Annotated in this window: 40 protein-coding genes and 1 riboswitch (1 of these 41 running past the window's edge); of the genes, 19 read left to right on the forward strand and 21 right to left on the reverse strand. The window is 62.3% G+C overall.

Annotation, left to right across the window (positions count from 1 at the left end; all coding sequences use genetic code 11):
* Positions 1-204 precede the first annotated feature (204 nt).
* The 4 genes from NPX02_RS13440 to NPX02_RS13455 all read right to left on the reverse strand — a co-directional run bounded on the left by NPX02_RS13440 (position 205) and on the right by NPX02_RS13455 (position 3969).
* Complete coding sequence (locus NPX02_RS13440; RefSeq protein WP_260294237.1) at positions 205-588, reverse strand: MbcA/ParS/Xre antitoxin family protein; 384 nt, start codon at positions 586-588, stop codon at positions 205-207.
* A gap of 102 nt (positions 589-690) precedes the next feature.
* On the reverse strand, positions 691-1128 hold the full coding sequence (locus NPX02_RS13445) for a hypothetical protein (protein ID WP_260294238.1): 438 nt from the start codon (positions 1126-1128) through the stop codon (positions 691-693).
* A gap of 123 nt (positions 1129-1251) precedes the next feature.
* The gene (locus NPX02_RS13450; RefSeq protein WP_260294240.1) at positions 1252-1980 is read right to left on the reverse strand and encodes a polyamine aminopropyltransferase; all 729 of its coding nucleotides are present in this window, start codon (positions 1978-1980) and stop codon (positions 1252-1254) included.
* Positions 1981-2976: 996 nt separating this feature from the next.
* The gene (locus NPX02_RS13455; RefSeq protein ID WP_260294241.1) at positions 2977-3969 is read right to left on the reverse strand and encodes a transposase; all 993 of its coding nucleotides are present in this window, start codon (positions 3967-3969) and stop codon (positions 2977-2979) included.
* A gap of 730 nt (positions 3970-4699) precedes the next feature.
* Here NPX02_RS13455 and NPX02_RS13460 point away from each other — a divergent pair.
* From NPX02_RS13460 to NPX02_RS13520, 13 genes are all read left to right on the forward strand, one after another.
* Positions 4700-5317: a hypothetical protein gene (locus NPX02_RS13460; protein ID WP_260294242.1), complete on the forward strand. Its 618-nt coding sequence runs from the start codon at positions 4700-4702 to the stop codon at positions 5315-5317.
* Positions 5314-6105 (forward strand): hypothetical protein, encoded by a 792-nt coding sequence (locus NPX02_RS13465; RefSeq protein ID WP_260294243.1) that lies wholly within the window; start codon positions 5314-5316, stop codon positions 6103-6105. The genes NPX02_RS13460 and NPX02_RS13465 overlap by 4 nt, the downstream gene beginning before the upstream one ends.
* Entirely contained in the window at positions 6105-7952 is a 1848-nt protein-coding gene (locus NPX02_RS21485; protein WP_260294244.1) for a calcium-binding protein, read from the forward strand. Before NPX02_RS13465 ends, NPX02_RS21485 begins: the two co-directional genes overlap by 1 nt.
* Before the next feature lie 197 nt (positions 7953-8149).
* Positions 8150-8761 (forward strand): hypothetical protein, encoded by a 612-nt coding sequence (locus NPX02_RS13475; RefSeq protein WP_260294245.1) that lies wholly within the window; start codon positions 8150-8152, stop codon positions 8759-8761.
* Positions 8762-8815: 54 nt separating this feature from the next.
* A complete protein-coding gene (locus NPX02_RS13480; RefSeq protein ID WP_260294247.1) occupies positions 8816-9076 on the forward strand; it encodes a hypothetical protein in 261 nt (86 codons plus the stop codon).
* Positions 9077-9099: 23 nt separating this feature from the next.
* Complete coding sequence (locus NPX02_RS13485) at positions 9100-10290, forward strand: hypothetical protein (protein ID WP_260294250.1); 1191 nt, start codon at positions 9100-9102, stop codon at positions 10288-10290.
* Positions 10287-19007 carry a lipase family protein gene (locus tag NPX02_RS13490; RefSeq protein WP_260294252.1) on the forward strand — a complete coding sequence of 2907 codons (8721 nt, stop codon included), beginning with the start codon at positions 10287-10289 and terminating at the stop codon, positions 19005-19007. The genes NPX02_RS13485 and NPX02_RS13490 overlap by 4 nt, the downstream gene beginning before the upstream one ends.
* A gap of 109 nt (positions 19008-19116) precedes the next feature.
* On the forward strand, positions 19117-20478 hold the full coding sequence (locus tag NPX02_RS13495) for an HlyD family type I secretion periplasmic adaptor subunit (protein ID WP_260294254.1): 1362 nt from the start codon (positions 19117-19119) through the stop codon (positions 20476-20478).
* Entirely contained in the window at positions 20475-22769 is a 2295-nt protein-coding gene (locus tag NPX02_RS13500; protein WP_260294257.1) for a peptidase domain-containing ABC transporter, read from the forward strand. The genes NPX02_RS13495 and NPX02_RS13500 overlap by 4 nt, the downstream gene beginning before the upstream one ends.
* Positions 22769-23959, forward strand: coding sequence for a glycosyltransferase (locus NPX02_RS13505; RefSeq protein WP_260294259.1), 1191 nt, complete (start codon positions 22769-22771; stop codon positions 23957-23959). The genes NPX02_RS13500 and NPX02_RS13505 overlap by 1 nt, the downstream gene beginning before the upstream one ends.
* Before the next feature lie 632 nt (positions 23960-24591).
* Entirely contained in the window at positions 24592-25485 is an 894-nt protein-coding gene (locus NPX02_RS13510; protein ID WP_260294261.1) for a phosphoribosylaminoimidazolesuccinocarboxamide synthase, read from the forward strand.
* A gap of 208 nt (positions 25486-25693) precedes the next feature.
* On the forward strand, positions 25694-25951 hold the full coding sequence (locus tag NPX02_RS13515; protein WP_260294263.1) for a glutaredoxin family protein: 258 nt from the start codon (positions 25694-25696) through the stop codon (positions 25949-25951).
* Positions 25944-26933, forward strand: a complete 990-nt coding sequence (locus NPX02_RS13520) for a serine/threonine protein kinase (RefSeq protein WP_260294266.1) — start codon at positions 25944-25946, stop codon at positions 26931-26933. Before NPX02_RS13515 ends, NPX02_RS13520 begins: the two co-directional genes overlap by 8 nt.
* Positions 26934-27440: 507 nt before the next feature.
* On the opposite strand, the gene NPX02_RS21395 is transcribed toward NPX02_RS13520, so the two are convergent.
* From NPX02_RS21395 to NPX02_RS13595, 14 genes are all read right to left on the reverse strand, one after another.
* The gene (locus tag NPX02_RS21395; RefSeq protein WP_305792875.1) at positions 27441-28544 is read right to left on the reverse strand and encodes a methyl-accepting chemotaxis protein; all 1104 of its coding nucleotides are present in this window, start codon (positions 28542-28544) and stop codon (positions 27441-27443) included.
* Between the two features lie 311 nt (positions 28545-28855).
* The gene (locus tag NPX02_RS13535; RefSeq protein ID WP_260294268.1) at positions 28856-30160 is read right to left on the reverse strand and encodes a DUF58 domain-containing protein; all 1305 of its coding nucleotides are present in this window, start codon (positions 30158-30160) and stop codon (positions 28856-28858) included.
* Positions 30157-31182 carry an AAA family ATPase gene (locus NPX02_RS13540; RefSeq protein ID WP_260294270.1) on the reverse strand — a complete coding sequence of 342 codons (1026 nt, stop codon included), beginning with the start codon at positions 31180-31182 and terminating at the stop codon, positions 30157-30159. The genes NPX02_RS13535 and NPX02_RS13540 overlap by 4 nt, the downstream gene beginning before the upstream one ends.
* On the reverse strand, positions 31175-32404 hold the full coding sequence (locus NPX02_RS13545) for a DUF4350 domain-containing protein (protein WP_260294272.1): 1230 nt from the start codon (positions 32402-32404) through the stop codon (positions 31175-31177). Before NPX02_RS13545 ends, NPX02_RS13540 begins: the two co-directional genes overlap by 8 nt.
* Positions 32397-33920, reverse strand: coding sequence for a DUF4129 domain-containing protein (locus NPX02_RS13550; protein WP_260294275.1), 1524 nt, complete (start codon positions 33918-33920; stop codon positions 32397-32399). Before NPX02_RS13550 ends, NPX02_RS13545 begins: the two co-directional genes overlap by 8 nt.
* Positions 33907-34896 carry a stage II sporulation protein M gene (locus NPX02_RS13555; protein WP_260294277.1) on the reverse strand — a complete coding sequence of 330 codons (990 nt, stop codon included), beginning with the start codon at positions 34894-34896 and terminating at the stop codon, positions 33907-33909. Before NPX02_RS13555 ends, NPX02_RS13550 begins: the two co-directional genes overlap by 14 nt.
* Before the next feature lies 1 nt (position 34897).
* Positions 34898-35575: an RDD family protein gene (locus NPX02_RS13560; protein WP_260294279.1), complete on the reverse strand. Its 678-nt coding sequence runs from the start codon at positions 35573-35575 to the stop codon at positions 34898-34900.
* A 10-nt stretch (positions 35576-35585) separates the two neighbouring features.
* Complete coding sequence (locus NPX02_RS13565) at positions 35586-36860, reverse strand: BPSS1780 family membrane protein (protein WP_260294282.1); 1275 nt, start codon at positions 36858-36860, stop codon at positions 35586-35588.
* 375 nt (positions 36861-37235) lie between these two features.
* Entirely contained in the window at positions 37236-38300 is a 1065-nt protein-coding gene (gene fba, locus NPX02_RS13570; RefSeq protein WP_260294283.1) for a class II fructose-bisphosphate aldolase, read from the reverse strand.
* A 97-nt stretch (positions 38301-38397) separates the two neighbouring features.
* Entirely contained in the window at positions 38398-39831 is a 1434-nt protein-coding gene (pyk, locus tag NPX02_RS13575) for a pyruvate kinase (protein ID WP_260294284.1), read from the reverse strand.
* A gap of 50 nt (positions 39832-39881) precedes the next feature.
* Positions 39882-41063 (reverse strand): phosphoglycerate kinase, encoded by a 1182-nt coding sequence (locus NPX02_RS13580; protein WP_260294285.1) that lies wholly within the window; start codon positions 41061-41063, stop codon positions 39882-39884.
* A 300-nt stretch (positions 41064-41363) separates the two neighbouring features.
* Entirely contained in the window at positions 41364-42362 is a 999-nt protein-coding gene (gene gap / locus NPX02_RS13585) for a type I glyceraldehyde-3-phosphate dehydrogenase (RefSeq protein WP_260294286.1), read from the reverse strand.
* An 83-nt stretch (positions 42363-42445) separates the two neighbouring features.
* The gene (gene tkt / locus NPX02_RS13590) at positions 42446-44431 is read right to left on the reverse strand and encodes a transketolase (protein ID WP_260294287.1); all 1986 of its coding nucleotides are present in this window, start codon (positions 44429-44431) and stop codon (positions 42446-42448) included.
* 397 nt (positions 44432-44828) lie between these two features.
* Complete coding sequence (locus NPX02_RS13595) at positions 44829-45386, reverse strand: thioredoxin family protein (protein ID WP_260294288.1); 558 nt, start codon at positions 45384-45386, stop codon at positions 44829-44831.
* Positions 45387-45727: 341 nt separating this feature from the next.
* Here NPX02_RS13595 and metK point away from each other — a divergent pair, with 341 nt between their 5' ends.
* The 6 genes from metK (at position 45728) to NPX02_RS13625 (ending at position 53525) form a co-directional block, all read left to right on the forward strand.
* A complete protein-coding gene (metK, locus tag NPX02_RS13600; RefSeq protein ID WP_260294289.1) occupies positions 45728-46900 on the forward strand; it encodes a methionine adenosyltransferase in 1173 nt (390 codons plus the stop codon).
* A gap of 281 nt (positions 46901-47181) precedes the next feature.
* A riboswitch (S-adenosyl-L-homocysteine riboswitch) is annotated at positions 47182-47259 on the forward strand.
* A 13-nt stretch (positions 47260-47272) separates the two neighbouring features.
* The gene (gene ahcY, locus NPX02_RS13605) at positions 47273-48688 is read left to right on the forward strand and encodes an adenosylhomocysteinase (protein WP_260294290.1); all 1416 of its coding nucleotides are present in this window, start codon (positions 47273-47275) and stop codon (positions 48686-48688) included.
* An 82-nt stretch (positions 48689-48770) separates the two neighbouring features.
* Positions 48771-49628 carry a methylenetetrahydrofolate reductase [NAD(P)H] gene (gene metF / locus NPX02_RS13610; RefSeq protein ID WP_260294291.1) on the forward strand — a complete coding sequence of 286 codons (858 nt, stop codon included), beginning with the start codon at positions 48771-48773 and terminating at the stop codon, positions 49626-49628.
* 454 nt (positions 49629-50082) lie between these two features.
* Entirely contained in the window at positions 50083-51207 is a 1125-nt protein-coding gene (locus NPX02_RS13615) for a hypothetical protein (protein ID WP_260294292.1), read from the forward strand.
* Between the two features lie 229 nt (positions 51208-51436).
* Entirely contained in the window at positions 51437-52789 is a 1353-nt protein-coding gene (locus tag NPX02_RS13620) for an adenosylmethionine--8-amino-7-oxononanoate transaminase (RefSeq protein ID WP_260294293.1), read from the forward strand.
* Between the two features lies 1 nt (position 52790).
* Positions 52791-53525: a 16S rRNA (uracil(1498)-N(3))-methyltransferase gene (locus NPX02_RS13625; RefSeq protein ID WP_260294294.1), complete on the forward strand. Its 735-nt coding sequence runs from the start codon at positions 52791-52793 to the stop codon at positions 53523-53525.
* 268 nt (positions 53526-53793) lie between these two features.
* On the opposite strand, the gene ttcA is transcribed toward NPX02_RS13625, so the two are convergent.
* From ttcA to NPX02_RS13640, 3 genes are all read right to left on the reverse strand, one after another.
* Complete coding sequence (gene ttcA, locus NPX02_RS13630) at positions 53794-54669, reverse strand: tRNA 2-thiocytidine(32) synthetase TtcA (RefSeq protein WP_260294295.1); 876 nt, start codon at positions 54667-54669, stop codon at positions 53794-53796.
* Positions 54670-55038: 369 nt separating this feature from the next.
* Positions 55039-55554: a chemotaxis protein CheW gene (locus tag NPX02_RS13635; protein WP_260294296.1), complete on the reverse strand. Its 516-nt coding sequence runs from the start codon at positions 55552-55554 to the stop codon at positions 55039-55041.
* Positions 55551-57671, reverse strand: the final stretch of a protein-coding gene (locus tag NPX02_RS13640; RefSeq protein WP_260294297.1) for a hybrid sensor histidine kinase/response regulator. Its footprint extends 3708 nt past the window's final position; only the last 2121 of its 5829 coding nucleotides appear in the window; the start codon falls outside the window, past its right edge — the gene reads right to left on this strand; its stop codon occupies positions 55551-55553. Before NPX02_RS13640 ends, NPX02_RS13635 begins: the two co-directional genes overlap by 4 nt.

Here is a 57671-nt window from a genome sequence, read left to right on the forward strand (position 1 = left end):
TCTTTTTGTAGGGTGGATAAGCGACAGCGTATGCCATCCTCAGGTCCGTAAACGGTACATTCATGTACCACTCCTCACCGCCGCAATGGTGGATGCGCCTACCGGCTTATCCACCCTACGAAACTGAATCAGCTTTACCCGGTAATATTAAATTGAAGTCTACTGGCACCAGCGGGCGCGCCGCGCCTGCCGACAACGGTCGACTCAGTCGGGCCGGGTGCTGTTCAACTCCCAGCAGAAGGTGCAATCCAGCTCCGCCAGCACCTGAACCAGTCCGCCCTCGCCCTCCTCAAGGATCAGGGCCAGCGGCGCCTGACCGAGCCGGCGGTGCTTCTGGCGCAGCCAGCGGCTGCCCATGGTGGGATTGGTGGGATAGCTGGTGTGCAGCGCCTGGGCGATACGGCGCACATAGGCGGCACGGCGCTGAATGTCCGGATCGTCCGGAAACGCCTCGCTCTGGCCCAGCCGGTTCAGCTTGCGCAGCCGGGTCTCCGGCAGCCCGAGGATAAAACAGACCTGTTCGACCCCCAGTCGCCAGACCCGCAGGACCTCCATGGTCTCTTGTGTATTGTTTATCGCTTGAGTCATGGCTACCGCATTCATGAAACAACCTCCCGCTAGTTTTATTTCCGAGTTGTTTACTGGGTTTTTAGTCTAGCATGATCCCCGCCAACTTCATATCCATCCTTGTTAGCCAAACAGCTGACGCCACCAGCGCCGGCGGTTGTTCGGCAGGACACGGGTAGAGGGGAGATCGCAGGGCGGCAGCTTGCTCAGCACCCAGCCCGGCAACGGCGGGTTGTCACTGTAACCGCAGGAGACCCCCAGGTTGTGCGGATCGTAGATTTTCACAAATGCCGGCTGCTGCAGGTTGTCGGCATAGACGATGCCGCAGTAATCCTCGTCATGTTCGCGGCGCAGGAACAGGGCCATCTCATCGAGAAAATGCTTCAGATCCCGGGCACTGGCAGGCTGTGCCGGCGGCGGTTCGCCGATGGCGTAGATGAACCAGTCATCACAGGGATCAGCGCGCAACAGATCCCACAGCGCATCCAGTTGAGGCCAGCGCAGGGTGGAGGTGAAGCTCCCCCGAAAGGCCGACATGAATTCGTTTTCTGGCAAAGACATCTTATTCCCACATCCTGATGCACGATGGGGGAAGTTTCCCACAACCGCCCGTCTACTTGTAGTCAATATACCGCATGCCGCCCCATAAACCTGTTATACCCGGCACGTCCGCAGCGACCCGGGCTAGGCCCCCGTCGCATTGCGCGCCAGGTAGACCGTGCAGGCCGACTCACCACCCTGGTAGGGGTTGGGAAACGAGACCACGTGGGACGCTGGGCTGACGAATTGCGACTCCAGCAGCCGCATAAAGGGATCGCTCGGAGGTTCGTTGGACCAAAGCCCGAACAAGCCGCCAGGGCGGATCTTCCGCGCCAGGCAGTGCAGTCCCTCCGGGGTATAGAGACCGCTGTTGGACGGGTTCAGCCAGTGGCTCGGGGAGTGGTCGATATCCAGCAGCACCGCATCCACCTGCCTCTGGGGTTGCTCTTCAAAGAAGCTGTTGCCAGGCGCCATGGCCAAGGCGAAGAAGTCCGCCTGCAGCAGCCGGCTGCGTGGATCGGCAACCAGCGGTTCACCCAGCGGTACCAGCCCGCGACGATGCCAGTCGATCACCGGCGCCATCACCTCGACCACCGTGAGCGCGCTTACCGCTGGAGACTCCAGCGCCGCCATCGCCGTGTAGCCCAGTCCGAGTCCGCCAACCAGGATATCCAGGCTGTCGCCCTCCAGCTCAGCCAGCGCCAGTCGGGCCAATTGGATCTCCGACTCGGTGAAGAGGCTGGACATCAGGAACTCGTCACCCAGCTTCACCTCGTAGACTATCTGCCCCGCCAGCCGCGGCTCCGCGCGGCGACGCAGGCTGATCTCGCCGTGCGGAGTCTTCTGGTAGTCAAGCTCTTCAAAGTCAAACATGGTCAACACCCTAACATAGGTTGGAATACGCCCCCCCTGACGGCCTTAACGGCCACGTCGGGACCCGGAAGGGGTGCGCGGACAGGAAACAGGGGTGAGGGTAACAGACAGGGTTGGTCTTGTAACCACGAGAACACCTCTATGAAATTCATCGCAAACGGTGAGGGCTTACCTCACAATGAGGCTCCGGGAAAACGCCCCAATACCGGACACCCGCCCCAATACCGGACACCTACAAATCGCCCCAAGCCCCAATACCGGACACCCACAAATTGATACTCACGATTTGATAAAGCCCCAATACCGGACATATATGGACGCCCGGCCTGTGTCAAGGCAAATCCTGCCCGTGCTGGTATCCAGCGATTACCAACCTTTGTCTGTCACCGAAGCTGTTATCGAATGATGCAAACGGTCGTGCTGACATATATCCGGTCTACTGGATGGAGGTACTTTTCTAACCTCCGGACCCTGATGAAGATCCGCGCTTGACGGTCTTAAACACCCACTCGGTCTCGCGGACCGTGTCCTAACCAGACTCAGGCCAAGGCGGAGTACCGCTCATATCATCATCAAATCGTCGACCCCGGCGATAACGTAAACTTTAAGTGATCGGACGATACTGCTCCTGCTTCTGCAACAAGATCCAAGCCAGCCGCGCCAGTCTATTCGCCAGAGCGACCGCGGCCTTGTTCGGACCGCGTCGCTCAGCGACTTGCCTGGCCCATACCAAGATCGGATCATCCCGTTTACAGATGTGGAGCGCCGTATCAATACCGGATATCAATACCGGACACCCACAAATTGATAAGGAGTCATTCCTGCAACGGTTATTCGGTCGGGCAGTATACCCATTGAAATCGCTTGGGTAGAGTTAGCAGCGAGGTTGTTTGAGGTGTGTTGGTGCTATTGGATACAAAGCGGCCTTATCCTGCACGTCAGTACCCTGCCGATGGGTTCGGCAGGGTGCAACGGGAGTGTGCAGCGGGATAAAGATCAGGGACTGAACAGACGTCTCGCTGCCCCAATACCGTGAGCCCAGCATTGCCCCCGGGATACACAAGCCCGTTGCATATCGTCGGGTCGCCCGACCAGGTGGTTGAAGTGCACTTCAAACCCCTTGGCCAACAAAAGCCAGGCATCGGCATCGATAGCCAGTCGTTGGAGTATCGGTGATAGTGTCTCTGGAATACGGCCTCGCTTATCCTCACGGAACTGGCGGCCGGTCCAGTCGACCAGAGAGAGATAATCCTCCAGCCGATAGGCCAGCCCCTTGGGCATGTCTTGTCGAGGATTGCCCACGAAAGGCATCAACTCCGGTGGCTGCGGCGGTGTGTCTTCGTCGGCAGCAGTAATCGCCCGGATACGCCGTTGAACGGAGGTGTGGTCTGATGCTTCCGGTGTTTCCGCCAGACCCGCCCGGACAGGATTGAGGTCGACATAGGCCAGACAGGCCGCGAGCGCCGCTTCGTCGAGCAGGGCCTGGCATTTGAAGCGCCCCTCCCAGAAACGGCCGCTACAGTTATCCTCCGTATTGGCGAGACGGGCAATTGGTTCGTTAAGGCAACGCATGAACCAGCTGATGGACATCAATCGTTCACGCCACTGCTCAGCGTCCGCTTCCACGCACTTTACTTCTGCCAAAGAGAGTCGGTCTCCCCGCAGATAACGCTGGGACAGCAGGGTGCCGGAAAAAAGGCCATGCCACCGCTCGATGATTTCTTGGATTGACCAGTTGAGGGCCTGGTCTGAATCTACAAACAGCACCAGATGTGTATGATTACTCATCACCGCATAGCCGCAGATATCGATGGCGAAGCATTGGGAGAGCGCCAACAAGCGCTCTTCGATCCAACCGCGCCGGTGTTCGAAAGAACGGCCGCTTTGATGGTCTTCACCACAGAGGAAAGCACGCCGGACGCAGCGTGAGACGCAGTGGTAATAGGGGGTGTCATCCAGACTGACGAGGGTTTTTCTGGGCCTGGGCATTGATCAATCCTTGATGTAAATGTTTTCCGTATGTTCTCTATTCTGGCAGACGAGAGTTGCTTGTCAATAGGTGGGTGTCTACTGATGGATCACTTGTCAATAGGTGGGTGTCTACTGATGGATTGCAAGAAGGATCAGTTGATCATCTACCGGGCGGATGGACCGGATATTCGCCGCTTATGCACATTCCAAATCCGCTACAAATACGAAAATGTCGACTGACAAGGAGATGATCCATGCCACAGCTTTCCGGACTTCATAAGTACATCAACAATCAGGCATTCATAACAGCATTTCGCGATTTCATTATCCTGGCTGAGGAAGGTGGGACCAGAAATAACCAGCCCTATTTCGATTCGACTAATTTAGCCAATGTCAATAGGTGGGTGTCCACGATCACCATAGGTGGGTGTCCACGATCACCGCGATCACCGCACGATCACCACGATCACCGCCACGTCCTTGATGGCGGCGCAGGCGCCTATCACGTTGTAAAGGGCTACGGAGACCTCATTCTTCGCCAAGCCGCTTGACACGAACTGCATTCCCCCATACCATGACCAAAGAATAAGACGCCTAACGACAAGGATCATGGATAGATGTCGCAACCCGCGCTTGATTACCCACCCGTTATACTCATCGCACGGCCACCCGACCTGCTGGCGGTTTGTCCTGTCTTGCTGATCGCCTCGGCTACCCAACTGCTGCCCGTGCATGAGGAGAACCCCGCATGGTAGTCGGCTTTCTGGTTCTTGGCGGTCTGATCATCTACCTGATCCTCACGCTCATTCTGGTTTGGCTCGGCATCCGGGTGGCGAGAGAGCGTGGCAAATCGGGCTGGAAGGGCGCCGTACCCGTGCTGGTGGTCATGTACCTGTTGATGTTCTGGGACCTGATTCCGATGCAGATGGCACATCGCTACTACTGCGCCACGGAAGGCGGCTTCTCGCTGAACAAGTCCCTGGAGCAGTGGCAGGCGGAAAATCCGGGCGTGGCCAAGACACTGAAACCGTTAAAAAATGCACCCCAGGTCGAATCCGGGAACAGGGTCCGGGTGGCGCTGAATCAGCGCTTCGCCTGGGACACCTACACCACCCGGGAATTCCTGGAGATCCGCAAGCGTGACGAGCGAATTATCGATATAAAAACCGGCGAGGTGCTGGCACGAAATGTCGACTTCGACGACGGCTTGCATTCGCGTAACCCAAAGCGCTTCAGGGATTTCAAGCTATGGCTTTGGACCGGGGCGTGTCCGGGTGAGGTCGGCGATCCTAAGTGGGTGGTAGATGGGGACTCTTTTATTTCCTTTCAAACCAAGATCGAACGAATCAACGGAGTGATGAAATGACGACACATACCGAATATGAATATGCACTATTGTCAGAAGCGGCCTATGCAGATTTTTGGGATGAAAGACTCGGGCAGGTAATTACTATTGGTAATCGTGTCAAAACCGCCCTCACCACCTCCGGCTTCTCAAATACCCAGGCCGAAGCGTTCATCACCCAGTGGCGCGTAATCAGCCACCAGCCCAACACGGGTAACGGTTTCTCCGCAACGGTATTCGAAAGCATCGAACACCCCGGCGAATTCGTTTTTGCCATGCGCGGCACGGAACCCACAGCACAATGGGGTACCGACATCACCCTGGCGGACATCGCCGACATCGGCGCGGACGGCATCGCCCTGAACCAAGCTATCGACCTGATCAACTACTACCAACGCCTGACCACGTCGGGCACGGACATGGCCGTTCAATACGACGTCTATGAAGGCATCATGCCGCCCCCACCGGGAACGACGGAGTACCAGGTGTCCAACCTCTTGGGTGTACCCTATTATCGCTACGTTAAAGTCGCCGATCCGGTCCAAGGCCTCGGGGTGATTCCGGACACGGTCGGCACCATCGACATCGCCGGCCACTCCTTGGGTGGCCACCTGGCGCTGATCCTGTCTCGGTTTGACCCCAACCGTGTGGATGACGTTCACACCTATAATGCACCCGGGTTTGATACCGGTATCATCGGCAGTGACGACACCGAATGGTTTTCCGGGCGATGGCGGAAGCGGAGACGAATGAAACTGGAGCGACCACCGTCGGCAGTTTTCCGGTATCACGCATCAGTAATTTGGTAGTGCCCGAAGATTTGGTTTCCGACATAGGTGATCTGCCGCCAGGAACCATCCCACTCTTTTCCGAAGTAGACAACACCACAGAGGCGCACACCGCATTATCCGCTCACTCCATAATCAATGTGGTCGACGCCCTGGCCCTCTACGACCTGTTCACAAAACTCGCGCCCAACATTGGCTTGAATACAACGGGCGAGATCCTGCAGGCCGCCTCGGCCACGGCAAAAAGCAGCCTGGAGGCCACCCTCGCCGCTGTCGGCGCCCTCTTCGGGGAACAATTCCCGAGAACCGAAACCACCCGCGATACGCTGTACCGGAATATTGACAAACTTACCGACACAAACGTCCTGTTCAGTCAAGCGGCGGGCTTGCTGGGTATCGAATCACTCGCGAACAAAAATGCCAATGATCTGGTCAATCTTGCCACATCCCACATCGCCTACCGCTATGCCCTGGTCAACCTCAACCCTTTTGCCCTCACCGGCGATGACAGCCTCTATGCGCAGCACAACGCCGATGGTGAGCTGGAAATTTATGATCTCCAGTCCGGCCAAGGGTGCCTGACGAGAGATTATCTGAACGACCGTGCCGCATTCCTGGCGACGAAGATCCAATTCAACACGACCGGCAGTAGCCTCAAGGGCACCGAAACCCTCGAATACCATGACCTCGCCAGTGATACCCTGGTAATGGTTACTGCCACCACCGCCGGCGCCTCCAAACGCATCGTCTTCGGTGGCGACGGCAATGACCCCTTAACCCAGGGAGGCGATAAGGAGGATCACCTATACGGCGGCAAGGGCGATGACCTGCTGGAAGGTAAGGGAGGCGCTGATTACCTGGAAGGCGGCAAGGGCCACGACACCTACCGGGCCGGAGACGGCGACACCCTGTTCGATATCGACGATAACGGCCAAGTACTTTTCGAGGGCAAGCCACTAAAAGGTGGCACCCGGCAGAATGACGGCAGCTACCAGAGCGCCGATGGCGTTTTCACCTATCAGCTAGCCGATGGCACCCTCACCGTTATCGACGGTAACAAAACCCTGACGATCAACGACTTCACCTCCGGCGACCTGGGCATCACCCTGGATGATGCCGCGCCGGAACCGGGCGATACCACCCACACCATTCTCGGCGACCGCCTCTGGAAAGACTTCGACACCGACGAGCCCGGCATCCAGGTCCAGTACGACGCCTTGGGCAACAAGGTCCTCGACGAAGGAGACATCGAAGCCCACGACCAGGAAGATACCCTCTACGACAGCACGGGCAACGACCTGATCCAGTCCGGCGGCGGCGAGGATTTCATCAATGCCTGGCGCGGCGGCGATGACCACATCCAGGCCGGAACAGGACAAGACAAGGTCTATGCTGGGGATGGCCACGACCTGATCGAAGGCGGCGCCGACACCGATATCCTCGCCGGCAATGCCGGTAATGACCGGCTCTATGCCGATGCGGAGATCGAGCCGGGCGCCTTCCTGGCCAGTGACACCGGACAAACCACCAACACCCGCGACTGGCTCTCGGGCGGTGCTGGCGACGACCTGCTGGTGGGCAGCCACGGCGACGACGGGCTGGCCGGCGGCACGGACAATGACCTGATCCTCGGCGGCGCGGGGGATGACAATATCCTCGGCGATTCCGACTACACCGCCCAGGCGTTCGACTGGACCTATACCGATACCGACGATGGGCGCGTCTTCTCCCCCGTTAGCGGCGTGACCAACCCGCCCGATGGCGGGGCGGATGTGATCCATGCCGGTACGGGTAATGATCACGTCTGGGCCGGGGTGGGTGATGATGTGGTGTTCGGCGGCAGTCTTAGACTTCGCCAAGCCGCTTGACACGAACGGCATTCTTCCATACCATGATAAAAGAATAAAATGCCTAACGACAAGGAGCATGGATGAATGTCGAAACCCGCGCTTGATTACCAACCCGTCTCACCCACCGCACAGCCACCAAGCCTTCAGGCGGTTCGCCCTGTATTGCTGAATGCCACTGCTATCCAATTGCTGCCCTCGTATGAGGAGAACCCCTAATGGTAGTCGGCTTTCTGGTTCTTGGCGGTCTGATCATCTACCTAATCCTCACACTCATTCTGGTTTGGGTCGGTGTCCGGGTTGCACGAGAGCGTGGCAAACCGGCCTGGAAGGGTGGCGTGCCGGTGCTGGTCGTGATGTACCTGCTGTTGTTCTGGGACTGGATCCCGCTGCGGGTGGCCCATAGCTACTACTGCGCCACAGAGGGTGGTTTCTCACTGAACAAATCCCTGGAGCAGTGGAAGGCGGAGAATCCGGGGGTCGCTAAAACACTCAGGCCAATCCCTGATCCCACACGAACAAGCACGGGAAATCTGGTCCGCTACCCGCTCAACCAGCGTTTCGCCTGGGACATCTATACCACCCGGGAATTCCTGGAGATCCGCAAGCGTGACGAACGGATTATCGATACGAAAACCGGTGAGGTGCTGGCACGGTATGTCGACTTCGACTCCGGGCAGGATCAGCACAACCCGAAACGGTTTCGGGACTTCAGGTTGTGGCTTTGGGTGGAGTCGTGCGAGAGAGGCCAGAAGATGCCTAAAAAAATTAAGTTCAATGGATTCAAAGGGATAATCGAAGACTTAGGAGAGAAAGATGGATATCAGTGAGACAAGATCTATGGCGGTGCTCTCAGAGGTAAGTTACTCTGATTTCAGCAATAGGTGGATGTCCACGATCACCCCGCGCCGGCGCGGACCACGATCACCGTTTGTCAATGGGTGGGTGTCCACGATCACCCCGATGACGTGGTGATCAGCGAGATAGACTACACCCTGACGGACAACGTCGAGGAGCTGCGACTCGCAGGCAGCGCCCTGAACGGAACCGGTAACGACCTGGACAACACCCTCACCGGCAATGCCGGCGACAACCGACTCGACGGCGGGGCCGGCAACGACCTCAAACTTCTCCAAGCCGCTTGACGCGAACGGTGTTCCTTAATATCATGACCAAGAATAAGACGCCTAACGACAAGGAGCCAGGACGGATGTCGCCATTTAGGAAGCATTATCCGGAAACCACCCCCCGCCACCCGGCCGGTGGTCGGTCAGGCATTTCGGAGAGGACTGTTCCTCTGTACCCTGCGTTATTTCTCCTACTGTGTTCACTGCTGCTCACCGCCTGTGACAAACCCGCTTGGCCCTACCCCATCAAGGACTCCGGGTTCAGCGCCAAGTACGGCGGTTTTCACAACACGATTTTCTGGCTCGACGAGCGGCGCGTGCTGTTCGAGGGGCACGAGGGCGATAAGCCCCGGAGCGTAGAAGCCCAACAGGCGGTTCAGTGGGGACTGTTCATCTGGGACGTGGAGGCGAACACGATCGAGAAGTATACGGTGCCCGCCCGCTGGCTCTGCTACCACGAAGGTTATATCCACTATGTCACCGAAGATCAGGATGGAAACCCATATGTCAAGGAAGGCATGTTTGGCAAAGAGAAAGAGTATCCCATCTCCCGTTATTATCCCGCGTTTCGAGAACGGGACAATGTGAAGAGAAACCGCTACAGCTGTCGTCTAAACGAACGCCCAAAGTCCATGATTGGCCGGGCCTGGGTACCCCTACTGGAGGCGCACGGGTATCTGGATCGTGGGCCGCAAAGGGGGCCCAAGTCAGAAAAGATGTTGTTTGTTCCCGCAGACGGCTCTCAACCGCTTGAACTTCCATTCGACAGAACAAAGGGAAGGCTTTCGGACTACTACGCGTTCAGCAACTCCTATCTTTTCTCGGGCCATTTCGCCAGTGCAGGCCGTTTCAGCAAGGGGCCTTGGGTCGAGGGCGGTTGTGACCATGTCTGGGACCTCACCCCGGACGGCAAGACCACCTCGCAATGTCTGCCCTATTACGAACAACTAGGCACGGCATCGAAGTTCCCGATAAAAACTGCACTGGGCACCGCCATGGTGTCCCACGACCTGGACCGGGACGGTCCCGGCAAGTCGGGCATCTATCTCTTTCGTGAGGGGAAATATGAAAGGCTGATCGCCGGCATGACGAGGAACCACGACCTCTCTCCCAGCGGCTGCCGCATCGCTTTCTACCATAAGTTAACACCCCAGCATGGCGGTATCAACTGGCCGGGCAACACCACTTTAGTCATGATCGACCTCTGTTCCAAAGAAGGAAATAAACAATGAATATGGATGAGCATTCCACGACACTGTATTGGGCTGCAGGCGCGTCTTACGATCCTTCGGGTAGTTCACTTCCTGACGGCTATACACTTGACCCGGACTTTGGTCAAGGGGGTGTCTTCGAAGACAACGAAACAGATTTTCGCGTCATTGCCCTGAAGAACGACCAGGGTGACTACATCCTCGCCTTTGCCGGCACCGAGGGGTTGGCCGATGCCTTTGCCGATATCCAGCTGGGCTGGAACCAGTGGGATAAGAACAGTGGGATAATCATCGACTACATTGCTGATGTAAGACAGGATGAAAGTGATGCCACTTTCCATTTCACCGGCCACAGCCTGGGCGGGGCACTGGCGCAATACGCGGCCTATGAGTATTTAGCGCCGTATGTAGGTTCACTGACAAAACCGGAAATCTCCCTCATCACCTTCAACGGCCTCGGCGCCGTGGTGGGACTCACACTATACGGCGGCAGTTACTCCCCCGCGGTCTTTGCCGGCATCGACAACGTCCGCCACTACTTCGTCGAGGGCGACTTCGTCTCCCAGCTCGGCGGGGGCCATCTGGGCGGCAACACCTATCGCATTGATAACCTGCTCAGTGATGCCCCGTTGAACTTTTTGGACGGCCATTTCATGTCCACCATCAAGGCGATGACGCCCGAGGGTTTCGGCACGGCCGAGCCGGCGGGTATCGACTACGTGAACTTCACCGTGCTCCAACCCCTCGCTGCCGGCATAGCCGGCCTGCTCAACGACAAGGATGTCACCGAACTGGAAGCCGGCGCGCGGGTGGTGGCCGGCGTGATGGGGGCCATTTCCCAATATCTCATGCTATCCATCACACCAGGAAGTGGCATACCCCCCGGAGAACTGGATCAGTTGGTGAACGTGCTCTTCACCAATCTCGCCGAGGCGGAAAACGAGAGTCTCAAGGGAAAAGCCCTTCAGGCGATTGCCGACATGCCCTGGGAACGGCTCACCTGGAACAAGTCACTGGAAGCGGGGGCTATCAGTGTGATTGCCCTGCTGACAGGGGTGATGTCCGACCTGTACGAGACGACTGCTGACCTGGCCAAACTGCTGCCTGAACCGGAATGGCTTGAGCAGATTTCCCAAGCGACCGAACTGCTGAACGACTTTATCAGCGCGAATGCGTCGAGCAACACGGACACCCTGCGTGCGTGGTTTGGCAACCTGGCCGAACCGGTGTTGGCGGCTCTGGGCCTGAATGCCGCGCAGCCCGAGATCAGCCTAAGCCCGTTGCAACTGAGCGAGGGAGGTGATGGCACCCTGACCCTGACGCTGGAAGAGACGACAGACAGCACCGGCCAAGCCTATGTTGTTACCGTGTATGACCCGGACCTGATCACACTGAGTGGTGACGGTGTCTATCTGCGTGACGCGGCCGCCGGAGAATACCTGGTCATCGTAAAGCCCGACACCAACCAGACCACCATCCAGGTCCACGCGGAAACGGATCTGAATAATTACGACGATGATGTTTTGCTGCAAATCACCGGTACGCCATTCTCCGATCTCGACGACTCGTTGATGGATCAACCGCTGGGTTATGGAACGATTGAAGTCCTGGATACCGACCCACCGGCGGAACAGACCCTTACCCTCCTCGGCGACCGCCGCTGGAAAGACTTCGACCCCGACGAACCCGGCATCCAGTCCCACGACGACGCGCTGGGCAACAAGGTCCTCGACGAAGGAGACATCGAAGCCCCCGATCAGGAAGACACCCTCTACGACAGCAGCGGCAACGACCTGATCCAGTCCGGCGGCGGCGACGATTTCATCAATGCCTGGCGTGGCGGTGATGACCACATCCAGGCCGGCTCGGGACAGGACAAGGTCTATGCCGGGGACGGCCACGACCGGATCGAGGGCGGCGCCGATACCGACATCCTCGCCGGCAATGCCGGTAATGACCGGATCTATGCCGATGAGGAGATCGAGCCGGGCGCCTTCCTGGCCAGTGATACCGGACAAACCACCCTCACCCGCGATTGGCTCTCGGGCGGCGCCGGCGACGACCTGCTGGTGGGCAGCCACGGCGACGACGGCCTGGCCGGCGGCACGGGGAATGACCTCATCCTCGGCGGCGCGGGGGATGACAACATCCTTGGCGACTCCGACTACACCGCCCAGGCGTTCGACTGGAGCTACACCGATACCGACGATGGGCGAGTCTTCTCCCCCGTCAGCGGCGTAACCAACCCGCCCGATGGCGGAGCGGATGTGATTCATGCCGGCAGCGGCGATGACCATGTCTGGGCCGGGGTGGGTGATGACGTGGTGTTCGGCGGCGCGGGCGATGACAAAATACAGGGCCAGTCCGGGGACGATGCCCTGCTGGGTGAGGCCGGCAATGACGAACTGTCAGGCGACGCCGGCTATATCGATGCGAGCGAACATGGCGACGACTACCTCGATGGTGGTGACGGCGACGATATCCTTGTGGGCCATGGCGGCAACGATGTACTGCTGGGTGGTAACGACAATGATCAGCTGCAGGGCGATGACAGCGAACTGGAGGCTCAGTATCACGGTAATGATATCCTGGACGGTGGCGACGGCGACGACGAACTGCAGGGGGCCGGCGGGGCCGACATCCTGAGTGGCGGTGCCGGCGCCGACCGGCTGTTCGGTGATGACGCGAACATCGACAGCGCCTATCACGGTGACGATAGCCTGGATGGTGGCGACGGCGACGATATCCTGGTGGGGCATGGCGGCGACGATCAGCTTTACGGAGGCGACGGCAACGATGAACTGGATGGCGACAGCATCGATACCGATGCCACCGTTCATGGTATGGATACCTTGTATGGCGGTGCCGGCGACGACTTGATGTGGGGCGGCGGCAACAACGATTGGCTCAACGGCGGAGATGGCAACGACGAGATCGCTGGTGATAGCAATAGCCTCGATGGACAGTACCACGGTGACGACACCCTGGATGGCGGGCTGGGCAATGATCGGTTATTTGGTGAAGGCGGCAGCGACAGCCTCCTAGGCGGTGCAGGCGATGACGAGCTGTACGGTGACAGCGCCGACCTGGATATCCAATACCACGGCGATGACTACCTGGATGGCGGTGCCGGCGACGACCTGCTGGTGGGCAGCGGCGGGCACGACACACTCTCGGGCGGCGAGGACAACGACCAGTTGTGGGGCGATGCTGCCGACCTGGACGGGGCCGACCACGGCAACGACTGGCTCGACGGCGGCGCGGGTGATGACCTGCTGGGCGGCATGGGCGGGAATGATGTGCTGCTCGGCGGCAGTGGCCATGACACCCTGTACGGCGATGACAGCCAGACCGACCCAGCCTACCACGGCGATGATAGCCTGGACGGCGGCGAAGGTAACGACACCCTCATTGGCGGTGGCGGCCGCGACACCCTCCTCGGCGGCGCCGGCAACGACACGTTGCAAGGCGACAGCGCGAGTCTGGAGGGGGCATGGCACGCGGACGACATTCTCGACGGCGGCGCCGGTGATGACAGGCTGTTCGGTCAGGGCGGTGATGACACCCTGTACGGTGGCGCCGGTGACGATCTGCTGGTGGGCGACGACGGCGCCCTGGCGGCGCAATACCATGGTGATGACACCCTCGACGGCGGTGCCGGCAATGATACCCTGGCGGGCCAGGGCGGCGATGATACGCTCTACGGCGGCGCGGGTGTCGACAGCCTGAGCGGTGGCGACGGTGATGACTGGCTCGACGGCGGCGCGGAGAACGACATCCTGTACGGCGGTGACGGCCACGATTCCCTGCTGGGCGGTGACGGAGTGGACCGTCTCTACGGCAACGCCGGCAACGACATCCTTTGGGGGGGCGATGGAGACGATCTGCTGCACGGTGGGGAAGGGATGGATACCCTGTATGGTGGTGCCGGAACCGATCTGCTGATTGGTGGCGGCGGTCATGACACACTGTACGGCGGCGACGGTAATGACCGCTTCGTCTACAGTCTCGGCGACGGCCCGATCAACATCTATGACATCGGCGCTAACGTCCTGGTCCTGGGCGGCGGCATTCGCCGCGACATGATCACCCTGCGCCTCGGCTCGCTGCTGCTCGACCTGGGCAATGGCGACGAGATCCACTTCCAGGGCTTCGACCCGGAGGATCCCTACGGCACCCAACCGATTGACCATATCGAGTTCGCCGACGGCTCAGTGATGAGTTACGACGAACTGCTGGCGCTCGGCTTCGACCTGGAAGGCGGCGACGGTGACGACCTGATCGAAGGCACCCCGTTAGAAGACCGCCTGAGCGGAAATGCTGGCAACGACACCCTGATCGGCAAGGCGAGCAACGACGTGCTCAACGGCGGCAGCGGCGCCGACCGCATGCAGGGCGATGCCGGCGATGACGAGTACCGGGTCGACGACACCGGCGACCAGGTGATCGAGCTGGCCGGCGAAGGCCATGACGTGGTGGTCAGCCACATCGACTACACCCTGACGGACCACGTCGAGGAGCTGCGACTCGCAGGCAGCGCCCTGAACGGAACCGGTAATGACCTGGACAACACCCTCACCGGCAACGCCGGCAACAACCGGCTCGACGGCGGGGCCGGCAACGACACGCTGCACGGCCTCGACGGTGACGACACCCTGCTCGGCGGCAACGGCGAGGACCGGCTCTATGGCGGCGACGGCAGCGACGTGCTGGACGGCGGCGAAGGGGCCGACTGGATGGTGGGCGGCAACGGCGCCGACACCTACCGGGTCGACCACGCCCAGGATACGATCCATGAACTGGGTCCCCAGGGCAGCTGGACCCGGGGTGACGAGGCCGTGGACACGGTGATCGCCTCGGTCGACTACGCCCTGCCCGAGTACCGGGTCACCGTGGATGCATGGAGTGGTGAAATCCTCTACGAGGAGGGAATGGTCGAAAATCTAACCCTTACCGGCGATGCCGTTACCGGCACCGGCAATGCGCTGGATAACGAGATCACCGGCACCGCCCGGGACAACGTCCTCGATGGCGGTACCGGCAACGACCTGATCCACGGCCTGGACGGCGACGACTGGCTGGCCGGCGGGGCCGGGGCGGATACCCTGATCGGCGGCCGGGGCGACGACACCTATATAGTGTCCGACCCTCAGGATACGCTCATCGAACAGGCCGGCGAGGGAACCGATACGGTCATCAGCTCGGTCGACCACATCCTGGGCGAGCATATCGAGCACCTCACCCTCACCGGCAACGCCGCGAACGGCACCGGCAATGCGCTGGACAACGAGATTATCGGCAACGACAGAAACAACCGTCTCGACGGCGGCGCCGGCGCCGACACCATGGCCGGCGGTGCCGGTAACGACACCTACCTCGTCGACGACGCCGGCGACAGCGTGACCGAAAACAGCAATGCGGGGATCGATGCGGTACGCAGCGCGATCACCTACACCCTGGGCGCCAACCTGGAGAACCTCACGCTGACGGGCGACGCGGCCATCGACGGCAGCGGCAACGCGCTGAACAATCTCATCACCGGCAACGACCAGGCCAATCAACTGAGCGGCGCGGACGGGCATGACCGGCTGTACGGCAAGGGCGGTGACGACCGGCTGGATGGCGGAGCCGGCTACGACATCCTGGATGGCGGCACCGGGGCGGACCTCATGGCCGGCGGCGCGGACGGCGATACCTATTACGTGGACAACGCCGGGGACGTGACCCTGGAGAATCCCGGCGAGGGTTACGACCAGGTCTACGCGACCGTCACCCACGCCCTGGGAGACCACCTGGAGGCACTCTATCTGCAGGGGGACCAGGACATCGACGGCACCGGCAACGACAGTGACAACTGGATCATGGGCAATGCCGGCAACAACCGCATCGAGGGCCGGGGTGGTGACGATGCGATTTACGCTGGCGCGGGTGACGACACCCTGGACGGCGGCGTGGGCAATGACACGCTCGACGGCGGCAGCGGCGCCGACCGTATGGCCGGCGGCGCGGGCGATGACTTCTACATCGTCGACCATGCAGGCGATACCCTCGTAGAGGCGGCGGGAGAAGGGATAGACCGGGTGGAGAGTTCGGTCACCCACACCCTGGCCGAAAATGTAGAACACCTGGAGTTGGTGGGTGACGGTTGGATCAACGGCTATGGCAACGACGCCGACAACACTTTGATCGGCAACATCGGCGCCAACACCCTGGAAGGCGGTGACGGACAGGATCACCTCGACGGCTACGCGGAAAACGACATCCTGCTGGGCGGTGCTGGCGATGACTGGCTCTATGGCGGCGATGACTACATGGGTAACGGGGGTGGCGAGACCCCGGGTTTGATTCCCGGCCGAGTCATTTTCGTTGAAGAATCAAGTTGGGGCTATGGCGGCCCCCTGCCCAATGACGACCATCTGGACGGCGGCGACGGCAATGACTGGCTGGATGGCGGTTCCGGTAATGACGTCCTGCTGGGTGGGGCCGGCGACGACCATCTCTATGGTGGTGATGATGGCGACTATGCCAATTACCTGACCAACCATAACTATCTCGATGGCGGTGCCGGCAGTGACACGCTCGTGGCTGGCAACGGTAACGACATCCTGGATGGCGGAACCGGGATCGACAGCATGAGCGGCGGTTCCGGTAACGACATCTATTACGTCGACGGCTATGCCGAAACCATCACCGAGCCGGGTGATCCTGATGACGGTAGTGATGACGGAAGCGGCGGCGTGCCGGGCAGCGACCAACCACCCCTTGATTGCAGTGATGGCGATGGCGCGCACGGCAAACCCGGGAAGGGCAGAAAGGGCAACGAGGGCGTCGGCAACGGCGAGGATCCACCACCCCCGGGGCACGACTACAACTGGAACGACGGTCCCGGCACCTCACCCGGCAACCCCGGCCGCAAGGGCGGCGCGAAGGGTAAGGGAAATAGCGGCGCCGGGGGTGGCGTTCACGATGGGGAGCAGACCCACCCTGGTGCTGGCGGACACGGCCAGGGAAATAATGGGGATACGAATTGTAGCGATCACGGCGGGCACGGCGATGGCACGCCCGATGGCGGTGACGGCATGGTAACGCGCACGGTGTGGTACACCGACGAGGTGACTGAACAAGCCGGCGGTGGCTATGACGTGGTGCATTCTTCCGCTACCTACACCTTGACCCCGTTCGTGGAGGAGCTGCACCTGACCGGCGACGAGGCTCTCGATGGCACCGGCAACGATCTGGACAACCTTCTTTACGGTAACAGCGCGGCCAACCGGCTTGATGGTGGCGCCGGCGCCGACGCCCTGTGGGGCGGCCTGGGCGACGACACCTATGGGGTCGACAGTGAATTCGACCGGATCTATGAATATGCCGACCAGGGCCGGGATACGGTGAAAAGTTCGGTGAGCTACACCCTGGGCGAGCACCTGGAAGCCTTGGAACTGCTGGGCGAGGCGGACCTCTCCGGCCAGGGCAATGCCGGGGACAACACACTGAGCGGAAACGCCGGCAACAATCTGCTGGATGGCGGCGCCGGCAACGACAGCTACCGGATCGGCTACTACGGCGGAGTGGACCAGCTGCGGGACGCCGAAGGCAATGACACCATTGCGTTCTCGGCATGGGTCACCCCGGACCACGTGGTGGCGCGCACGACCACGCTCGACGGAACCACTACCGCCCATGTCCGCCTGCTCGATGCCAATGGCAATGAGCTGGCCGATCAGGGGGCGGACATCGTCTTGGGAGCGACCGACACCCTGTCGCCCATAGAACGGTTCCGTTTTGCCGACGGCAGCGAGCTGACGCTCGACGATCTGCTGGTACGCACCGAGACGCACTTCGGCAGCCAGCGCCGCGATACCCTGATCACCGGCCGCAATGACGACACCATCCACGCCGGGTCGGGTGGAGATAACGTCCATGCCGGTGGCGCCAACGATGTGCTGTACGGTGAAGCGGGCGAAGACACTCTGTTCGGCGAGGCGGGCAACGACCACCTGTTGGGCGGCGATGATGATGATGCCCTCTACGGCTGGGCCGGCAACGACCTGCTGCAGGGTGGCACCGGGGATGACCTGCTGAGCGGCTGCCTGGGCGCGGATCTCTATGTCGGCGGGGCCGGCGACGATGAGCTCTTGCTGGAATCCGGGGACGACGTCGTGCTCTACAACGACGGCGACGGCCGCGACACGATCCGGTTTGGCGAGTATGCCTCGGCGGTGACGATCTCGCTAGGCGGCATCCCGCTGGAGGATATCCTGCTCGGGCGCGACGGCGACGACCTGGTGATCGGGCTCGGCGGGGAAGCGGATGCCGAGTGTGGCGGACAACGGTCGCGTGGCCGGCATGGGCAAGGGCGTGATGGAGACAGCATCACCCTGGCAAACTGGTTCGGGCAGGCTGAAACCGAAACAACACCGAACATCACACTTCAACTCATCGGGGAGACGGACACGGCTCCCAATGCGGACGATCCCGCCCACCTCATCGCGCGGTTCGACTTCAACGCCGTGGCGGCGGCATTTGCCGCCGGAGGCAACCAGACCGACGCCTGGGGCATCGTCGACGCCGCCCTGGATGCCCACCTGGGTGACAGCGACAGCGAAGCGCTCGGCGGCGCCCTCGCCTATCGCTATGCCGTGGACGGCTCGCTCGATCAGTTGAGTCGGGAGACGATCACTGCGGCGCTGGCCAGCCGCCCGTTGGGCAGGGAGCCGCAATCCATTGCCGGTGCCTGACCTGATGCAACCGGAGCCGATGCAACCGAAGGCAACCGAAACCACGGGCGGCGCTGTGCCGCCCGTGCCCCGACGACCCCTTCCTGGCAGACTGCGCAGGGCACTTCGGTTGCCCGTTCACGATGCGCCGTCGGAGGCGCATTTTGATCCGCAACTGCTCGATATTGTCCAGGAACCACCCCCGCCGTTGGCGGGCCGGGTGTTGCGGACCGTGGCCGTGCTGTTCGTGGTGATCCTGGCGTGGGCGGCCCTGGGCCGGCTGGATATCGTCGCACGGGCCGAGGGCAAACTGGTTCCCCAGACCCGCCTCAAGGTGGTGCAGCCGTTCGAGGGCGGGCGGGTGGCGAAGATCCTGGTCGGCGACGGCGATCTGGTCCGCGCGGGGGCACCGCTGCTGCTGATGGACCGCCAGCTGTCACAGGCGGACCGGCGAAAACTGCAGACCGAATTCAACTCGGTCGGGCTTCAATTGCGCCGGATCGAGGCCGAACTTGCGGGAACTCCGTTCGAACGGGTCGAAGGCGATGTCACGGCAGATTATACCCAGGTGGCCGAACAGTACCGTGCCCACCGCAACGCCTACCGCAATGCGCTGGCAGAGCAGCGTGCTGCGTTGGAGCGGGCGCAGCAAGATCGCAAGGCAGCCGGAGAGATCACGGAGAAACTCAAAGAGACCCTCCGCATCTACCGTGAAAACGAACAGGTGTTCGCGACACTCGGGGAGAAGGGCTACAGCTCCAGGCTGCAGATGCTGGAACACCAGAGGGAGCGGATCGAGGTCGAACAGGATCTGCGTGCCCAGCGATATACCATCGAGTCGCTCGACGCCACGGTCCGGGCCACCCGGGAACGGCTGCGCTCCATCGACTCCGCCTATCGGCAACAGCTGCTGGACGAGCGCCACACCCTATCCCGCGAGCTGGCGCAACTGGAGGAGGAGTTGCGCAAGCAGGATTACCGCAACGGCCTGCTGGAACTCAAGGCGCCGCAGGACGGCGTGGTGATGGACCTCGCCACCCATACCGAGGGGACGGTGGTGCCGGCCGGTACCGTGCTGTTGCGGCTGGTCCCGGTCGATGAACCGCTCAAGGCGGAGGTCTATATGGGCAACAGTGATGTCGGATTCGTCCATTCCGGCCAGACCGCCCGCATCAAGCTGGCCAGTTACGAGTTTCAGAAGTACGGCACCATCAATGCCGAAGTCGAGCGCGTGAGTGCCGACGCGATTGACAATGCCGCCACCGGTTCCGGCTCCGATTCTGGCGACGCCCAAACGCCACCAGGTTCGAGCCTGACCTATCGGACAGTGCTGGCGTTGGAGACGCAGCACCTCGCGCGCAACGGCAAACAGTTCGAACTGCGGCCGGGCATGCACGTGACGGCGGAGATCAAACTGGGGGAACGTAGCGTGCTTGAATATCTCTTCTCGCCGATCCAGGCCACGGTTTCAGAAGCAGGGACGGAGCGGTGAAAATATCGGGAGCGGCTCAAGAGAGGAAGGTATCCGATGGGCGCGACCGGACGGGGAAACCCGCACCCGGGCAGGTTGCGCCACGTTCGCTGCTGACGCGCGACCATTTCCTCTGGCTGCTCGGCAGTCTGTGCCGCATCCACCGCAAACCGTTCGAACCGCGACTTGTGCTTGATCAGTTTCCGCCCCCGTTCACCTTCGCGGCCCTGCAACAGGCGCTTGGAACCCTCGGCCTGGATGGCGAACTGCGGGAGGTCTCAGCGGCCAATCTGCAACCGCGACAACTGCCCGCCGTGGCGCTGCTGAAGAGCGATCCGCAGTCGGGCGAGGCGACAGACGGGGAGAGCGATGCGGCGCCGCTGGATCCCACACTGGCCCCCGTACTGATCGTCCGCTGCGAGGACGACGGGCTAGTCTATTTCGGCGCGGGCAGTGACTCACCCGATAGCGTGGAGCTCAAGGCCGTCGCTGGCCGATTCCAGGCCAGCATCCTGAGCGTGCAGCCGTCCGCCGAGTCGGCGCCGGCTGACGAAATCGACCACCAACCACCGCGCTTCGGCTTCAAGTGGTTCGTCCCCGAACTGCTGCGGCACAAGCGGATCTGGCGCGACGTGCTGATCGCCTCGCTGTTCATCCAGCTCATGGCGCTGGCCACGCCGCTGTTCACTCAGGTGGTGATTGACAAAGTGATCGTGCACCACACCAAGAACACCCTGGTGGTGGTGGGCGTCGGGCTGTTGATGTTCATGCTGTTCACCGCCGCCATGACCTGGACCCGCCAGTACCTGGTCATCCACACCGGCAACCGGGTCGATGCGGTGATCGGCAGCCGGGTATTCTCCCATCTGTTCCGGCTTCCGGTACCCTACTTTGAACACCGCCCCACCGGGACCCTGATCGCCCGCGTTCAGGGCGTCGAGACCATCCGCGAATTCGTCACCGGCGCGGCCGTCACTCTGCTCCTCGACCTGCCGTTCCTGTTCATTTTTCTGGCGGTGATGTTTTACTACTCCTGGGTGCTGACCCTGATCGTCCTGGCCGTACTCGCCGCCATTGCAGCCGTCAGCCTGCTGGTGACACCGCAACTGCGCGAACGGCTCAACGCGCAGTTCCAGCTGGGCGCCCGCAACCAGGCGTTTCTGACCGAATATGTCAGTGGCATGGAGACTGTCAAATCGTTGCAGATGGAGCCGCAACTCGGCCGTCGCTATGACGGCTACCTGGCCGGCTTCCTCGCCGCGGGATTCCGCACCCGAAACCTCTACAATGCCTACAACGTGACCGCCACCACCCTCGAGCAGTTCCAGACCCTCGCCATTCTCTGTGCCGGTGCCTGGCTGGTGATGCAGAGCAATACCTTCACCGTGGGCATGCTGGTGGCGTTTCAGATGTTCGCCGGGCGCCTTTCGCAACCGGTGATGCGCATTGTCGGGCTGTGGCAGGAGTTCCAACAGGCCGCGATCGCCGTGCGCCGCCTCGGTGATGTGATGGACGCGCCCGCGGAACCCTATGCGGTAGCACCTACCCGCCCCCCGGCCGACCAGGGCAGCCTGCGGATCGACGGGCTGGGCTTCCGCTACAGCGAAGAGCACCCCTGGCTCTACCGGGAGTTCAACATGCAGGTAGCCCCAGGCAGCTGCGTGGCGATCATGGGGCCTTCCGGATCCGGCAAAAGCACGCTGGCCAAGCTGCTGCAGGGTTTCTACCGGCCGGAGGCGGGTCGCATCCTGCTCGACGGACGGAATATACGCCACCTCGCCGCCAACGAACTGCGGCGGCATTTCGGCATCGTGCCCCAGGAGATCGTACTCTTCTCCGGCACCCTCTATGACAACCTGCTGATGGCCAATCCCCACGCGACCTTCGAGCAGGTGGTGCATGCCTGTCGCATGGCGGAGATTCATGAAGTGATCGATACCCTGCCGAGGGGTTATCAGACCGAGATCGGCGAGCACGGCAGCGGGCTTTCCGGCGGCCAGAAACAGCGTGTCGCTATCGCCCGCGCCCTGCTAAAGCGCCCGAAGATCCTGGTATTTGACGAATCAGTGAGCAACCTGGACAGCGCCACGGCAGAGCAGTTTGCCAAAACCATCAATCGACTGAAGGGAAAAGTGACCATCCTGTTCATCACCCACCAGTTGCCCCAGGCGCTTTCGGTGGATACCGTGATCAACCTGGGTGATGACCGCGGTGACCGATTTCCCACGGGCATGCGCGGTTCGATGGATGGCGGCCAGAGAGTGGAAGGCACGGGTATGGAAACCATGCTTGAGACAGGCAACAGTCACTGATGGGGAAGGTGCTTTGCGCCTGGGAGCTGGGCAGTGCCTTCGGGCATCTGGGTCGATTCCGAAGAATTGCCGATCAGCTCGCGGCACACGGCCACGAGGTGGACTTCGCGCTGCGGGAACTCGGATCCGCCGAGCTGATGCTGGGGCGAACCCGGTTTCGCTGGTTTCAGGCGCCGATGTTGACGCCGGCATTTCGACCCAGGACCAGGCCCTGTACCTATACGGAAATCCTGCTGCAACATGGATATGCAGATCCACTGCGTATGACCGGACAAGTCAATGGCTGGCTGGCACTGATGGAGGCGGTCCGACCGGATCTGGTGATGTTGGACTATGCACCGACGGCCCATATTGCAGCGATCATTGCCGGCATACCGACCGCCACCGTTTCAGGTTCCGGTGGATTCGTATGCCTGCCTCGCGTCTCCCCTGTACCCGCCTACTATCCACAGGCCCCCAATGCCGAAAAAAGAGCAATACAGGCGGAGTATCGGGTATTGAAGTCAGTCAATTCCGTCCTGAAAGATTACGGCAGTGCGCCTCTTGAGGCCTGCTGGCAATTGACATCATCAAATCGCGACTTTCTCTGCACCCTCCCAGAGGCGGATGTCTATGCCGATCTACGAACGGAAAAAATCTATTATCCCTTTGCCTGTCACTCGTCCGAATTTCTGGTGCCGTCCTGGCATCCGGCTGCGCGGAGAAAGATCTTCGCCTACCTGAAATCGTACTATCGTGATCTGCCGGAACTTATCCGGCGAATGAGCGGTTGCGCGGATGAAGTAAAGGTTTTCGTTTCAGAAGGTCCTGGAGCGCAGTTCGAAATACCGGAAAATGTCGAGATCCTGAATCGACCCGCCAATCTTGGGTCGGTAGTGGAGGCGTGCGATGTGGTGGTGTGCCACGCCGGTAATGAGACCGTGATGACCACGTTGCTGGGAGGAAAACCGCTGCTACTCATCCCGCTGCAGATGGAGCAGTGGCTGGTCGCGCGACAGGTTGTCCGCTCAGGCGCTGGCCTGATGGTAAATTTGGATTCACAGGGGCGTGATGCCGGAGAACTGCTGACCCGTCTATTCGATAGCGCGTCTTTTCGCGACAGGGCCGGCACCGCTGCTTCCTCGGGCGCATCGGGACCCGGCATCTCCGAAATTATCGAGGGGTGTGAAACACTCTTATCCGCGTCGTGAATTCTGCAATACAACATGAACTATTCTCCCAAAGAACTCCCCCTTGTCGGAATGGCACTAAGTTAAGGCAGGAACCCATTTTTTCGTCATTCCGGCGCAGGCCGGACAAAAGCGCGGATCGCGTTGAACGACTGAAAGTCGGCCCGAAGGGTGAGCGAAGCGAATAATCCATGAATTCACCGCGGATGCGGGTTCTGGATCCCGCCATTCGCCGGGATGACGGGGGCTCTGGGCTTAACTTAGTGCCATTCCCCCTTGTCGCCTTACGGATGGGTTGCGAGAAATTAACCGTTGATGCCGGTGAGGTACGAACCGCATCGATCCACTTCAATGGGCGAATGATGCGGTTCGCAAGCTCACCGGCATCCTACACTCAGCCAGTTGGTAGCCTGGAGGGAGCCCACCCACGGGAACCCGACAGGCACACCTACCCAGGCGGGCGGAATCCGGGGTGCCATTGGACCGAGCCTGTTCCCCGGATTATGCCGCCGCGGCACATAGGGTCCTTCCAGTTTCGACGGTGGCGGCTCATCCGGGCTACGCTACTCACGAGAAAATGTAACAAGGGCTTATTAACAAGCCCCGGATGGGGGTATAATCGCTCCCCTTTCCAGTCACCAAGTTTCACTATTATGAGCCAAGCTGACGCGCTGTTTGAAACCGACCTGCCCCACCTGAAGCTGCTGAATCGCGGCAAGGTCCGGGATATTTTTGATATCGACGAGGGGCACATGCTGATCGTCGCCAGCGACCGCCTGTCGGCCTTCGATGTGGTGCTGCCACAGCCGATCCCCGGCAAGGGCGAGGTGCTGACCCGGGTGGCCAACTTCTGGTTCGGGCGCACCCGCTCCATCCTGCCCAATCACCTCTCCGATCTGCCGCTGGAGCAGGTGGTGCCGGACCCGGCACAGCGGGCGATGCTGGGGGATCGGGCCATCGTGGTGCGCAAGCTGAAGCCGCTGCCGGTGGAGGCGATCGTGCGCGGCTATATCATCGGTTCCGGCTGGAAGGATTATCAGAAGACCGGCGAGGTGTGCGGGATCAAGCTGCCCGCGGGGCTGCGCCAGGCCGACAAGCTGCCGGAGCCGATCTTCACCCCCTCGTCCAAGGCGGAGATGGGGGATCACGATGAGAACATCAGCTTCGCCCAGATGATCGACCTGCTCGGCGAGGAGCTGGCCAACCAGGTCCGCGAGGCGAGCCTGCGCATCTACAGCGAGTGCGCCGACTATGCCCTGCAGAAGGGTATTATCATCGCCGACACCAAGTTCGAGTTCGGCCTGGACGGGCAGGGTCAGCTGTTCCTGATCGATGAGGTGCTGACCCCGGACTCCTCCCGCTTCTGGCCGGCGGACCAGTACCAGCCGGGTATCAGCCCGCCGAGCTTCGACAAGCAGTTCGTGCGCGACTACCTGGAGACCCTGGAGTGGGACAAGACGCCGCCGGGGCCGGTGCTGCCGGACGAGGTGATCAGCAAGACCGCCGACAAGTACCGCGAGGCGGAGCGCATCCTGACCGGCCGTTGATTTCCCCAGGGGGCGATCCGCCACGGCCTTGATCTGCAGGGGTCGGAGTCAATCCGTGAAATCATGTGCAACCAGAGGGGTCGGAGTCAATCCGTGAGATATTGTGGCAGCAAGCGCTGCAGGCTGAACGGATTGACTCCGACCCCGTAGCTACTCCGACCCCTGACCTACCGATCCATCCTACGAGACTGACCGGGTGATACGACTGATGAAAAAGCGACCGACACGCATCACCCTCTACAGCAGCCGTAACTGCGCCCACTGCCGGCGCGCCAAGGCGTATCTGCAGGAGCACCATATCCCGTTCACCGAACAGGACGTGGAGCGCAACCGCCGCGCCCAGCTCGATTTCATGCGCACCGGCGGTCGCGGCGTACCGCTGATCATGGTCGGGGAGCAGCTGATCCAGGGGTTCGAACCGCGCCAGCTGCAGCGGGCGCTGCGCCAGGCCGGATTTGATGTCTGATCCGGGCACACCTTACGCCGACCTGACTCCCGAAACCATTCTCTGTGCGCTGGAATCGGTCGGCTACCGGCCCTCTGGCGGTATGCTGGCCCTGAACAGTTACGAAAACCGGGTCTACCAGATCGGCATGGACGAGGGACCGCCGCTGGTGGCCAAGTTCTACCGGCCGCAGCGCTGGAGCGATGCCAACATTCTGGAGGAGCACCGTTTCACCCTGGCCCTGGCCGCCGACGAGATACCGGTGGTGGCGCCCCTGGAGGATCCCCAGGGCACTACCCTGCACCAGTTCCAGGGCTACCGCTTTGCGCTGTTCCCGCGCCGCGGCGGGCGCTGGCCGGAGCTGGAGAATCCCGACAACCTGGAGTGGATCGGCCGCTTTATCGCCCGCATCCACCTGATCGGTTCCGCCCAGCCGTTCCAGCACCGCCCCACCATCGACCCGGACCAGATGGGCCGCGCCTGCGCGGACTATCTGCTGACCGAGGGCTGTATCCCGCTGGAGCTTGAATCGGGCTATCGACGGGTGACCGAGGCGCTGCAACAGGGCATCGATGAAGCCTTTTCCATGGCCCGGCCGAGTCGCATGATCCGCCTGCATGGCGACTGCCATCCGGGCAATATCCTGTGGACCGAGCAGGGGCCGCACTTCGTGGACATGGATGATTGCCGCAGCGGTCCGGCGATACAGGATCTGTGGATGCTGTTGTCCGGTGACCGTCAGGAGATGGCGCTGCAGCTGAGCTATATCCGCGAGGGCTACGAGACCTTCCGCCAACTGGACAGCCGCGAGGTGGCGCTGATCGAACCCCTGCGCACCCTGCGCATGATCCATTACGCGGCCTGGCTGGCGCGGCGCTGGCAAGACCCCGCCTTTCCCCAGGCCTTCCCCTGGTTCCATACCCACCAGTACTGGCAGTCGCACCTGGGGGAGTTGGAGCAGCAGCTGCGGCTGCTGGATGAGCCGCCGCTGCCGCTCTATTGAGGCGCGATGCAACGGCGTCCCGGATTTCGCCCGCATGGGTCGGTGTGCCTGGCGGGGATTCCGCAATGGTGCGGTTCGCAAGCTCACCAGCACCCTACCGGTTGTGCAAGGTGATTGCCAAGTTACCCTTATTCGCGCTCATTCGCGTTTATTCCATCCTTAGGTCCGTAAACGGTGCATTGCATCCTCGGCTCCGTTATCGGTACATCCCTGTACCACTCCTCTTGCACCACTCCTCGCGGCTACAGATCTCCTGATGATGGGTTCCGTCGTTCCTCCCCCACCCATCCTACGCTCTATATCTGTGGCAATCCTGAGTAGGGTGGGTTAGCGACGCACAGGCACGCTACTTCCAGTCCACGATAATGCCCGCGCGTCGCGTAACCCACCGATTGCGCAATCGCTAAATGGTGAATGACGGCGTATTGTCTGTTTGCTGGGTTAGGTTGACCATCCTACCCGCTGTAGGGGATCCGCCGACGGGCCGAGGCCGGTAGTAACGGTACCTCAGTCTCCCCGCTTGGCGTCGGCCTCCACCTTGTCCAGCATCTCGAACACCTTCTGGCTGTTCTCCTCCATCACCTGAAACGCCTGCATCAGGGCCGGGTAGTTGCGCTGCTCGCCACCGAGTAGCTCGAACACCCCCTTGGTGCCCTGGTGAACCACCGAATGGGGCTGCTCGATTTGCCGGTAGTGACTCGAATGGGAGAAGAACTCCTTGCCGTCCCCTTCGTAATACCACTTGCCCAGGCGGCAGTGGTGGTGATCGACGAAATCAAATGCCGGCTGGTTCAAATTCACCGACAGATAGGTGTTGACCTTCCAGAGTACGTGATCCAGCTTGGCCAGGCTGAGGAAGACGTTGTCGGTCATCAGCGTGACGTCATTAAAATAGGACTGCACCCCGCTACCCATCTTACCCAGTTCCTGCTCGAATCCGCCGACCGCCCCGGAGACCATCTCCACCTTATCGATCACCTGCAGCGATGCCGCGGAGACCGATTTCACATTGTCCTGCATCGCCTGGATCACATCATTGATCTCGGTGATCGCCGCCTGGGTCTTGTCCGCCAGGCCGCGCACCTCGTCGGCGACCACGGCAAAACCGCGCCCCTGCTCGCCGGCCCGGGCCGCCTCGATGGCGGCATTCAACGCCAGCAGGTTGGTCTGTTCGGCGATGCCCTTGATCAGCGCCAGGATGGAACTGATCTCACCGGCGCGGGTGGACATGCCCGCCACCGATTCGCCCGACCGGCTAGACACCTCCGACAGGGTGCCCAGCTCCGTGGTGACCTGCTGGATACGGCTCGACAGGGCGGAGAACTCCCTGCCGATCTCACCGAACCCCGCCAGAGATTGCTTGGCGGCGGTGACCGATTCGGCCAGATTCCCCTGGATATCCACCAGACCCGACTTAAGATGCTTATTCTCACAATGCATCAGGCTGTCGAGTTGCGCCTCGCGACCGGCGGCAACCCGAAAATGCTCCAGCTCGTCACCCTGGGCGGCCAGCTCAGATTTGTGCCGTTCAACCTCCTGGGAAAGCCGTTTATTCTCCTCTTCCAGCTCGATCAAACGCCGTTTTTGTTCGCCATTACCAAACAGTGCCATCTTTACCTCCTGTTCGACTATCCCTGTATTCAGCGGTATTCACCCGCTCCTCTTGCTGCTTCCTGTTACAGCTTATAGCGTCGCCAACCCGACAAACTGTAGGCTAGGAGTCCGTCAATAATTAACGACCTGATTACCCGTCCGCGCCAACTATGGTCAGATACCGTTTCTAAAGCCGTGAGGAGTGGTGCAAGAGGAGTGGTACAGGGATGTACCGTTTACGGAGCCGAGGATGCCATGCGCCACTCCTTGCGGCTAATATTTTCCTGAGCACGGTCGATTCAGATGGCTAATCAGGAATAACTATCACATCAGAGCGTCCCCGACGCCTTGATCATCAAATAGCCGTTCACCAGGGCGACCGGCAACTGGGGTGCCTGCAGGTCCAGGGTCAGCACCCCCTGATGCCGCAGACCGTCCAGACTCTTTCGCCGCTGCTCCAGATAGCCATTGACCGTGTGAAACTGCAGTGCCGAGTCCAGATCATCCACCGGCCGCGCCAGCACTTCATCCAGGATCGACTCGCGCAGATTGGCCACCACCACCAGATGCCGCCGCTTCAGCAGCTGGATCGCCTGGATCAGATCGCTGTGGTCCTCATCCCGGGTGTTGGTCATTACCACCACCAGGGCGCGGCGCGGTTGCAACGACATCAGTTGCCGGGCCGCCAGCAGGAAATCGGCCGCCTCCTGGCCGGCACTCAGGTCATAGGTACGCGACAGCAGATCCTGGACCACCCCCGCCCCTTTGCGCGGCGGCAGCCAGCGATCGGCGCCACCGAAGGTGAGCAGGCCCACCGCATCCCCCTGCCGCGCCGCCACATGGGCCAGTAACAGCAGCGCGTTGAGCGCCTGATCCAGATGCACCCGCCCGGCCTCCTCGTGGCGCATGCGGCGGCCGCAATCGAGCAGAAACAGCACCTGCTGGTCACGCTCGTCCTGATACTCCTTGGAGATCAGCTTGCGGTAGCGCGAACTGGCCTTCCAGTCGATCTGGCGCAGGGCATCGCCGGCGCGGTACTCACGCAGCTGATGGAAGTCATTGCCCTGCCCGCGCCGCTGGCGCCGGCGCACCCCCATCTGACTGAGCCGGTGATCCGTCGCCAGCAGGGCATAGCGGCCAATCTCCTGAAAATCGGGAAACACCTTGACCCCTTCGGCCAGGGCATGAAAATGGCGGCGGCGCCAGAAACCGAGTGGCGAGGCGACGATCAGGTCACAGCCGCTGAATGCGGCGTCACCCCGGCGCCGCGGCTTCACCCGGTATTCGACACACCCCGCACGGTGCGCCGGGAGATCCAGTGCGGCGGGCATGCCCTCGCACTCGAATCCGCCCGGATGATGATCATGCAGCCACAGCCGCAGGGGACGGGCGCCCGGATTATCCAGGCGCAGCACCACCTTCGACCACACCCCGACCGGGATGCTGTGGCGCAGGGTGCGGCTGAGAGTGATGTTTGGGGCCCTGCGCACCAGCAGGGCGTCCAGCAGCAATACCCCGCAAAGCAGCCAGAACAGCACCAGCCAGAGCTCGTGCAGCGCCGGATAGAAGGCCGCCGGCAACGCCGGCAGGCTGACCCCAAGCGCGGCCCAGAGCAGCGACCGGCTCGGCGTCATATGCGCGGCGCATCCACATTGACCAGGATGTCGGCCAGCACATCGTCCGCCTGGTAGCCTTCGATCTCCAGGTCGGTGGTCAGCTTCATGCGGTGGCGCAGCACCGCCGTGGCGACCGCCTTGACGTCGTCCGGAGTGACGAAGGCGTTGCCCTCCAGCAGGGCGTGGGCACGGGCGGCACGCAGCAGCGAGATGCTGCCGCGTGGTCCCGGCCCCACCTCGACCCCACTCCAGTCCCGCGCCGTGCGCACGATGCGCACCGCGTAGCCGACAATCTGTTCATCCACCCGCAGGCGGGCCGCCGCCCGCTGCAGTTTCAACACCTGTGCCGGGTTCAGCAGGCCGCGCACCGCCGAGATATCCAGTTGATCGCCCACCACCCCATTGGTGACGTGATGCACCAGTGCCTGCTCCTCCTCCTGGGCGGGATAGTCGATAAACACCTTGAGCAGAAAACGGTCCAGCTGGGCTTGGGGCAGGGGGTAGGTCCCCTCCTGTTCGATCGGGTTCTGGGTGGCCAGGACCAGGAACGGCAGCTCCAGCGGATACGAGGTCCCCTCGATGGTGACCTGCTGCTCCTGCATCACCTCCAGCAGGGCCGACTGGGTCTTGGCCGGTGCCCGGTTGATCTCGTCCGCCAGCAGGAAGTTGCAGAATACCGGGCCCTTGCGCACCCGGAAGGCGTCGCGCTTCATGTCGAACATCACATGCCCGCTGATATCGCTCGGCATCAGGTCCGGGGTGAACTGGACGCGGCTGAAATGGCCGCCCACGGCCGCCGCCAGGGCGCGTACCAGCAGGGTCTTGCCCAGTCCCGGGACGCCCTCCACCAACACATGCCCGGCCGCCAGCAGACCGATAATCACCTCGCGGATGACCCGGTTCTGTCCGATCACCGCCCGTTGCACCTCGCGTTCCAGACCCTGGACCTGATCCAGCGTCTCCTGATCCAGCGCCTGATCCAGTGTTTCGGGGCACAGACCACCGCTCGGCGGCGCTGCCACGTTCATATCCTCATCCACGCGTCTTCTCCTGTATATGCAACCGCGCCGCCAGTCTCTGTTGGACTGCCGTCACCTGAATAAATGCCTGTTCGCCCTGATACCCGCCATAGAGTGCCCGTTCCACCGCCTGCGGCGAGAGTCCGGCATGTTGCGCGATCCATTGGCAGCGCTCCCCCTGCTCCAGGGTCGCCAGCACGGGATGGCGCTGCCGCCACGCCTGCTCCAGCGCCGCCTGGGATTGGCCGAAGGTAACAGCCGCCTGGTCGGTACGCCAGAGGTAACGGCTCACCGCCGCCAGATGCTCCATCAGGTTGCGCCGCACCACCTGCCCGGGGGTGATGACCGGCCCGCTGCGCCGGGCCAGCGACCAGACCAGCAGCAGCCCCAGGGCAGCAAGAGAAATGACCAGCCCCGGAGCCAGGCGCCACAGCAATTGCGGCAACGGCGGCATGTCGCTGCTGTAGAGCAGCCAGGCGCGTCGCTGCTGGCCCACCAGCCGCGCCAACAGCAGGGCATGATCCTGCTCACCGATCGCGGCATTGGCGAAGATCTCCAGGCCGCCGATCACCGTGATCCGTCCCTGCCCCAGCCGATACTGCAGCAGATGGGCGCCCGCCTCCGTCTCGATCGTCCAGTCGGCCCGTCCCTGACTGTCGAACAGCAGGCGCCGGTCACTGAAGGCGACACCCATCCGCTCACCAGTTGCGGGCAGCTCGAACAGCACCGGCGCCGGTTTATCACCGGTTGCGAGGGTGCGGTCATCCGCGGGTTGATCCGCGGGTGGCGTGTCGTCGCTGGGCTCGGGGTTGACGGACTGAGGGTCGACGAACTGGGGGTGGACTCCCAGGGCGTCCAGCAGATTGTTGCCGCTGCTCTGGGCCTCGTCATCCCAGGCCTCCTGCGGGGTGATCAGCAGATGACCACCTTGCCGCACCCACCCCAGCAGCACCTGTTCGCGCTCCGGTGGCAGGCTCACGCCCAGCCGGTAGACCAGCAGCAGACCGGGCTCCGCCGGCGGGGTCAGCAGGCGGTCACGGCCACTGATGCTCTCGGCATCCAGGCCGATGCCGTTGAGGAAACGCTCGGCCGCCAGCAGCGGGTTTCTTTTTGCCAGCGGCGACATCCCTTCGACGATCTCGCGGCTGCGCTGTTCATGATTGGCGAAGAACCACTGCACACCCCAGCCCGCGAGCAGCAACAGCAACACCCCGATCAACGCCCATGTCAGCCGATTACCCATGGCCCGGCTCTCCGCCGAACAGCCGCTGCCATTCATCACACAACCCGGCCACCTGCCGTGCATCCGCCGGCTGATGCCCGTAGGCCGCCGCGATCCAGACCCGCGTCAGGCGGACAAAGAAGGCGCTCTCGCCCTCGGGACAGACCGCCCGCACCCGGGCAACACACTCGCCCTCGGTGGCACTGTCCGCTATCTCCAGCCGCTCATGCCGCAGCAGCGCCACCAGCACCCCGCGGTAGAGCAGGCTCAATGCCGCGCGGATCTCCCCTTGCTGCAGCAGCCGCCGGCACTCCCCGGCGATGTCGGCCGGCAGCGACTGGCTGTCCAACGACAGCCCGAACAGGCTGGCCGGGCGCTGCCGCCTTGCGCTCGGCGGCCGGCGGATCACCAGGGACTCCCGGTTGCCCCAGGCCTTGTACAGCAGCCAGGCCAGCAGCACGCCCGCCCCGATCAGCAACACGCCCTTGCCGAAGGCGGCGGTCCCGCGGCCGAAGCCCTCCAGCACCTCCAACAGCCACTGCAGCAACCAGTGCGGATCATCCCGATCGGCCGCCGGCTCCTCCGCCGCGCCGATGTATTTCCAGTAGGTCTCCTGTTTGCGCTGGCCGAACGCCTCATCCGCCAGCACCTGCGCTATCACCGTTTTGGCCTCCCGGGATTCCAGGGCCGCGGCAGGCAGATCGGGGACATAGCCACCGGCCAGCAACGCGCCGCACAGCAGCAGGCTCAGCGCCCCCCCGGACGTACCGGCCGGACGGGCGGGACGGGCTTCCCGGCTGCTCTGTTTCCTGCTGATCAGGCGGCGGAAGGCCAGCTCGATATCCCACGCCTCGAGTTCGGTGCGCCGGGTCAGGTAGAGGGCGAAACCGGCCGCCACATAGAAGGGGGCGATCAGGGACATGGCGAACAGGTCACCCAGATGCTGCAGCCACTGCTCCAGACGCCCGGGATTGAACAGGAAATTGTCCAGGTCCAGCCAGCGCAACTCCTCGGGCAGCATGATGACGATCAGAAAGATGAAGGAGAGTTCCAGAATGATCTCGAAATGCATCCCCACGATGGTCAGCCAGGTACTCGCCTGCTGTCCCCGCCCCAGCACCGCCACCCGTTTTTTGCGCGCCTTGCCGCGGAGCCTTTCCAGTACCGTCACCGGCATGTTGAAGGAGCGGTTGGGGTTGAAGCGGCGCCAGGTCAGGTTGACCAGCAGTTGCGGGAAAACGACCCGGAACGCCTGCCGCAGGGCGGCGCGCAGGGGGATCCGGTCGGCAAACAGGGCGCGGCTCAGCCAGAACAGCAGCAGCGGCTCGTAGGCCGGCTTGCACCACCAGACGATCAGGATGACCCACAAGGGGTGGTCGGGAAGCAGCAGCGCCGCCAGCAGATAGACCGGCAGCGCCAGGGCCAGCCAGAGCAGCCAGAGCGGCACGAACCAGACGCGGGCCATGGCAAAGCCGAGGTCGATCGCCTCCCAGGGGGTGCGGGGACGCACGGTGACGGCGATCCTATCCAGTTCCATGCGCTTCCCGGCCGGCAAACCCCAGATAATACACCACCAGCAGCCAGAGCAGGCCGGCCACGCCGTACTTGATTTCGACGGCCGCCGTGCCGGAGGACCAGAAGGCCTCGATAACGGCAGCGATCAGCAGCATGAAGGCCGCCCCCATCACCAGCGGCAGCGCCTCCCGGGCACGCCGCTTCAGGGCGTCCAGCCGGGTCAGCTGTCCGGGGGCGATCAGGGCGTGGCCGAGGATCAGCCCCGAGGCCCCGCAGATGGCGATGGCGGTCAACTCGAACGCGCCGTGACCGCTGACAAAGGACCAGAAGGTGTCCTGATAGCCGACCCGGGTCAGGTGGCCGGCCACGGCGCCGATGGCCACGCCGTTGAACAGCAACAGCAGCACCGAGCCGAGACCGAACAGCATGCCGCCGGCGAAGGTGCGGAAGCCGATGCCGATATTGTTGGAGATGTAGTGGCCGAACATCATCATGTCGGTCTCCGCGCTGCGCTCCAGGGAGCGACCCGGTTTGCGGTTGCCCGGATCATACATCGCCTCCATGCCGGCCACCTGATCCTCATCCATCACGCTGTAGATCAGCTCCGGCTGCAGATAGCAGAAGCCGCCCACCAGCAGCCCGGGCAGGACCAGCAGCACCGCCGCCAGCCAGAAGTAGCGGATTTGCCGGCGCAGGGCGCGCGGGAAGCCATAGGCAATGAACTGCACCAGGCGCCACAGTTCGGCGCTGCGTCCCGAGTAGAGCTGGCGATGGCCGCGCAACACCAGTTCATGCAGCTGCTGCTCCAGGGCCGGGCTGTAGTGGCGGCTGCGGGCGATCGCATAGTGATTGCAGAGTTCACGATAGAGCGACGGCAGCCGCGCCAGTTCGGCCCGGCTGTGGCGGCGCTTGCGTCGGGATCGCTCCAGATCGTCCAGCAGCAGCCGCAGCTGTTCCCAGGCGTCCCGGTGGCGGCGTTCGAAATCGAGTTGGCGCATGCTAGCGCCCCTGCGCCAGCCAGCTGGCGTAGGCGTGCAGTTCGGTCACCGCCGCCGTCCCCTGCCGGCCGCTCAGGGCGGAGAGGATCTCGGCCAGCTCGACCTGCCGTTCCGCGGTCAACAGCGGTGTGCGTTCGGCAAAGGCCAGCAGGGTCCGCTGCTCCTCGCGGGTCAACGGCTGGGGCGGATGAATGGGGGTCACCTCCGGCAACTCGTGGCGCTGAGTGGCCTTGTCCCGATACACCACCAGGGTGCCGGCGGCGAGGTCGCCCAGGCGCTGGAAATTGCGGTTCAGCAGCATGGAGGCCAGCCCGGCGGCATACAGAAAAGGCAGGAAATCGGCCGCCCGCAACAGATTCCTGAGCAGTGAGGCGGACCAGGATACCGGCGTGCCGTTATCCTGGATCACCTCCAGCCCCATCGCCTTCTTGCCCGGCGTGGCGCCCTGGCGCAGCTCGAAGAACACCGGATAGAACCATTCGATGAGAAAGAACACCACCAGGCTGAGGCCGAACCCCAGGCCACCGAGGAACGAGAAGGGGATGGCGATGGCCAGATAGAGACCGGCGCGGATCAGCATGTCGATGGCCCAGGCGCAGCTGCGCACCACCGGTCCGGCAATGCGCAGGCCCAGGGCGATCCCCTCAGGGGTCTCATAACGGCGGGTGGTATCCAGCATTAAACGGCATTCATTGGTAGTAGATATCGCGATAGGCAGTATACATGGAGGCGGTCATCACCGGCATCACCACCAGCAGGCCGAGGCCCACGGGCAGGGCGCCGAGGAAAAACAGGACCAGGCCCACAACACCATACAGCAGGAACGGCAGGATGTTGCGGACACAGCCGGAGAAGCTCAGTTTCATGGCACTGAGGGCCGACATCCCCTCCATGGCGATCAGGGCGGGGGCGAACCAGTAGGCCATCATCAGCGGAATGGAGAGACCGAGACCCACCAGTATCAGCAGCAGCACCGAGCCGACGCCCATGGCCGATGCAATGGCACCGGGATCGGCATTCTGCATCGCATCCATCCCCCCCAGCATGCCGATCAGCATCCCGCCGCCAACCATGCCCAGCACAAAGGTAAGGGCGATAACGCCGATCAGGTAGAGCAGCCCGACCAGCATCAGTTGGCCAACACTGGAGGAGAAGCCGGCAAACAGGTGGCTGAGCTCGAAATCGTCCCCGTGCTCCTGGGCGGCGCAGCCGAGCATCAGGCCGGCAAGGATCACCGGCGAAACCAGGGTGATCACCAGCGAGCCGATGAACGGCACCAGACTGAGCACCACCGAGAGCACCACCCAGACCACCAGGGCGATGATCCAGGCCAGCGGATTCTGCCGGAAATGCCAGAAGCCGCGCCGGATCCACGCCCAGCCGTGGCCGATCGGCCGGGACTGCGGACCGGACAGCTCGCCGCGTTGCGCCTCGCCCACCAGTTCGGCCCGGGGCGCGGCATAGGGATCCTTGGCGCTGGCCGACGCTTCGCTATAGCTCGTCTGTTCGGCGTCGGCCGCCTGGCGGACCAGGTACTTGGGGATGACGATGCCACAGCTGAGGCAGGTGTCATGCTCCAGGTTTTCCGAGCCGCACTTGGGACAGGTTGGCGCTGTCGGTGCGCGGGAAGGCTGCGCGGCGGCATCCAGAGAGGCGACCGTGGGGCTTTCGGTATCAAACAGCGGTTCTAATGAGAGTCCGGCCGAGAGTCCACTCGGAGCAGACTCCTGCCTGATCGGCTCCAACCGCACGACCATGCCGATCGCCTCCAGCGCCTGCCGGTATTTTTCCGCCTTCGCCTCCTCCAGGGCCTTTTTCAGGGTGATCTCACGAGATGCCGTGAATAGCTTCCGGGCCTTCTCCTCGGACACCTTGAAGCGGCGACAAAACTCCGCTATCGCATCGTCTATTTCTGTGCCCAGCCGCAGCTGGCCGGTATAGATCACGCTGTAGTGCTCACCCACTATCCCGCTCCTATCATTCTCGTTGTTATGCCGCGACCGTCCCCTGACAACCGCACTCCAGGCCCGCAACCACCATCCCGACTCTCCCCTACATTGCGACGGTACCAGGGCACTGATAGCGGAGTTTATGCCATGAGCGTGAAAATCTAAATCCTGAAAACGGAAAAATACCCTTCCGGGCCGCTATTTTGTCGGCTCTGCCCGGTTTCGCCGTGCACACCGGCGACAAAATCGGCCCGGAGCGGGCCTCCTGCTGAGTTGGTGCGATGCGCATCTACCGCCACCACACCCTGCCCGGTCAAGCGGCTCCCCGGCTATCCACGATAAAAAAGGGCGCCTGAAGGCGCCCTTTCACTCTACCGGAGAACCGCTGGATCAGCTGATCTTCGGGTCCAGCTCGCCGCTCTCGTACAGGCCGAACATAGTCTCCAGGGACTGGGCGCGGATCTTGGACGCATGGCCATTACAGCCGAAGGCCTCGTAACGCGCCTTGCAGATCTCCTTCATTCCCTTGGTCGCCTCCTTGTAGAACTTGCGCGGATCGAAGTTGGAGGGGGCGTCGTGCAGGTGCCGGCGGATCGCGCCGGTCGAGGCCATGCGCAGGTCGGTGTCGATATTGACCTTGCGCACGCCGTGCTTGATGCCTTCGACAATCTCCTCCACCGGTACGCCATAGGTCTGGCCCATGTCGCCGCCGTAGTTGTTGATGATGGCCAGCCACTCCTGCGGCACCGAGGAGGAGCCGTGCATCACCAGGTGGGTGTTGGGGATGCGCTGATGGATCTCCTTGATACGGTCGATGCGCAGCACCTCGCCGGTCGGCTTCTTGGTGAACTTGTAGGCGCCGTGGGAGGTGCCGATGGCGATCGCCAGGGCATCCACCTGGGTCAGCTTGACGAAGTCGGCTGCCTGCTCGGGGTCGGTCAGCAGCTGATCCATGTCCAGCTTGCCCACGGCACCGATGCCATCCTCTTCGCCCGCCTCGCCGGTCTCCAGGGAACCGAGACAGCCCAGCTCGCCCTCCACCGAGACACCGCCGGCGTGGGCCATCTCCACCACCCGGCGGGTCACGTCCACGTTGTACTCATAGGAGGCGGGGGTCTTGCCATCGCTCATCAGCGAACCGTCCATCATCACCGAGGAGAAACCGGACTGGATGGAACGCAGGCAGACCGCCGGGGAGGTGCCGTGATCCTGGTGCATGACGATGGGGATGTGCGGATAGGCCTCCAGGGCCGCCAGGATCAGGTGGCGCAGGAAGGTTTCCCCGGCATAGGCGCGCGCGCCCGCCGAACCCTGCATGATGACCGGACTGTCGGTCTCGTGCGCCGCCTGCATGATGGCGTGCACCTGCTCCATATTGTTGACATTGAAAGCCGGCATACCGAACTGGTGATCGGCGGCATAATCCAGCAGCTGTCGCATGGAAATTAGAGGCATGATGTTCTCCTTCTCAGATAATTATTTGTTTAATCCGCCGGACGAAATCCCGTCCGTCTTGTAATCAGGTAATCCCTGGAAATCACTCAGCACGGACTCAGCAGTGCTCGCCGACGCGCAATATCTTCATTACATTGGTACCGCCCATGACCCCGCTGGTATCGCCCTTGGTGATGATCAACAGGTCGCCGTTGCGCACCGCCCCGCGCTGCAGCATCTCGCTGACAATCGCCTTGTTGATATCCTGGTCGCTGTCGTTGGAGACATCGAAGCTGACCGGGTAGACGCCACGAAACAGGGTCACCTTGCGGCGGGTCGCCACGTGCGAGGTCAGGGCATAGATCGGGATACCCGAGCTGATGCGCGACATCCACATCGGGGTATAGCCGGTCTCGGTCCAGGTCGCAATGGCGGCCACGTCCAGGTGGTTTGCGGTATACATGGCGGCCATGGCGATCGCCTCGTCGATACGACCGAACACGCTGTTCAGGCGATGGTGCGATTTGCGTACCTTGAGTTGTTTCTCCGCCTCGCGGCAGATCTTGCCCATCGCCGCCACCGTCTGCACCGGGTAGTGGCCGGCCGCCGTCTCCGCCGAGAGCATCACCGCATCGGTGCCGTCCAGCACCGCATTGGCCACGTCGAACACCTCGGCGCGGGTCGGAATGGGATGCTCAATCATCGATTCCATCATCTGGGTGGCGGTGATCGCCACCTTGTTGCGCGAGCGGGCCAGGCGGATCAGCCGCTTCTGTACCGCCGGTAGTTCCGCATCGCCGATCTCGACGCCGAGGTCGCCGCGGGCGATCATGATCGCCTCCGAGGCCGCGATGATCTCCTCGATCACATCCAGCGCCTCGGCCCGCTCCACCTTGGCAACGATGCCGCCGCTGCCGCCCGCCTCGCGCAGCAGCGCCCGGGCCTGGTCCACATCCTCGGCATTGCGCACGAAGGAGACGGCCAGGTAGTCGGCCTCGATACTCGCGGCGAACAGGATATCCTCCTTGTCCTTGTCGGTCAGCGCGGGGGCGGACAGGCCGCCGCCCTGCTTGTTGATGCCCTTGCTATTGGAGAGTTCGCCGCCGGTCTCCACCTTGCAGCGGATCTCGGTCTCACCCACCTCTTCGACCCAGAGCATAATGGCGCCGTCGGCCAGCACCAGGGTATCGCCCCGCTTCACATCCCGGATCAACTCGGGAAAGGTCAGACCGACCCGGTGCTGGTCGCCGTCCCGGGGACCGCACTGGGTATCCAGGACGAACTGTTCGCCCTGCACCAGGAACACCTTGCCCTCGCGGAAGCCGGTGATGCGGATCTTCGGCCCCTGCAGGTCCACCAGCAGACCGACCTGGCGGCCGCTGGCGCGCGCCCGGTCACGCACGATCTCCGCGCGTCGCCGGTGCTCTTCATGGGTACCGTGGGAGAGATTCAGGCGCACCACATCCACACCGGCGCCGATCAGTTGATCCAGCACCTTGGGGTCATCGGTGGCCGGACCCAGTGTGGCCAGAATTTTGGTTCTTCTTAACATAGTATCTCCGGGACCGGCGTCCGCTGCTACGCACGCCGCCCCTCAGTTCTTCATCCAGCCGCGCGCGACTCCAGCATCTCCACCGCCGGCAGCTTCTTGCCTTCCAGGAACTCCAGGAAGGCACCGCCACCGGTTGAGATGTAGGAGACACGATCGGCAATGGCATACTTATCCACGGCGGCCAGGGTATCGCCGCCACCTGCAATCGAAAATGCCGAAGAGTCGGCGATCGCCAAGCCCAGGGTCTGGGTGCCGGCGCCAAATTGATCGAACTCGAATACGCCCACTGGACCGTTCCAGACGATGGTGCCGGCGGTCTTCATCAGCTCGGCAAAGCGCGCCGCGGTCTGCGGACCGATATCGAAAATCATGTCGTCATCCGCCACGTCCTCGACCCGCTTGACCGTGGCCTCGGCGGACTCCGAGAACTCCTTGCCGCAGACGACGTCGGTGGGCACCGGAATCTCGCCGCCCTTGGACTTCGCCACCTCCATCAGGCGCTTCGCCTCCGGAATCAGGTCGGCCTCGTACAGCGACTTGCCCACGTTGTAGCCGGCCGCCGCGATAAAGGTGTTGGCGATACCGCCGCCGGGGATCAGCTGATCGACGATCTTGGACAGGGCATCCAGCACGGTCAGCTTGGTGGAGACCTTGGAGCCGCCGACGATGGCCGCCATGGGACGGGCCGGATTGTCCAGGGCCCGGCCCAGCGCCTCCAGTTCGCCGGCCAGCAGCGGACCGGCGCAGGCGGTGGGGGCATAGGTGCCGGCGCCGTGGGTCGAGGCCTGGGCGCGGTGGGCGGTGCCGAAAGCGTCCATCACGTAGACATCGCACAGCGCCGCGTACTTGCGCGACAGCGCCTCGTCATTCTTCTTTTCACCCGGATTGAAACGAACATTCTCCAGCAGCACCACGTCGCCGTCGGCCATGGCGGGCGGGGTATCCAGGTAGTCGCTGACCAGCCGCACATCCTTGCCCAGCGCCTCAGCGAGGTAGCTGGCCACCGGCTGCAGCGAAAACTCCTCGGCATACTCGCCCTCGGTGGGCCGACCCAGATGGGACATCAGCATCACCCGGGCGCCGGCCTTGACACAGTGCTCGATGGTCGGCAGCGAGGCGCGGATGCGCTTATCCGAGGCCACCTTGCCCGCCTTGATAGGCACGTTCAGATCCTGGCGGATCAGTACCCGTTTGCCGGCAAGGTCAAGATCGGTCATTTTGATTACGGACATGGAAAGGATCTCCTGGGAACGCGTGTTTATTATTCAAAAGGGATTGGATGAAACGGTTATTTCAGCAAATACCTCTTAACTGGACATGCGATGGCCCCGGTGCAGCAGGACGACATCTTCCAACACTGTGTGGGGCGAGAATCTGCCGTCTTGCTTGCCGGGACGCCGTAAACCCATCCCTGGGGGCTTGCCGCGGCCATCCATGGCCGCGGACACCCGTCAATCAAGCCGTCAGATTCTCTCTCACAAGCCGTTGCGTGTTTAGATGAAGCGGCCCTGCTCGGGAGCAGGGCGATCTGGTTACTGCTGCATGACGCGGACCATCTCCAGCACCTTGCTGGAGTAACCCCACTCGTTGTCGTACCAGGAGACGACCTTGACGAAGGTCTTGTCCAGGGCGATGCCGGCCTCCTCGTCGAAGGTGGAGGTGCAGGACTCGCCGCGGAAATCGGTGGAGACCACCTTCTCGTTGGTGTAGCCCAGCACGCCCTTCATCTTGCCCTCGGAGGCGTCCTTCATGGCGCTGCAGATCTCCGCGTAGCTCGCCTCGGTCTTCAGCTCGACGGTGAGGTCCACCACCGACACGTCCGAGGTGGGCACGCGGAACGCCATGCCGGTGAGCAGGCCGTTCAGCTCCGGGATCACCTTGCCGACCGCCTTGGCCGCACCGGTGGATGAGGGGATCATGTTCTCCAGGATACCGCGGCCACCGCGCCAGTCCTTCATCGACGGGCCGTCCACGGTCTTCTGGGTGGCGGTCGCCGCATGCACGGTGGTCATCAGGCCACGCTTGATACCGAAGCTGTCGTTCAGCACCTTGACGATCGGGGCCAGACAGTTGGTGGTGCAGGAGGCGTTGGAGATGATGGTCTCACCGGCATATTTCTCGTGGTTCACGCCATACACGAACATCGGCGTGTCGTCCTTGCTGGGGGCGCTCTGGATCACCTTTTTGGCGCCGGCGGCGAGATGCTTCTCGCAGGTCTCCTTGGTCAGGAACAAGCCGGTGGACTCGACCACCACCTCGGCACCGACCTCGTCCCACTTCAGGTTGGCCGGATCGCGCTCGGCGGTTAGGCGGATCGGCTTGCCGTTGACGATCAGGGTATTGCCGTCGACGGCGATATCGCCCTTGAAGCGGCCGTGCACCGAATCGTATTTCAGCATGTATGCCAGATACTCGGGGTCCAGCAGATCATTGATACCGACGATCTCGATATCGTCAAAATTCTGTACGGCGGCACGGAATACCATGCGTCCGATTCGACCAAAACCGTTAATGCCTACTTTTATAGTCATTAGCAAAACCTCCAGATAAGTTGTTATTTACTGCAATCAGATTTCCCGGCCGGGGCGCCGACGGCACCCCGGCACCATTCAGGTCAAAGCGTCTCTTGCACCGCCTTGACGACATTTTCAACGGTAAAGCCGAACTCCTTGAACAGCTGCTCGGCCGGTGCGGATTCACCGAAGTGGTCAATACCGACCACCTTGCGTGCATACTTGTACCAGCCACCGGTCACACCCGCCTCGACCGCCACCCGGGCGGTCACCGCCGCCGGCAGGACCGACTCACGATATTCCGCCTCCTGGGCCTCGAAGGCATCCACCGCCGGCATCGACACCACCCGCACCCGGCTGCCGCTGGCGGCCAGTTCCGCCGCCGCGTCCACCGCCAGACCCACTTCCGAACCGGTGGCGATAAGGATGGCATCCGGGGTACCGTCACAGTCACGCAATACATATCCCCCTTTGGCAATATCGGCGATCTGTTGTTCACTGCGCGCCATGAACGGCAGTCCCTGGCGCGAGAAGATGAGACAGCTCGGCCCGCCGCTTCGCTCGATCGCCGCCTTCCAGGCCACGGCGGTCTCGACCGCGTCACAGGGACGCCACAGCGCCATGTTGGGAATCATCCGCAGGGTGGCGATCTGCTCGATCGGCTGATGGGTCGGGCCATCCTCACCCAGACCGATAGAGTCATGAGTATAGACAAACAGCGAGCGCTGTTTCATCAATGCCGCCATGCGCAGGGCATTGCGGGCATACTCGGAGAACATCAGGAAGGTGGCGCCGAACGGGATCAGGCCGCCGTGCAGGGCGACGCCGTTCATGATCGCCGACATGCCGAATTCACGTACACCGTAGTTGATGTAGTTGGAGTTGGGGGTCTCGGCGCGCATCGGCCGGTAACCGGACCACTCGGTCAGGTTTGAACAGCCGAGGTCAGCGGAGCCGCCAAACAGCTCCGGCAGCAGCGCGGCGTAGCCCTCGATGGAGGCCAGCGAGGCCTGGCGGGTAGCCGGGCTCTTCGCCTCGGCGTTCACCTGGCGCACGAACTCGGCGGATTTGGCCGCCCAGTCTTCCGGCAGATCGCCCGCCATGCGGCGCTTGAATTCGGCGGCCAGTTCCGGATGGGCCTCCTGGTAGGCGGCGAACCGGCTGTTCCAGGCGGCCTCGGCGGCGGCACCCTTCTCGCGGGCATCCCAGCCGGCATAGACGTCCGACGGCACCTCGAAGGGCGCGTGATCCCAACCCAGGGCCGCCTTGGTGAGATTGATCTCCTCATCACCCAGGGGCGCCCCGTGGCAGGCGTGGCTGCCGGCCTTGTTGGGGGAGCCGAAGCCGATGGTGGTCTTGCAGCAGATCATGGTCGGCTTGTCGGTCATCGCCTTGGCGAATTCCAGCGCCTTGTTGATCGCCTCGGGATCGTGGCCGTCCACATCGGCAATCACGTGCCAGCCGTAGGCCTCGAAGCGCTTCGGGGTATCGTCCTGGAACCAGCCCTCGACGTGACCATCGATGGAGATGCCGTTGTCGTCCCAGATGGCGATCAGGTTGCCCAGGCCGAGGGTGCCGGCCAGTGAGCAGGCTTCGTGGGAGATGCCCTCCATGAGGCAGCCGTCACCGAGGAACACATAGGTGTTGTGATTGACGATGGTGTGGCCGTCACGGTTGAACTCGGCGGCCAGCGCACGCTCGGCGATGGCCATGCCGACCGCGTTGGTGATGCCCTGGCCGAGCGGGCCGGTGGTGGTCTCCACGCCCGGTGCATAGCCGTACTCCGGGTGCCCCGGGGTCTTGGAGTGCAGTTGCCGGAACTGCTTCAGGTCCTCGATGCTCAGGTCATAGCCAGTGAGATGCAGCAGCGAATAGATCAGCATCGAGCCGTGGCCGTTGGAGAGGACAAAGCGATCCCGGTCAGGCCACTTGGGGTTCGCCGGATTGTGCTTCAGATAGTCGTTCCAGAGGACCTCGGCGATGTCGGCCATGCCCATGGGCGCGCCGGGATGGCCCGATTTGGCCTTCTGGACCGCATCCATGCTGAGGGCGCGGACGGCGTTTGCAAGATTTCTGCGTGAGGACATATTTCTCTCCTGTCTTAGGATGGTTTAGTAATTCTGTAATCCGTGCGGTACGGAAAAACCGGTCACCGACGGCGGGCAGCACCCACAGGCGGGGCGCTCCCGATCAATTCATGGCTATCAACTCGTGGTCTTTCGCGGCCCGCTCACCGCGCCCCCCCCGCAACGTTGGCGCCCTCGCGGACGGCGACTTGCCCGAAAAACAGCCCGGGGGGTGCCATTCTTGCGCCATCATCTGCCGGGGGCAAGCCAGATCCGCTTATAGGGGTAAAAACAGCATCCCACATACAATGCAAGATGCTGATTTAAATATATTTAGTAACTACTCACCCGGCCTGTAAGTGATTGGCCTGCCTTGCCGGCCTCACACGATGGCTTGTTTCCCAAACGGCAGCCGCTACTAGCCGTCGCGCCATTTTATCGAGCAGCCGATACTGGGTATCTGCTGCGCCGGCCCCTTCCCGGTTCGGGCGACCTGTTGCATCGCCTCAAACAGCTCCCGCCGCGAGCCCTCCGGCGCGAGGCCCATGCCGCTGGCATCCAGCCGGCCCCGATACTGCAGCCGCAGGTCGGCGTTGTAACCGAAAAAGTCCGGGGTACAGACGGCCCCATACTGCTTTGCCACCAACTGGCTCTCATCCAGCAGGTAGGGGAAGGGGAAGCGGAACTCTTCGGCAACCCGAACCATGTTCTCGAACGAGTCCTCCTCGTACAGTGCGGGATCGTTCGACATGATCGCCACCGCGTTGATGCCCAGGCCCTGGAGTTCCGCGGCATCCCGGACAATTCGCTCGCGCACCGCCTTTACGTAGGGGCAGTGGTTGCAGATAAACATCACCAGCAGCCCGTTCTCGCCCCGGCAGTCGGCCAGGGTCCAGCGTTTGCCGTCCACCCCGGGCAGATCGAAACCAATCGCAGGCAGGTCGAATTCACACACCGGCGTTTGCAGAGAGACCATGTCGTACCCTCCCGATCAGTTGGCGTAAGTCCAAAGGAACATAATCCTACCTTAAAAGAATGGCAGCATTGATATAAAATTCTTATGGAAGCCATTACCGTGGATTAATTGACATTAACAGAAGCCGAAGCTACCTTAGGGACCTGTCGGACTTATCACAGATCTACTGCGGACTCGCTATGATCGGTCAAGCCCGCCAGACGCCTTAAGGCAGCGCCAATTTGACTCAGATTGCGGGCGCTTAATAAATACAGCTAAAGCGAGCGAACAGTGACAGACTACTGTGAACCCGTCTTTAGCCCACGCTAGACGGGTTTTCTATTTTCTGGAAGAAATAAATTATGAGTGACTATATCTTTACCTCTGAATCGGTCTCCGAGGGCCATCCCGACAAGGTGGCGGACCAGATCTCCGATGCGGTACTGGACGCCATCCTGGCCCAGGACCCCAACCCGGAACACGCCCGGGTCGCCTGCGAGACCATGGTAAAGACGGGGGTGGTTATCGTCGCCGGCGAGATCACCACCAACGCCTGGGTCGACCTGGACGACCTGGTGCGCAAGGTGATTTGTGATATCGGCTACACCAGCTCGGACGTGGGCTTCGACGGCAGCACCTGCGCCGTGATGTCACTGATCGGCAAGCAGTCCGGGGATATCGCCATGGGCGTGGACCGCAAGGCACCGGAGGAACAGGGCGCCGGCGATCAGGGACTGATGTTCGGCTACGCCACCAACGAGACCTCGGTACTGATGCCGGCCCCGATCACCTATGCCCACCGCCTGGTGGAGCGGCAGTCGGAGATGCGCAAGAAACGGGTACTGCCCTGGTTACGCCCCGATGCCAAGAGCCAGGTGACGCTGCGGTATGAAAACGGCGTGGTCACCGGCATCGACGCGGTGGTGCTCTCCACCCAGCACGATCCCGATATCAAGCAGACCGACCTGATCGAGGCGGTGATGGAGAACATCCTGCAACCGGTCCTGCCCAAGGCGTGGCTGGACAAGTGTCCGCAGCACAATATCCACATCAACCCCACCGGTTCCTTCGTGATCGGCGGCCCGGTGGGCGACTGCGGCCTGACCGGGCGCAAGATCATCGTCGACACTTACGGCGGCGCGGCGCGCCACGGTGGCGGCGCCTTCTCCGGCAAGGACCCCTCCAAGGTGGACCGCTCGGCCGCCTATGCCGGGCGCTATGTGGCCAAGAACATCGTCGCGGCCGGTCTGGCGGACCGCTGCGAGATCCAGATCTCCTACGCCATCGGCGTGGCCGAGCCCACCTCTATCTCTATAGAGACCTTCGGCACCGCCAAGATCGACGAGGAGAAGATCGCCAGCCTGGTGCGCGAGCACTTCGACCTGCGCCCCTATGGTATCCTGCAGATGCTGGACCTGATAAAACCGATTTATCAGAAGACCGCCGCCTACGGGCACTTCGGCCGCGAAGAGCCGGAGTTCACCTGGGAGCGCACCGACAAGGCCGAGGCCCTGCGGGCCGACGCCGGATTGTAAGCTATGGAGGGGTTAGGGGTCGGAGTCGAATTTGTCTCTGCCCCCCTATCCTGCGGATGTAGGGTGCCGGTGAGCTTGCGAACCGCACCAACCATCATTGGCAACGGCGCCAGCGTCCTGATGCGGTTCGTTTCACTCACCGCATCCTACGAACCGAACGTAAAATTTGGAATAGCGGTTAATTCTTTGCGTCCTTGGCGTCTTTGCGAGAGATGATATAAACAGGAAATATAACGGGTCAGGGGTGCTTCAGTAGCACACCGCAAGACCAAAACACTGCTCCTCCCGAGAAGCGCTGCAACAGGTCATCCTGCCAGGCTCGGGAGGGGTTTCCGAACCATGAACGGCGCTTAGTTTTTTCGGAGACTAATCATGAACGCCGTAGCAGAAAACAGCTTTACCGATTACAAGATTGCCGACCTCTCCCTGGCCCAATGGGGTCACAAGGAGATCGCCATCGCCAATACCGAGATGCCGGGCCTGATGGCACTGCAGGAGAAGTATGCCGAGAGCAAGCCGCTCAAGGGGGCGCGTATCGCCGGCAGTCTGCACATGACCATCCAGACCGCGGTGCTGATCGAGACCCTGATCAAGCTGGGGGCCGAGGTGCGCTGGGCCTCGTGCAACATCTTCTCCACCCAGGACCACGCCGCCGCCGCCATCGCCGACCAGGGGATTCCGGTATTCGCCTTCAAGGGCGAGAGCCTGGCCGACTACTGGGAGTACACCCACCGCATCATGGAGTGGCACGACGGCGGCACCCCGAACATGATTCTGGATGATGGCGGCGACGCCACCGGCCTGCTGATCCTCGGCAGCAAGGCGGAACAGGATATTCGCGTGCTGGACAACCCGGGCAGCGAGGAGGAGAAGGTGATGTATGCCGCCATCCGCGCCCGCCTGGCGGAGCAGCCCGACTGGTACTCCAACAACCTGAAGAACATCAGGGGCGTCACCGAGGAGACCACAACCGGGGTGCACCGGCTCTACCAGATGCAGGAGCGCGGCGATCTCCCCTTCCCCGCCATCAACGTCAACGACTCGGTGACCAAATCCAAGTTCGACAACCTGTACGGCTGCCGCGAATCCCTGGTGGACGGGATCAAGCGGGCCACCGACGTGATGATCGCCGGCAAGATCGCCCTGGTGCTCGGCTACGGCGATGTCGGCAAGGGCTGCGCCCAGTCGCTCAAGGGGCTCGGCGCCACCGTCTGGGTCAGCGAGATCGATCCGATCTGCGCCCTGCAGGCGGCGATGGAGGGCTACCGCGTGGTGAATATGGACACGGCCTGCGCCGAGGCCAATATCTTTGTCACCACCACCGGCAACTACCATGTCATCCAGCATGATCATATGGCCCGGATGAAGGACCAGTCCATCGTCTGCAACATCGGCCACTTCGACAACGAGATCGATGTCGCCAGCCTGGAACAGTACGAGTGGGAAAACATCAAGCCGCAGGTGGACCACATCATCTTCCCCGACGGCAAACGCATCATCCTGCTGGCCGAGGGGCGGCTGGTGAACCTGGGCTGTGCCACCGGCCATCCCAGCTTTGTCATGTCCAACAGCTTCACCAACCAGACCCTGGCGCAGATGGAGATCTGGAACAACACCGGCGAATACGGAAACCAGGTCTACACCCTGCCGAAGAAGCTGGATGAAGAGGTCGCCCGCCTCCACCTGGAGAAGATCGGCGTCAGGCTGACCACCCTGACCCGGGAGCAGGCGGACTACATCGGCGTACCGGTGGAAGGGCCTTACAAACCCGAGCACTACCGCTACTGATTAAGCAACCACCCACCGGCCGGCGCGCGGATCGCCGCCTGGCCGGCCGGGTTTGGCCACCCTTTTGCTACCGATAAAGCCGATGCACTCACAACAGACCAAGCAGAAACTGTTCAGCTTCGAACTCTTCCCCCCCAAGACCGAGGAGGGGATGGAAAAGCTGAAGACCCAGGTGAAAAAACTGGCCCGGGTCAATCCACTCTATGTCTCCGTCACCTTCGGTGCCGGCGGCTCGACCCAGCACCGCACCGTCCAGAGTGTCGAGTGGCTGGCCTCCCAGGGGATCGAGGCGGCCCCGCACATCTCCTGCATCAGCAGCAGCGCGGCGGAGATCGTGGAGATGCTCAAGCGCTACAAGGAGCAGGGCATCCGCCGGCTGGTGGCCCTGCGCGGCGACCTCCCCTCCGGCGCCGGGCCGGGCGGCCGCGGCGAGCTCAACTACGCCAATGAACTAGTCGCGCTGATCCGCCGCGAGTTCGGCGACCACTTCCATATCGAGGTGGCCGCCTACCCGGAGTTCCACCCCCAGGCCGCCAACGCCCGGGCGGATCTGAACAATTTCAAGCGCAAGGTCGAGGCTGGTGCCGATGCCGCCATCACCCAGTATTTCTACAACGCCGACGCCTATTTTCACTTCCTCGACAGTTGCGAAAAGATGGGGATCGCGATCCCGATCGTGCCGGGGATCATGCCGATCACCAACTTCAGCAGTCTCAGCCGTTTCTCCGATGCCTGTGGCGCCGAGATACCGCGCTGGATACGCAAACGGCTGGAGGCCTACGCCGACGACGTGGAGAGCATCCGCGCCTTTGGCATCGAGGTGGTCAGTGAACTGTGTCAGCGGCTGCTGGAGCAGGGGGCGCCCGGCCTGCACTTCTACACCATGAATCAATCCGCTGCCACCCTGAAGATCTGGCACAATCTCGGACTGCCGGAGTGACCTGCGGCCCGGCGGAACCCGCGTGAATATTTAGCCGCGCATACACGGAGAATATAAGGTACTTGGTAGGGTGGGCACGCTTTTTGTGCCCACGCGGAAGCTGCGGCACGGGGCAAAAAGGTGGGCACAGACTACGTACCCACCCTACGCTACTCAGCCACAGTTTAGGAAATTATTAGCCACGAGGAGTGGTGCAAGGATGCGCCGTTTACGGACCTAAAGGATGGAATGAACGCAAATGAACGCGAATTCTGTAAATTTCCAAGTGCCTCGTCTCCTTGCCAGGAGGGGATCGTTTATTTTCAGGTTGAGACCCGTTCTGCTCCTCTTTGGCCAGCCAACTGATTTAATTTTTATTTGCGTCTATTCGCGTTCATTCGCGGCTTTAATACCGGTATTCGAACCTGACTGAGCCTTGTGGATATCAGGATCAGGTAAATATTAAGGATTGACGGTGAAACTGCACCCGCTGCTGATTTTTCTGCTGCTGACCACCCTGGCCGGGTTCTTCTCCGGACTGATACTGCCGCAGCTGCTGCCGCTGCGCCCGGCGCCGCCGCTGCACCTGGTCTTCGCCCTGGGCATCATGCCGCTGATCATGGGCGCCATGACCTACTTCGTGCCGGTACTGACCCGCACCCGGACGGCGGAACCCCTCGCCCTGGCCCCGGCCCTGCTGGCGCTCGGTGCCGGACTGTTGCTCAGCTACAGCCTGTTTTTCTCCTTTTCCCTCTATCCCTTCGCCGCGCTGATCGGGCTGGTTGCCGCGCTTTGGCTCTCCCTCTGGATGCAGCGGCGCAGACGCCAGACCCTGGGCCGGCCCCATCCCGGACTGCTCTGGTATCAGCTGGCCCTGCTGGCGCTGATCCTGGGGCTGCTCGCCATCCTCGCCGGCCAGCTGCTGCCGGAATACTGGAGCGCCTTCCGGCGCCTGCATCTGCACCTGAACCTGCTGGGCTTCGTCGGTCTGACGGCCCTGGGCACGCTGCGGGTCCTGCTCCCCACCACCGGCGGCTATGCCGACCCCGGAGCGGGCACCTGGCTGATGCGCCAATGGCCCTGGCTGGCCGTTGGAACCCTGTTGGTCGCGGCCGGCTCGGTCGGGTCCCCGGCCGTTGCCCTGCTCGGGCTGCTGTTGTGGCTACCCCCCCTGCGGCGGCTCCTGCACTCCCTGCTGGTCACCCACCGGCAGGCGGTCTGGCATCTCCACGGCGCCACCATCTCGCTGGCCGCTGCCGTCCTGGGTCTGTTGATCCTGCTGCTCAGCGGCGCACTCCATGCACTGAGCCCGCCGGCCGGCGCCGCCACCACCCAGGCCTTCATCCCGCTGTTTCTGCTGCCTCTGGTAACCGGGGCGGCCACGCATCTGCTGCCACTGTGGATCACCGGCGCCGCCGACCGTGAACGGGAGCAGGCGCTGCGGGCGCGGCTCGGCCGCTACAGCGCCCTGCGAGCGGCGCTGTTTCTGAGCGGGGGCCTGCTCATCCTGGCCGGCCAGAGCTGGGGGCTGTTTCCGGTCCTGCTCGGTCTGCTCCACTTCTTCCTCTCGGCACTCATTGCCCTGTTCACGAAATCCTGAACACAACTGGTAACTCAAGCTTCGGAGTTCAAATTCAACTGTTTGTCCATCACCCCGTGAGTTACCACAACTGTTATTATCTCTATCTGTAACTACTCACTCGGTCTGCAAGTGATTGGCCTGACTTGTTGGCCGATCTTGATCCAGCCATCGTGTGAGGCCGGCAAGGCAGGCCCATCACCCCGTGAGTAGTTACTTCTATCTAATGCTTTAACCGGGTATTCACTGTATGAGCAGTAACCAGCAAATCGCCCAGCGCGACCTCGCGGTACTCTGGCACCCCTGCACCCAGATGAAGGACCACGAGTGGCTACCGATGATCCCCATCCGACGCGGCGAGGGGGTCTGGCTGGAGGACTTCGACGGCAACCGCTATATCGACGCGGTCAGCTCCTGGTGGGTCAACCTGTTTGGCCACGCCAATCCCCGCATCAACGCCGCCCTCAAGGCCCAGGTGGACCAGCTGGAGCATGTGATGCTGGCCGGTTTTTCCCATGAGCCGGCCATCCAGCTGGCGGAGCGGCTGGTGGCGGTCGCCCCGCCGGGGCTCACACGCTGCTTCTACGTGGACAACGGCTCCTCGGCCATCGAGGCGGCGCTGAAGATGAGCTACCACAGCTGGCGCAACCTGGGTTTCAAGGGCAAGCACCGTTTCGTCACCCTCGCCAACAGCTACCATGGCGAAACCCTGGGTGCCCTGGCGGTGGGCGATGTGTCGCTCTACAAGGAGACCTACGAACCACTGCTGATGGAGGTCTTCACCGCGCCCTCGCCGGACTGTTTTGCCCGGGAACCGGGGGAGTCCTGGGAGGACTATTCGGTCCGCCGCTGCGCCGACATGGAGGCCCTGCTGGCCGCACACGGCCCCGAGATCAGCGCCGTCATTGTCGAGCCCCTGGTGCAGTGCGCCGGCGGCATGCGCATGTATCACCCGGTCTACCTGAAACGCCTGCGCGAGGCCTGCGACCGCCATCAGGTGCACCTGATCGCCGACGAGATCGCCGTCGGCTTCGGCCGCACCGGCACCCTGTTCGCCTGTGAGCAGGCGGGCATCACGCCCGATTTTCTCTGCTTGTCCAAGGGATTGACCGCCGGTTACCTGCCGCTTTCGGTAGTATTGACCGGCGAGCGGACCTACCAGACCTTCTATGACGACTACGAAAACCTGACCGCCTTCCTGCACTCCCACAGCTACACCGGCAACCCCCTGGGCTGTGCCGTGGCGCTGGCCAGCCTGGAGATATTCCGCCAGGACGATGTGATCGAGAACAACCGGGAACTGGCCCGGGTGATGGCCGAGGCCACGGCCCACCTGAACGACCACCCGCACGTGGCCGAAGTACGCCAGCACGGCATGATCCTGGCCATCGAGATGGTCAGGGACAAGGCGAGCCGCACCCCCTACCCCTGGCAGGAGCGGCGCGGCCTGCGGGTCTACCGGCACGCCCTCGGCCAGGGTGCGCTGCTGCGCCCGCTGGGCAATGTCACCTACTTCATGCCGCCCTACGTGATCACCCCGGAGCAGATCCGGGAACTGGCGCGCATCGCCACCGAAGGCATCGATCTGGCCACACGGGACTGATATGCAACAACACCGCATCTACACCAGCCAGCCACTCCAATCAGGTGCCAGCCTGACCCTGGAAGAGGGACCGGCTCGGCACCTGACCCAGGTACTGCGGCTCAAAGCGGGGGCGGAGATCATCCTGTTCAACGGTGACGGCCACGACTACCTGGCGCGCCTGGACGAGGTGACCAAGCGCAGCACCGGCGCCCGGATTGAACAGCGGCTGGAGCCCGCGGAAGCCCCCGCCGCCCTGCAGATCCAGCTGGCGATCGCCATCTCCAAGGGTGAGCGGATGGACTTCGCCATCCAGAAGGCGGTGGAGCTGGGGGTCACCGGCATCACCCCGCTGATCAGCGAACGCTGTGTGGTGCGCCTGCCCGGCGAGCGATTGGAGAAGAAGTTACAGCACTGGAGGCAGGTGATCATCGCCGCCTGCGAGCAGTCGGGCCGGCGCCGCATTCCGCTGTGCCACGAGGTAGTGGATCTTTCCGAATGGCTCACCTCCGGGGAGATCCGGGGAGGTCTACTGCTGGATCACCGGAGTGAACACTCCCTGCCCGAACTCGATCCACCGCGGGGCGGGATCCACCTGCTGATCGGCCCCGAGGGCGGCCTGTCGGAGATGGAGCGGAACCTGGCCGCCACGGCCGGATTCAATGGTGTACGTCTGGGACCACGGGTATTGCGTACCGAGACCGCACCGCTGGCGGCAATCGCCGCCATCCAGGCGCTGTGGGGGGATTTCCGCTGATTCGAGCGCGTTAGGGGGCGTTAAGGGATCCTTAATAAAACTGTAGGGGTAGGCCCCCGTGCCTACCCGAGCCCTAAGCGCCTCAAAGGCGCCACAACAACCTGAGCCGCCCAAGGCGGGCAAAGGACCCTGGAAAACCACGGATGAACGCAGATTTACACAGATAGGAGATCAGAATTCTGAATCTGTGTTTATCTGTGTGAATCCGTGGTTCCGGCAACGATACAAAAGGGCAACCACAGGGGGTTGCCCCTACGGACATGCCGGATCAGCCGATCTTGTAGATCCCCAGCGCCGGCCCGGCGATCTCGGGGGGATCGAACACCGTATCCCCTTCACTCGCCGCGGCACCGAGATTCTTGAAGTCGTACAGGGTGTTATCGGCCAGATGGGACGGCACCACGCTGGAGAGGGCACTGAAGATGTTGGCCGTACGCCCCGGATACTGCTGTTCCCACGCCGCCAGCATCTGCTTGATCTGCTGGCGCTGCAGGTTCTCCTGGGAACCGCAAAGATTGCAGGGGATGATGGGGAACGCCCGGGTCCGGCTGTAGCGGGCGATATCCTTCTCGGCACAATAGGCCAGGGGACGGATCACCACGTGGCGGCCGTCATCGGTGTGCAGCTTGGGCGGCATCGCCTTGAGCCTGGAGCCGAAGAACATGTTCAGGAACAGGGTCTCGACAATGTCGTCCCGATGATGACCGAGGGCGATCTTGGTCACCCCCAGCTCGCTGGCTACCCGGTAGATGATGCCCCGGCGCAACCGTGAACAGAGCGAGCAGGTGGTCTTGCCGGTGGGGATCTTCTCCTGCACCACCGAATAGGTGTCCTCCTCGACGATGCGGTACTCGACCCCCAACCGCTGCAGATAGCCGGGTAGCACATCGGCGGGGAAGCCCGGCTGTTTCTGGTCCAGATTCATCGCCAGCAGGGAGAAGTCGATCGGCGCCCGCGACTTGAGGGTCAGGAGAATGTCCAGCAGGGTGTAGGAGTCCTTGCCGCCGCTGAGGCAGACCATCACCCGGTCGCCCTCTTCGATCATGTTGAAATCGCCGATCGCCTTGCCAACCTCGCGCTCCAGGCGCTTTTTCAACTTGTTGAAATTATTGGAACTTCGGGTCTTTTCCGTGAGTTCTGGCATGGAATATTCGCAGCGGTGGGGGTAAAGAGGGGGATATTACACGCGGCCGCCGAAAAAAAACAGGTTCGGTAAGAATCAGCCGTGGTCCGGTAAGGGGTCAGAGCCCTTTTAGTTTTGCTAAGCGCCCAAAAGGCGCCACAACAGCCTGAGCCGCCCAAGGCGGGCAGGACCCTGGAGAACCACGGATGAACACAGATTCACACAGATACGAGATCAGAATTCTGAATCTGTGTTTATCTGTGTGAATCCGTGGTTCTGGCAACGATACAAAAGTGCAACCACAGGGGGTTGCACCTATAGACATGCCGGATTCAGCCGATGTTGCGTTAAAAAGGGCTCTACTCGCTTAACAACTTAACACTCAGGGACTCATTGATGAGTAGCGTCGCTCCGCCTCAACCTATCCGCCGCGATCCAGAGGTCGAACTCCGACAGGGCCGACTCCAGGGCATCCAGATCCGGGATCAGGGCATCCACCCCGTTGATGATGACCCGGTCGGCAACCATGCCCGGCGGCGGCTCGTCCCCGGCGAAGGGCACGATCGAGCTCTCCGTGACCCGCACCAGGTGGGGTGCCGCACGCAGCAGGATGCCGATATAGGGCAGCCGGTCATTGCCGTTCAGGGTATTGACGATGGCCACCCGGGCGCGGTGGCCTATTTCACCACTCTCTTGACCCAGCAGTCGCTCGAAGGCGATTAACGGGAGGGCGTGATTGCGCCAGGCAAAGGCACCCAGCAGCCACGCCGGGGCACGCGCGGAGACGGCATCCGGGGCTTGGTAACTGACCACCTCGCAGACGGCGGCGTTCGGCAGCAACAGCTCCCCCTCCTGCAACGGCAACAGCACGCCCCTGATCTCCGTGGAATCCTGGCTCAGGCTCATCCGGCCTCCTCATTCAGTACCGAATAGATATTGTCCAGCAACTCACTCTCCTGATACGGCTTGCCGAGGTAGCGCCGCACTCCCAGCTCCATGGCCAGCTTGCGGTGCTTGTCGCCGGTACGCGAGGTGATCATGATGATCGGGATCTGTTTCAGGTCGTCGGAATTACGCATGTGGCGGGCCAGCTCGTAGCCGTCCATGCGCGGCATCTCGATATCCAGCAGCATGATGTCGGGGCGCTGCTCCTGCAGCATGGCGACGGCGTCCACCCCATCCTTGGCCGTCAGCACATTCATGCCGTGCCGTTCCAGCAGTCGCCCGGTCACCTTGCGCACCGTGATCGAGTCATCCACCACCATGACCATACGCCCCACCCCCGGCGCCGGTGCCGCCACGTCGACCCGGGCGACTTCGGCATGCGGGGCCGCGGTCTGGGCCACATCGGAACGTACCAGCGCGGTCACATCGAGAATCAGCGCCACGCGCCCATCGCCGAGGATGGTCCCGCCCGAAATCCAGCGCACGGTGGAGACCTGAACCCCGACCGATTTCACCACGATCTGGCGATTACCCAGCAGCCCATCGACCTGTATCGCCACATGGTGATCGCCGGCCCGCACCAGCAGCAGCGGGTACCATTTGCGCTGGTCGGAGAGATTGACCTGGCCCACATTGAGCATGCTGCCCATGTAGCGTACCTGATAATCCTTGCCAGCATAGCTGTAGGCCGTCTGCCGGCCGCTGTAGCAGGCCTCGAGCTCCTGCCGGGAGACCCGCACCACACCCTCGACGCTGGTATGGGGAATGGCGTAGATCTCCCCGCCCAGCTCCACCAGCAGGGCATCGGTAATGGCCAGGGTCAGCGGCAGGCGGATAATGAAGCTGGCCCCCTGGCCCGCCTGCGAGGTGATGTCCAGCGAGCCGCCCAGCTGCTTGACCTCGCTCACCACCACATCCAGCCCGACACCACGCCCGGAGATCTGGGTCACCTCCTGGGCGGTAGTGAAGCCGTGTTCCAGCACGAACGGCAGCACATCGGCGTCGGCCACGTCGGCCTGGGGATCGAGCAGGCCGCTCTTGATCGCCTGCTCGCGAATGCTGGCCATATCCACCCCGGCCCCATCATCCGAGATGACCAGCTGCACGTCCGAGCCCTCGCGGGAGAGCCGCAGGCTAATCTGGCCGGTTTCGGCCTTGCCCTGCTCGGTGCGCCGCGCGGGGGACTCGATGCCGTGGGCGATGGCGTTGCGCAGGATATGTTCCAGGGGACCGATCATGCGCTCCAGGATGCCGCGGTCGATCTCGCTGCCGGCCCCCTGGATCACCAGCTCGGCGCGCTTGTCCAACTGGTTGCAGGTCTGCCGTACCACCCGGTGCAGGCGCGGTACAATCTGCGAGAACGGCACCATGCGGGTGCGCATCAGGCCGTCCTGCAGGTCGGTGGTGATGCGCGATTGCTGCAGCAGCAGGGTATCGGTCTCCGCCTGCAGCTCCTCCAGGAAACCGTTGATGTTGGCCAGGTCGTTGACCGTCTCCATCAGACTGCGCGAGACCTGCTGCATGGCGGAGAATCGATCCAGTTCCAGGGGGTCGAACGAGGCGTCATGGGATGGCTCGTCGCCCCGGTCCTGCTCCCAATCCTGCTCATAGCGGAACAGGATCTGCGCCTCGGTTTCGATCTCCAGCTGGCGCAGCTGATCACGCAGCCGGCTGACCGTCTGTTCCAGTTCGGACAGGTTGAATCCCAACTGCCCGTTCTGCTGTTCGATACGGGTACGGTAGATACTCACCTCGCCCGCGTAGTTGACCAGCCGGTCCAGCAGGTCCGAACGGACGCGTACCTGCTCGCGCTGACCACGACCCGGCAACAATCCCGGCTCCTCGACGGCCAGGCCCGTCGAGGCACCGGCCGGCACCGCGGCATCAGCCAACGCCGCGGCATCAATCAGCACCGCGGCATCGGGCTCGAATTCGGCTTCGGTTTCTGCCTGATCGGCAATCTCTGCCGCGGCCTCCTCGGGCTGTTCCGCCGGCAGGTCGGTTGTTTCCGTTTCGGCCGGCTCCAGGGTCGGCCCGGCCAGCAGCGCCGCGGAAACGGCTTCGGCGACCCGGGACTC

Source organism: Sedimenticola hydrogenitrophicus, assembly GCF_025175675.1.
Classification (GTDB): Bacteria; Pseudomonadota; Gammaproteobacteria; order Chromatiales; family Chromatiaceae; genus Sedimenticola; species Sedimenticola hydrogenitrophicus.

Coding starts and splice junctions, on each gene's coding strand:
- NPX02_RS13440 (WP_260294237.1), bottom strand. CDS start 588: ATGACTCAAGCGATAAACAATACACAAGAGACCATGGAGGTCCTGCGG.
- NPX02_RS13445 (WP_260294238.1), bottom strand. CDS start 1,128: ATGTCTTTGCCAGAAAACGAATTCATGTCGGCCTTTCGGGGGAGCTTC.
- NPX02_RS13450 (WP_260294240.1), bottom strand. CDS start 1,980: ATGTTTGACTTTGAAGAGCTTGACTACCAGAAGACTCCGCACGGCGAG.
- NPX02_RS13455 (WP_260294241.1), bottom strand. CDS start 3,969: ATGCCCAGGCCCAGAAAAACCCTCGTCAGTCTGGATGACACCCCCTAT.
- NPX02_RS13460 (WP_260294242.1), top strand. CDS start 4,700: ATGGTAGTCGGCTTTCTGGTTCTTGGCGGTCTGATCATCTACCTGATC.
- NPX02_RS13465 (WP_260294243.1), top strand. CDS start 5,314: ATGACGACACATACCGAATATGAATATGCACTATTGTCAGAAGCGGCC.
- NPX02_RS13475 (WP_260294245.1), top strand. CDS start 8,150: ATGGTAGTCGGCTTTCTGGTTCTTGGCGGTCTGATCATCTACCTAATC.
- NPX02_RS13485 (WP_260294250.1), top strand. CDS start 9,100: ATGACCAAGAATAAGACGCCTAACGACAAGGAGCCAGGACGGATGTCG.
- NPX02_RS13490 (WP_260294252.1), top strand. CDS start 10,287: ATGAATATGGATGAGCATTCCACGACACTGTATTGGGCTGCAGGCGCG.
- NPX02_RS13505 (WP_260294259.1), top strand. CDS start 22,769: ATGGGGAAGGTGCTTTGCGCCTGGGAGCTGGGCAGTGCCTTCGGGCAT.
- NPX02_RS13510 (WP_260294261.1), top strand. CDS start 24,592: ATGAGCCAAGCTGACGCGCTGTTTGAAACCGACCTGCCCCACCTGAAG.
- NPX02_RS13515 (WP_260294263.1), top strand. CDS start 25,694: ATGAAAAAGCGACCGACACGCATCACCCTCTACAGCAGCCGTAACTGC.
- NPX02_RS13520 (WP_260294266.1), top strand. CDS start 25,944: ATGTCTGATCCGGGCACACCTTACGCCGACCTGACTCCCGAAACCATT.
- NPX02_RS21395 (WP_305792875.1), bottom strand. CDS start 28,544: ATGGCACTGTTTGGTAATGGCGAACAAAAACGGCGTTTGATCGAGCTG.
- NPX02_RS13535 (WP_260294268.1), bottom strand. CDS start 30,160: ATGACGCCGAGCCGGTCGCTGCTCTGGGCCGCGCTTGGGGTCAGCCTG.
- NPX02_RS13545 (WP_260294272.1), bottom strand. CDS start 32,404: ATGGGTAATCGGCTGACATGGGCGTTGATCGGGGTGTTGCTGTTGCTG.
- NPX02_RS13550 (WP_260294275.1), bottom strand. CDS start 33,920: ATGGAACTGGATAGGATCGCCGTCACCGTGCGTCCCCGCACCCCCTGG.
- NPX02_RS13555 (WP_260294277.1), bottom strand. CDS start 34,896: ATGCGCCAACTCGATTTCGAACGCCGCCACCGGGACGCCTGGGAACAG.
- NPX02_RS13560 (WP_260294279.1), bottom strand. CDS start 35,575: ATGCTGGATACCACCCGCCGTTATGAGACCCCTGAGGGGATCGCCCTG.
- fba (WP_260294283.1), bottom strand. CDS start 38,300: ATGCCTCTAATTTCCATGCGACAGCTGCTGGATTATGCCGCCGATCAC.
- pyk (WP_260294284.1), bottom strand. CDS start 39,831: ATGTTAAGAAGAACCAAAATTCTGGCCACACTGGGTCCGGCCACCGAT.
- NPX02_RS13580 (WP_260294285.1), bottom strand. CDS start 41,063: ATGTCCGTAATCAAAATGACCGATCTTGACCTTGCCGGCAAACGGGTA.
- gap (WP_260294286.1), bottom strand. CDS start 42,362: ATGACTATAAAAGTAGGCATTAACGGTTTTGGTCGAATCGGACGCATG.
- tkt (WP_260294287.1), bottom strand. CDS start 44,431: ATGTCCTCACGCAGAAATCTTGCAAACGCCGTCCGCGCCCTCAGCATG.
- NPX02_RS13595 (WP_260294288.1), bottom strand. CDS start 45,386: ATGGTCTCTCTGCAAACGCCGGTGTGTGAATTCGACCTGCCTGCGATT.
- metK (WP_260294289.1), top strand. CDS start 45,728: ATGAGTGACTATATCTTTACCTCTGAATCGGTCTCCGAGGGCCATCCC.
- ahcY (WP_260294290.1), top strand. CDS start 47,273: ATGAACGCCGTAGCAGAAAACAGCTTTACCGATTACAAGATTGCCGAC.
- metF (WP_260294291.1), top strand. CDS start 48,771: ATGCACTCACAACAGACCAAGCAGAAACTGTTCAGCTTCGAACTCTTC.
- NPX02_RS13620 (WP_260294293.1), top strand. CDS start 51,437: ATGAGCAGTAACCAGCAAATCGCCCAGCGCGACCTCGCGGTACTCTGG.
- NPX02_RS13625 (WP_260294294.1), top strand. CDS start 52,791: ATGCAACAACACCGCATCTACACCAGCCAGCCACTCCAATCAGGTGCC.
- ttcA (WP_260294295.1), bottom strand. CDS start 54,669: ATGCCAGAACTCACGGAAAAGACCCGAAGTTCCAATAATTTCAACAAG.
- NPX02_RS13635 (WP_260294296.1), bottom strand. CDS start 55,554: ATGAGCCTGAGCCAGGATTCCACGGAGATCAGGGGCGTGCTGTTGCCG.